Genomic DNA, 55,581 nt, shown 5'->3' with positions numbered 1-55,581 from the left:
GTGATGCGGGCGACCATGTTGTCGAGGCTTTCATAGACCCCGGCCTCGTCGCCCGAGCCGGTGAGCGCGAGGATCGAGGCGCCGACGGAGTCGGGCACCTGCGTGACGATGTCATAGATGACGCTGAAATTATCCCAACTCTGCGCGAAGATCCCCACAAGTGCGACCTTCATGCCGAAGGCAAACCCGGTGCCAAAGGGCAGGGGGCGGAGTTGCATGACCGCGTTGATCCCGAGGAGCACGACGAGGAGCGCGGCCCCGGCGGAGATCACGTCGCCGACAACGCCTGCCGAAGAGACAAAGCCGTCCTGTGCCACGGTATCCACCGCGGCGTCGACCTGGCTCAGGATGTCGCGAATAACGCCCATCTACTCTACGCAGGCCTCCACAACTTGCGCCTCGAGCGCGTCCGCCTTGGCGTAGAGCTCGAGCACCTTGAAGGGCAGACGCGGGTTGTCCGAGGTCTGGAACCGGGGCAGCGCGCCCAAGGCCTGATCCCAGGTGAACTGATCCAGCAGACAGGTGCAGGTTTCCGAGGCGAGCGCCTCTTCGGCGATCAGGATGCGCAGGATCGCGCGGTAGCCGTTGCGCAGATAGGCGGTCTCGGCCAGATCGGCGGGGGGTTTCGGAGCACGACATTCGTCGGCTTCGTCCCGCGCGATGGCCATCGAATTGAAGGGCGTGTCGCCGGAAGGGTTCGTGCTCGGGGTTTGGGCCAACGCAACACTGGGCAGGGCACTCACGACAAGTGCGGCGAGACCAAGCGTCCGAATTGGTGCCAAGCTGTGGGTCATGGTTTGCCTCATGGATCCACCGCCATCGACCGGAACTTGCGCTCATCCGCGAGGGTCGCTGCATCGACGACGCCAAGCTGGCCGGCGCTGACGCCTTGCGCCGCTTCAAGCCGCCAGATCTGGGTCAGGATGATGCCAAGTTCAGCGGTGACGCGGGTGTTGAGATCGACCGCAGCTTTCAGCCCGTCCTGATCGTCGATGAGCCCGACCATGGTCTCGAGCCGCTCGAGGCTCTGTCCAGCTTCTTCATGGCTTTCTTGCGCGGCGACCGACAACATGGCGCTGGCCCCGGCCGAGGTGGCGATGCGGTTGTCGGCGGGCTGATCCGATCCCGAAAGCGTACTGAGGCGCTCCGAGGTGAAGCCACTGTCCGAAAGAACCCGCTCGACCGAGGCGGAGAGTTCTGCGCCGGGATTGAAGCCGCTGAGAAAATCGCCGCTGGCCAGAGATTGTGCGGTATTGAGGGGCGCGATCAGCTTGCCGCGCAGCGCGCGGAATTCTTCGACCGTCGCGAAAAGTTCACCGAGCCCGCTGCCCTCAATAAGAGAAGTCAGTTGCGCCTCGAGGTTTGTGAGCTGCGACAGTTGGGTTTCCAGTTCCAGCCGCATGGTCGCGAGCTGCTGCATCTGGACATTCAGGTCCTCGGCCATGTGCTCGAGCTGGGCCACGAGTTGACCAAGCTGCGAGCCATCAAAGGTTGGTACGCCCTGGGAAGCAGCGGGCGAGGCGAGCGCAAGTGTAGTGACCGCTGCGGCGGTCAGGAGAAGGTGTCTCATTCGGGAACTCCCATCTGCATGAAGTCGCGCTCGGCCAGCCGGTCGGCCACGAGGTGCTGCGCATAGGCCGCCTCGCGCTGCTGGTTTGCCGCCATCAGCCGGACGCGAAGGTTGAGGATGCGGCCGATCTCGGCCTTGGCGTAGGTGTTGAGCTCCCAGGCCGCCTTGGCATTGGGTTGCTCATCGATCTGCAGGATGATGGCGCGCAGGCGATTGATCACCTGTTCGGTCGTCGCCGAACTATCAGCCGCGTAATAGATGCCCGCCTCGGAGATGCTGGCATATTCGGCGAGCGCAAAGTCTGAAGGTGAGAGCGTGCCAAGCGCATCGGCACCGCCCACCACGGCGAGGTATTCGTTGTAGAACTTCGAGATATTGCGCACGTAACCTTGGGTCTCGGCAAAGGGCGGCACGCCACCATATTCAATGACCCGACCGGGGCCTGCGTTATAAGCCGCAAGTGCATGGGGGATGTTGCCGAAGCGGTTGAGCTGCGTGGTGATGTAACGCGCGCCGCCGCGGAGGTTGTCTTTCACGTCATAGCGGTCGACGCCGAGATCGGAGGCGGTGCCAGGCATGAGTTGGGTCAGGCCATAGGCTCCGACCGGGCTTTCAGCGGCAACGTTGAAGCGGCTCTCCTGCTTGATCAGGGCCTGGAAGAGGCAGCGCCACTGGGTGGCCGAGAGACCGGCGCGGGCCACACCGGGGGCGCCTGCAAACTCGCCCGCGACCTCGACGATCATCATTTCGACCGTCTCTCGTCCCTCGCCGAAAAGGCGGCTCACCATCGGGCTTGGATCGGTATTGGGATAGACCGCCGCCACCCCGAAATCCGCATTGCCTTCGAGCGCGCGGATATCGAAGCCGGGACCAGTGATCGCCGCAGTCATCTCCTCGAGGACGCGCAACTGGTCGGCCTGGACATCGGCGAGCGTCGTCTCCGTGCGATCCTTGTCCTGCTGGACACCCAGATCCTCGGCCAGTGCCGTCACCCGTGCGATGGCGCGCCCGATCGCGGAATTGTCCTGCGTCGGCACGCCCTGGGCGAGCGCGGGCAGGGCACCGAGGACGAGGCAGAGTCCGGTGGATATGATCGCGGCGCGGCTCATTCCGGACGGGGCAGGGGTTCGAAGGTACAGTCGGGCTTGGCTGTCTCCTGAACCGGTGCGCCCATGGTCGAGAAGGAAAGTGCGGACCGGGTCACCTGCGGCTCGCCCTTGCGTCCGAAGCATGGCGAGGTTTTCTCAGTGTATTTTTCGCAAGCCGACAGAAGGCTTGCGGCGGCGCAAAGCGCGAGAAGGGGTTGCGAACTCATATCACATGTCTCCAGAAATCGGGATTGGCGCGCCAATCGGCAGGCACGCGGGCTTCGCCGGTGGCGCCGCCGCCAAGGATGGGCAGCAACTCTCCGAGCGCAGAGAGATCGGCATCGACGAAGACGCTGTCGCCCGCCGAGCGAACGAGCGCGATGCGCTGGCCGATGGTGGGCTGCACGAGAAGGGCCGCCTCCTTGGCGTTGACGCGGAGGAAGTCGTAGTCGGAGACAGTGGCACGATCGTTCGGGAAGAGGATCTGGGTCGGGACTGTTTCGACGATGGTCTTGCCAACGCGGCTGTCGCGCAGCTGGCTTGGATATTGCGTCATCATGATCACGACGCAGTTCATCTTCCGAAGCGTGACCAGCCAGTTTTCCAGCCGCGCCCCGAAATACGGGTCGTCCAAGAGCTTCCAGGCTTCGTCGAGCACGATGATGGTGGGACGGCGATCCTCGACCACACGTTCGATCTGGCGGAAGATGTAGGAGAGCACCGCCATTCGCTCGGTGGTCATGTCGAGGATCTCGGTCATATCAAACCCGACGATGTCGCCCGTGAGCTTGAGGCCCGCACCGCGCTCGGGTTCGTCAAACACCCAGCCATAGCGCCCACCCGGCGCCCATTCGGCGACGCGAGATTGCAGCTCGCCATCGTCATCGAGCGACTGGAACAGGGTCTCGAAACTGGCGAAGCGCTGCAGGCCTGCCCCCGCATCGGCGTTCTGGCCGACCGCGCTTTGGATGTGGCGGGATTGCTCGCCCGAGAGCGTGCCATTCCGTGTGAGCAGGGTCGCGAGCCAGTCCGAGAGCCAGGCGCGGCCGCGCTCGTCGGTCTCGGTGGCAAGCGGGTTGAGGCCCGTGGGTACGCCAGCCCGGATTTCGTTATAGCGCCCGCCAAGGGCGCGGACCGCCATTTCGAGGCCGCGGTCCTTGTCGAAGAAGAAAAGCCGCGCGCCGACCCGTTGCGCTTGGGCTGCGAGGAAAGCGGTGGTCAGTGTCTTGCCGGTGCCGGTGCGCCCCAGAACGAGCGTATGGCCGACCGTGGGTTCCTTGCTTGGGGCTCCCGCCTCGTGGAAGTTGAAGCGATAGCCAGAAGTGCCGACCGTGGGCAGGACCGTGATGGTTTGACCCCATGGCGACTGGTCCGGGCTGCGCCCCTCGACGCTGCCATGCAGGGCCGCGAAGTCAGCGAAATTAATCGAGGAGATTGGTGTCTTGCGGGCGCGGTAGCCGAAGTTGCCGGGCGACTGCGCGAAATACGTCGCCTTCAGCGCCATGTTTTCGCGGACGATCACCGACATGATTTCCTGGCCCACGCGTTTGATCTGGGCGGCGGCCCGTTCGAGCGTGTCGCGGTCGGGCGCATAGACCGCGATGGAGAGGTGGTGGTCGCCAAAGGCGATGCGTCCTGCCTCCTGATCATCGGCGGCTTGTCCCAGCTGTTCGCGCAGGGACACGGCGGCATCGTCTGAGGCGTGCATCTGACGAATGATCCGCTGGATGCGTTCGGCCATGATGTTGTTCGGGATCGGGCTGAAGGAGTTCGTGAGCACGATGTCGAGGGGCAGGTCGAGCGCGTCGAGCAGCGTGACGTCGGTCAGTGCGGGATAGGTCTTCATTGAGAAGAGCGCGCCGTATTTGACCCGCCCAGTCACTGCATCGGTCAGGGTGGCCACGTCGCCATCAAAGGTCGCGCGGCAATTGCTCAGGGTGTGCGAGAGGGGCAAGGCACTTTGCCCGAAGGCGATGGGGGAGAAGCTGCCGGCGTTCAGCGTATTGAGATAGCCCAGCCATTCGCCGCCAGCTTTCGTGAGTCTGACCGGATTGGCCGACGCAAGCGCCACCTCGAAGAAGCCCATGACCTCGTTCAACTCCTGCATCCGTGTCGCGCGGTCCTTGACCCAGGCCTTGCGGGCCAGTGCCCGAAGGAGCGGAATGCGCGCCGAGATGTCGGGCCGCCGGATGACGCTGAGATAAAGCTGGCGCTTGGCGGGGCGCAGGTTTTTCACATGGGACTGCCACCGCGCATCGATCGCGGCGGCGAAGCTGTCGCCCTCGATGGGGCGCATCCCGAGATTTTGCGGCACGGAGATCCGGTGTATGTAGAAACCGAAGGCATTGCCGGTCTGGGCGACGATGGCGGCAACCGCGCGCTTGAGCGCGTCGAGCCGGGCGTCCTCAGTGGTCATCGGATTGAGACCATCGAGGCGCATGGTTGCGAGGAGATCGCCTTCTCGCAGCACCATGACATCGTCATCCGTGAGCGCGAAATACGGCAGGTGCTCGGCCAGATAGCTCTCCCGCGCGAACTCGCCGCCGCCGGCGTGATGCAAGGCGGTCCCGAAGGAAGAAAGGGTGCCCGCATCACGCGCCAAAGCTGTCGCCTCCATGCAGGGCCCGGTTCTTCGTCGCGCGCACAGAGCCGTAGGAGACGCGCAGGACCTCGAAGAAATGCGGCTCGCGGTCGGCGACGAACCAGAGGATCGGATAGGCGACAATCCCGATCAGGAAGAACACCATCGACTTCGTCCAGATGAACGGCAGAACGACCCCGGTCGCCAGAACCACGAGGTATCCGACAGGGAGACCCAGATACTTGGGCGGACGGGCGAGGCCCAGAAAGAGGGGAGATCGTTCTGCCATTGGGTGATATTCCGGCTTAGAAGGAAATGTGTGTCCGGAGAGGGGCCCGAGGCAGCGTTTGCGTAGCACAACGCGTTCGGGTCGCTCGTAGGACGCTATTTTGCCGGAATGTCACGAGAAGCCGTCGACGATGGTGCCGGCCGAGAAGATCAGCACGATCCCGATGATGACCGAGGCGAACCAGCCCCAGTTCAGCCGTCCCATCATGCACATGAAACCGGTGCCGATGACCGCGAGCGTGGCGACCGCGATCCCGATGGGACCGGTCAGCGCGGCCTCGACGGTTTCCAGCATGGTCTGGATCGGTGACAAGTCTTGCGCGAGGACGGGCGTTGCGAAAGCCGCCAGGGTTGTGGCGGCAGGCAAGAGGCGGCTGAGGCGATGTCGAAGCATGCGAAGTTCCCTTGTTTTACTGAAGTTCGATAAGGACCGGCGCGCGGGCAGGCACGCGGGTCGCGACACGGATATCCGGCGCGGAAAAAGGCGCACCCGCCAGCCGGGACCGGATCCGATGGATGCGCGCGATGTAGTCGCGAGTCTCGGTGAAAGGCGGGGTGCCGGAATACTCGACCACGCGGTGCGGCCCGGCATTATAGGCTGCGAGCGCCAGGTTGATGTCCTTGAATGTGGCCAGCTGCGCGAGCAGATAGCGTGCGGCGCCGTCGAGGTTCTGTGAGGGATCGCGCGGATCGACGCCGAGCGCACGGGCCGTGTCCGGCATCAGCTGGCCAAGACCATAGGCACCCTTGGGGCTCACGGCAGTCGGATTGTAGCTGCTTTCGGCCTCGACCAGGGCTTGGAAAAGGACCAGCCAGTCGTCCTCATCGAGGCCGACTTGCCGCAGGGCGCGGTTCCCCTGGTACCGGTCAGCAGTCGTGCGGATCAGGGAGAGGATGTCGTCGCGTCCGGACGGCGGTGTGGCATCCAGCGAGGCAAGAACCACCCCGGCCTCAGCGCTATCACCCAGCCCCGCCCAGGCAGGTCGTTCGCCATGAAAGGTCCAGCCCGAGGTCCGGGCTGTCCCGTCGCGGCCGAAGGCGATGACGTCAGCCGCGCTCCTCGAGGGTAATGCTGTAGTCAGGACCAAAGCGCAGATCGCGCCCGTCACCGAACTCGAGATGATGTTTGAAGAGTCCCGGCCATATGTTGAAATACCGCGGCTCCGGCCCGTGTGGGGTGATCCGGGTCGAGACCAGAATGGCTTCCGGCTCGCCCTCGCGCAGGTAGATGCACTGGTAGCGCGGCTTGCCATCGTCCGTGAACCCCACGAGTTCATACCGGCAGCGGAACGCGATGCCCTTCTCGGACAGGTCTTTGACACCATCGATGGTGATCAGGATCTGGTTGCGCGCTATCGGCATGTTCGGACTCTCCCCACGAGAGCCCTTCTACTTCACGACACTAAGGCCATAAAGTCATATAGAGTCAATACGACATATTGCAGAAAAATACATATTGTACGATAGTTGCCGCAACTTTTGCGGGAGAGCGATATGAAGCGACAGGCGATGGCAGCTGCAATGGGAGTGATGGCGGTGTTTGGAGCTCCGCAGAAGGCGCAGGCCTATGACATCGATTGCGCCATCATGCTCTGCATGGCGGGCGGTTTTCCTCCCAGTGCGGTTTGCGCACGGGCCTATCGCACGATGATTCGACGGATCACACCCTGGCCGAGCCTGCCGCCCTTCGGAGTCTGCACCTTTGCCCATGTGCCGGTCGAGCTGGGCGGTCCCGGCGGGGAGGGCGAACTCGACACCAACCTGCCGGAGTATGAATGGCTGAACCGCACTCATGTGATCTGGTTCACCGGTCAAGCCTATAGAGAAAGGGGAGGTGATCGGTATTGGGACTGGTCGCTTCGTTCCTGCGACCGAGAGAACCGCACCTGCCGGTACATCCAGCGGGTCTACCGATCCCACACGCCCTGGCCCGTGACATTCATCTCGGAAAGCGGGCAGGAGATTGCCTTTCCGAGCGGCGGAAGTTCCTCGTACTTCTATTTGCGCAGCATCATGGTCGAATACGGAGACTACGAGGGCACGGTGGGTCACTCGGAGTGGTTCTCCTACTGATCCTGGCTGCTTGGCAGCTTTAGTGAAATCGGCCGTACTGTGATACGCGTGTGGTCGTAACTGTTTGGATCCACAAACTGGCGGCGGCTCACGCTTCCATCATTCCAGCGGTAGTCGGTAAACACATGGGTTTCCGCCGTTCCGTTGATGATAAACCCTTCCTGAAAGGGCCAGGCTGTCTTTTTCTTAATCAATTGAATGCCCAGAAAATAATTCAATCCAAGAGAGTATTTACGCGAATAATTAGTGATCTAAAATAGCAGATAGTGAGCGTATGGCGGTAATTTGCTTGCTAGTGGAGGGCCCAATATTTCACTTGAATTTTGGTAGCTGGGAAGGCATTAGTCACCCCAGCCGATGCGCTAGCGATCAGCGGCACCCGGTGGGGGGTGCCTGGCAGGGCAGCTAACCTGCGTGCCGCCCGGCGAAAACCTTTCATACGCCCAACGATTTCAGTTGGCAGGCGATGGGGTTCATTGGTTGACTATATTAGAAATCTAAGTAATCAAGGGCAATCGCGGGAGGAAACGTCATATGCGCATGGTGAATATGGATGCAAACCATGCTCTCTCTGGTAAGGAACAGCTGTATTGTGGGGGCGCATGGGTTTCGCCAAGCGCAGGAAATTACGAGGAGACTTTTAACCCGGGCACAGGTCAGCTGATCGGATTAGTGGCTGCGGCGACCCGGGCCGAGGTGGACGTAGCGCCTGCGTGTTTGAAGGAATGGCGTGATGTTGCTCCTCTTGAGCGTGCCAGTATTCTGCAGGAAATCGCGGCTCTCTTGCACAAGCGCGGAGATGAGCTTGCGATGATGGACGCGGCCAATTGCGGCAACCCATATACCGAGATGCGCGGCCATCGCGGCGGCCCAGATGGAGTTTTTCGCCGGTCTTGTGACTGAAATGAAGGGCGACACGATCCCTATGGGGCCGGATCGGGTGAATATGACCCTGCGCCAGCCGCTTAGTGTTGTGGCACGTATCCTGGCGTTCAATCATCCGTTCATGTTTTGTGGCGGTAAAATGGCGGCGCCTTTGGCGGCAGGGAACGCTGTCATCATCAAGCCGCAGGTACAGGCGCCTTTGTCTGCATAGCGCCTGGCAGAGATTGTTGATGGCCTGATGCCCAAAGGCACATTCAACGTGTTGCCGGGTGATCTAGAGGCAGGTGCTGGCCTGGCCGAGCACCTTGGCGCTGCAAAGGTCACGCTTATTGGCTCTGTGTCGGCTGGCCGGGCTGTGATGCGAAGCGCCAGCGTTACGGGCAAACCTGTACTGCTGGAACTGGGTGGCAAGAACGCGTTGATTGCCTATCCCGACAGTGATCCGAAAAAGATTGCGGACGCGATTGTCGCTAGAATGAACTTTGGCTGGTGCGGCCAGTCCTGTGGCTCGATAAGTCGCGCATTCCTGTACGAGGATATCCACGACGAAGTCATTTCCTATCTGGCCGAGTCTGTTGAAAGATATAAGCCGGGCGTTCCGACGGATCCTGAAACCACGATAGGCACGATTGTCAGCCGTGCGCAGTTCGACCGGGTCATGGGTTTCATTGACTCTGCCAAAAGTGAGGGTGCGCGCGCCGTTACTGGCGGTTATGCGGTCACGGATAGTCCGCTGGCGAAAGGCAGCTTTATCGCGCCGACGATTTTTGCGGATGTAACGCCGCAGATGCGTATCGCCCGTGAAGAGATTTTCGGGCCAGTTCTTGCGGTTCGCAAATGGTCGGACGAAGCATTCCATGCTGAACGAGGTCAATGCACTTGAGCTTGGGCTGCCCTGTGCAATTTGGACTCGGGATCTGGTGATGGCTCATCGTACGGCTGCACGCGTCGAGGCCGGGTTTGTTTGGGTTAACGAAGTCGGTCGGCATTTCCTTGGTGCCCCGTTCGGTGGGGTCAAGCAATTGGGTATCGGGCGCGAAGTAGGTATTGGCGAACTGATTTCCTTCACCCATGAAAAGAATGTGCATATCAATCTGTCGGGTCAGTGACCCGGTGCGTAGGTAATGTGCGAACGGGGTCTGGGATCCAAAAGCTTTTTCTGTATTGATTGCTTTGGCCGGGATGAGACCATCCCTTCCTGCCCCTTTTGCAAACCGATAAGGATCTAAAAAATAATGAGCAATGTTGCGAACGTCCCCGATATCATCCTCGAACCCATGGTTCGGAACGCTATTATGGAGGACCTGGGTGCCGCAGGCGACGTGACAACCCGTTCCGTTCTGCCTGAAGGCACGCGCTACAAGGCGCAAATGCGTGCACGGCAGGACGCGGTTGTTTCTGGGATGCAGGTGGCCTCTCTCGCGTTTCGGCTGATTGATCCCAATCTTGTGGTCGAGACTGTCGTCGCGGATGGTACGGCCTGCAAAGCGGGCGATACGTTGATGCGTATAGAGGGATCGGCGGCGTCGATCCTTGCCGCAGAGCGTGTTGCCCTGAACTTTGCCGGACGGTTGTCTGGGACGGCAACCTTGACAGCGTCCTATGTTCAGGAGCTTGCGGGTACCAAGACACGTATCACCTGTACACGCAAAACCACACCGGGGCTGAAACTTGTCGAAAAGCTCGCCATTTTGCATGGCGGCGGCCACAATCATCGGTTTTCCCTGTCCGATGCGATCCTGATCAAGGACAACCATATCGCAGCGGCTGGTGGCATCAAACAGGTGCTGGAAGCCGTTCAACGAAATGTGGGTCACATGGTCGTGGTAGAGATCGAGATCGACGGTTTGCATCAGTTGGACGAGGTGCTTCAGACCGGGGGAGCAGATGTCATCATGTTCGACAATATGTCGACCGAAGACATGGCCGAAGCTGTAAAGCGCATTGACGGGCGGGCGAAGACAGAAGCCAGCGGGAATGTGACCCTTGGCCGTTTGCGCGAAATCGCATCGGCAAATGTGGATTATATTTCCTCCGGTGCTTTGACCCATTCGGCGGGAACCGTCGATTTCGGTTTGGATTTCTGATCCTCTGAGCCGCTCCAGACCGTCTGAAATGCAAAATGCCCGCCCTTTCGGCGGGCAATGGATACCTATTGCGTACGCCTTTCAAAATGGGGCGCTGTTGCATCAACACTTCATAAGGAAAGGTCAAGACACATGACAGACCACAGGCTGTATCAGGTTGAGCGCCCAGTATCGTCGGATAGTTTGGGGGTGTGGGGTAGCGATGTATTTGCGGATATATTGCGAGGTTTGGGGGTGAGTGAAGTATGTTGCACTGAACCCGGGGTCGAGCTTTCGGGGTTTGCACGACAGCCTTGTGAACCACCTTGGCAATGAAGATCCGCAGATGCTGTTGTGTCTGCACGAAGAGCATGCGGTTGCGATTGCGCATGGCTATGCGAAGGTGGCGGGGGAGCCATTGGCGGTGATCCTGCACAGCAACGTGGGTCTGATGCATGGTACGATGGCGATCTTCAACGTGTGGTGCGACCGTGTGCCGGTTCTGATTTATGGGGCGACGGGGCCGGTTGATGCGGCGCTGGAATCGATGTTGCGTGCGGATGTAATCGCGTGGAGCGAACCGAAAGGCCCGACCTATGTGAACTTCGACGTGTCGATCCAGGAAAAGCAGCACGAGAAGGCACCGGAGTTGCCAGATTTTGCGCGTTACCAGCCGTCGCCTCCGGCGGCACCCTCGGCCGAAGGAGTGGCGCGGGCGGCAGATCTGCCGAAGAACGCCAAGGCGCTGGGGCGAAGGTTCTGACGGATATCCGGAACGGGGCGTCCTTCCCGACGGATCACCCGCAGCATCGCGGCAAACCGGCCTTCTTCATTGACGATGCGGCGGGCGCGGTGCTGCGCGAGGCGGATGTGATCCTGAGCCTGGACTGGCTGGATGTCGCGGGCACGCTGAAACTGGCGGGCGATGTGAAGGCGCAGGTGATCCAGGCGTCGCTGGATTATCAGCTGCACAATGGCTGGGGGATGGAGCATCAGGCGCTGCCTGCGCTGAATCTGCGGCTGGCCTGCGGTCCGGATGTTGCGATGCATGCGATTGCCGATGCTCTGGGTGTAGGGGCGGGCGAGATGCCCGGTGATTTACCGATCAAACCTGCGCTGAACGCCCCCGATGCAGAGGTTGAGCTTGATATCATGACGCAGGCCGGGGCGCTTGGCGAAGGTCTGGAAGGTGTCTGTGCCAGCTTTGTGTGTTTGCCGTTGGGCTGGGCGGGCGAGGCGTGGCACTTCCGTCACCCACTGGACTTCGAGGGTTCGGATCGTCTGCGGACCGAAGGCTGGGAGGTCGTTCGCGGCCCCCAGATCACCCTAGGTGTTCCGCTGCGGCTGACGGAGGAACAGCGGCAGGCGCTGCTGTCGGACGTTGCTATCATCGTGGTCAGTTCGCGGTCGGGGCTGAGCGACGCGGATCTGGACGCCTCGCCACGGCCGCGGGCGCTAGTACTTCCAACGATCGGGGTGGGTGCGGGAGATCTGGGAGGCCTGTGCCGCGCGCGGTCTGATCGTGACGAATGGTGTAACGCCCGAGAACTTTTTGGGGATGCCCGAAGCGATAGGGATGCTGATACTGGTGCTGCTGTACCGGCTGCATGAATCCGAGCGCCTGCTGCGCGAGAATGCGGGCCGACCGCAACAGATATTTGCGCGGATGGTGCGAGGCCGGGCGATCGGATTGATCGACTCGGGGCGGATAGGACCGGGTGATCGAGCGACAGTTGGCGTTCGAGCCGGCACAGATCCGGCACAGATACTGGTGCACGATCCGTTCCTGATACCGGACACCGCACCTACGGGCGTGGGGCTGGTGAAACGCGCTGAGCTTCTGGCCATGTGTGATGTTGGTGAGCCTGCATGTGCCGTTGAACGCGCAGACACGAGGAATGATCTGCGAGGCCGAACTGCGCATGATGAAGCCGGATGCGGTGTTAATCAACACCTCGCGCGGGGTTTCATTGATGAGGATGCGCTGGTGCGGGTGATGACAGCAGGACACCTAGCCGGTGCTAGGCTAGGCGTGACGGAAACCGAACCGCTGCCCGCCCGCTGCGCGGCTTCGACCGGGTGATCCTCCCCCCGCATATCCCGGGACACACCATTGAGCTCTACACCGTCTTGCCCGACATCTTCGTCGAAAACGCAACACGCATCAAGCGCGCAGAAACCCCCAAATCGAAAAATATGGAGAGAAAAAATCGAAAAGTTGTAAGCAGGGTTTGCTGCAAGATTTACGTCGGTTTGCGCGCACCGCATGTCACTAGCTGTAAAAGTAGTGACATTGTTGAGGCTTGCATCTTCGTAAGATGACAGGGATAGTCTCGGACCTGTAGAAGCCCAGAACTGATTTTGGGCAATAGATGTTTGTGGTCTGAGCATACATGAACGAAAAATCTGATTCCGCGTTGAAAGACGACGGTTTGACCCAATATAACGAGCGCATTGCTCGCTTGGTACGTCTTGCGGCAAGAGGGTTTAACCGTGCGTTGCAGCTGCGGTTACAGACGCAAAATGTGACTTTCGGGCAGTGGATATTCCTTCGAATCCTTTGGCAGGAAGATGGTTTGTCGCAACGAGAGTTAAGCGAAAGAGCACATCTGACAGAGCCTACTGCGCATACTGCACTCAGCCGAATGGAAGAGCTTGGATATATTGAACGCCGCAATGTGGCTGGGAACCGTCGTCGTCAGCATGCTTTCCTCACGGAAAAAGGTTGGGAGTTGCGGGATCTCCTGGAGCCTTTGGCACACGAAGTGAATAACGCCGCCATCAGAGGCCTGAGTGGTGCCGAAGAGAAAACATTGCGCAAGGCCCTTGCTGTAATGATTCGAAACCTCGAAGATGATGAGGAAAAAGCTGCTTTGAGCGGTGTCCGCGTCCCACCGACCAGAAGTAACCTTGGATCCTGAAGGTCTCTTTAGCTTCATCTGCGATAGCCGGGCCTTTTAGGCTCAGGTGATTCCGTTGGGCTACTTCCGCTGAGATGTATAGTTTTGGGGAAGCTCTGAGAGAGTTCGGAATAGTCTTGTGCTAGGCCTTGGGCGTGCTGCAACCTTATGTGAGTAGGGGTTTGGATGCTCTGCGAGAGCGTTCAAGCCATTCGCAGTTCTTAACCTAAATTTTTGGACGGTGTCTCGGTTTCAATCATGGTTGACGCAAAGTTCGGTTTTTAATAATGATCTACAAGATAGATATCTAAATTTAGAAATCTATGATAATATGACAGGGAGGAAACCATGAAAAAGCAAATCAAGGCTGCCGTTGCGGCGCTGAGCATCTCCGTTATCGGGACCGGCGTCATGGCGGACAGCGTCAACGTCACGTTGTCCGGGGGGAGTCCGTCAGGTCTTTGGTCGCTGCTGGGCGCAGGGATCGACCGGGCTGTGAAGGTTGACGATGCAAGCGGTGTCGTGACCTACCAGGCCACTGGTGGCGGTTTCGCAAATATCGGTCTGCTGGGTGCAAACCGGACAGATCTGGGTCTGGCCCATGATGCAGAAATCAAGCTGGCGCTAGCGGGTGATGAGCCGTTCAAGGCGCCCATCGAGAACCTTCAGGCAATCGGGTACATGTACAACTGGGCCCCGATGCATTTCTTCATCAAGAAGTCTCTTGCCGAAGAGTATAACATCGACAGCATCGACGACTTGGCGAAGTCGGGCGCTGCAATCCGTGTGGCGAACAACAACGCAGGTAACATCGTGGCCAATATTGCCACTTTCATGCTGGAAGAAGCAGGCTATGACGAAGGAACGATTGAAGCGAATGGCGGCGTTCTGGTGCGTGGCGGTTCGTCCCAGCAGGCAGACCTGATCAGCGATGGCCGTACGGATATGGTGATCAACGGTATCTTCGTTGGGCACTCGTCGTTCCGCAAGGTTGATGAAGGCAACGACGTTGTTCTGCTGAGCGTGCCTCAGGATATCATCGAAAAGACCAATGAGCGTTTTGGCACCGGGACCTACGTCATTCCCGCCGGAAACTATAAGAACCAGACTTCCGATGTTATCACGCTGGCACTTGGCGCGATGGTAATCACCTCTGATGCCTTGCCCGAAGAAACCGGTTACATGCTGGCCAAGAGCATTGCCTCGAACATTGATGAAATCCGCGGCGTTCATAACGCAATGAAACAGCTCTCAACTGAGTTGCTGGTTTCGCAGAGAACGCTGCCGTTCCACCCGGGCGCGAAGCGCGCCTACATGGAGCTGGGGCTTCTCAAGTAAGCCTTCGGAAAACAATGCCGGTGCGCTGACCAAAGCGCACCGGATTCGTTTGCAAGAGTGCCTCTGTCGTGCTCTGGCCGTGCTGATCACGGGCAGTAGGATGATTTTGCGCACTCAAAGCTGACCAAACCTCACAAACATGGAAATGGTGCCAGCATGAATTTCCCTTCTCTTACCGAAACTGGACGCCGTCGGAAGCTAGAGCCACCCATGCGGACCGTCGTCATGGTTCTGGCCGCGGCGTTCGCGGCATGGGTGATTCACTCTAATCTGTTCATTATCGCAGACCCGCTCATTCAGGGGATCCTGTTCGTATCCGGGATTTTCACGATTCTCTTCTTGGCGATTGGTGCAACCGCGAAAGCGCCAGATAGCATTCCATTTTATGACTGGATGTTGTCTGCGCTCAGCTTGGCCTGCGGGATTTACTTCTATGTAAGCTCTGGCGAGATTTCGGACCGTATCAGCCTGCTGGACCAGTTCACGACGGATCAGTTGTTCTTTGGGTCGTCACTGCTGTTCCTGACCATCGAAGCCACGCGCCGGACAACTGGCTTGGGGCTGACAGGCGTTGTGATGCTGTTCCTGATTTACAACCTTTTTGGCTATCTTCTGCCGCCGCCGTTCGGGCATCGCGTCAGCGAGTTCAGCTATCTGCTCGATATTCTGATCTTCACCACAGATGGGTTGTTCGGTGTCCCGCTTCAGGTTGTGGCAAGTTACGTCTTCCTGTTCGTGATGTTCGGGACTTTCCTTGCCAAGGCTGGGGGAGGGGACTTCTTTTTCAACCTGGCGGCTCTGGTCACCGGGGGTGCACGAGGCGGCCCTGCAAAGATCGCCATCATTTCGTCGGGTCTGTATGGAACCATGTCTGGTAGCCCAACCTCGGATGTTGTGGCCACGGGGTCCATCACGATCCCGGTGATGAAGCGCTTGGGCTATAAGGCCCGGTTTGCGGGTGCGGTTGAAGTTGCGGCGTCCACGGGGGGCAGTGCCATGCCGCCGATTATGGGCTCGGCTGCCTTCATCATGGCAGAGTATTCGGGTATCTCGTACAATGCGATCGTGCTTGCCGCGCTTATTCCTGCGTTGCTGTACTATATGGGCGTGTTTACCCAGGTGCACTTCCGCGCAGTGAAATACGATCTGCGGCCTTCTCAGGATGAAATCCCGACGACGAAGGAAACGTTCAGAACCGGCTGGGTTTTCTTGCTGCCCATTATCGGGATCATTGTGGCGCTGATACTTGGCTATTCGCCGACCTTCACCGCAGGTGTTGGTGTTCTGGTGACAATCCTTGCGTCGATGATCCTCAAGCAAACGCGGATGTCGTTGTGGGCAATGGTGGAAGGCCTTGGCACAACCACCCTGCAAATTTTGCCTGTCGCTGGGGCATGTGCTGCTGCTGGTCTGGTTATTGGCGGCCTGTCTATGACAGGATTGGGGATGAAATCGGCTAACGTGATCCTGACGGTCAGTAATGCGCAGCCGCTGTTGACGCTAGTGATTGCTGCTGTGGTGACCATTGTGCTGGGCTTGGGTATGCCGACTCCGAGTGCGTATATTCTGGCGGCTGTGCTTGTCGGCCCCGCTCTTTCCAAGCTGGGTTTCCCTCTGCTGCCGAGCCAGATGTTCCTGCTCTACTATGCAATCCTGTCTGCTTTGACGCCGCCAATCGCTGTGGCTGCAATCGCAGCGTCTGCGATTGCTGATGACGATCCATTCAAGATCGCATTTTCGGCTGTGCGGCTTGCAATTGTTGGCTTCCTTCTGCCATTCGCTTTTGTCTGGAACCCCGGCATCGTTCTTGAGCTTGGTCCGTTGGCAAATACGCTTGCTGTTATTGGTGCCGCTGCTGGTGCTCTTGCAGTCTCGGCGTCAATGGAAGGCTTTATCAAAACCCAGCTCAGCTCGTTAGAGCGAGGTCTCCTGACGATTTTTGCAATTGGCGCGGTTAGCCCGTACTTCGCGGTCTCAATTGTGTGTACCTTGCTTATCATCGCTCTGGTTGGACGACAGGCCTTGTTGAAGGAAGAAGTCCCCGCAAGCGGGTAACGTCAGCCACGTGTAATGTGCTGAATGCGAATCCAAAGTGGCCGCCAGGTTTGGCGGCTACTTGCCGTTTTGACTGAGAGACGGAAAAGTTTCAGGCCGCGTCTTTGGTTCCAATCGCGGTCTGTTCGGATGACTGTCTGCGGGCTTTTTTGCCCAAGAGGTTATTAATCAAAATACACTTCGGTGATTCTGATCGATGCAGGGAGCTGCGCAAGCGGGGTGTACGAATCCCGAGGCCATAGAACAACCAGAGAGGAACCGGCAGAGCAGATCTGTATGACACAAGGCCCGATCATGCGCGGATTAATACCAATTGCTCGCAAACCCATAAGTAGTTTTATATACGTGGTTTTTTTACTTGTGAGGTGAAGGGGAATATCACTCTGCCCATTGACAGACTAAACTTAGAGAGCTAAGAATAATGGCGTTTCCCAATAAAATTTCGCAAATTCTGATGCGGCGACCTGTGGAGGAGATTCAATGCTTACACCTGAAGAAAATGAACTGCTGACGCGCGTGACCGGTGATGCACCGATGGCACGTCTTATGCGTCAGCACTGGACCCCTGTATGCCTGATTGAAGAAGTGGAAGAGCCCGACGGCAAGCCGCTTCGTGTTGAGGTGCTCGGGGAAAGCTATGTGGCGTTCCGCGACACCAAAGGGCGTCTTGGCCTGCTTGATGAACTTTGCCCGCACCGCAAGGCATCGCTGGTCTATGGCCGGAACGAAGAATGCGGGCTGCGGTGTCTGTATCACGGGTGGAAAATGGATGTTGATGGCAATGTCGTTGCCATGTCCTCCGAACCCGAAGGTAGCCCCCTTATGGATAAGGTGAAGCATCGCTCTTATCCTGTGAAAGAATGGGGTGGTTTCGTTTGGGCCTGGCTGGGTGACAAAGAAGATATGCCTGAATTCCAGCCGCCGGCGTTTGCCCCGCGCGAGGATTCGGCGATCGCTATCCTTAAAATCCGCATTCCCGCAAACTGGGCGCAGATCCACGAAGGTCAGATCGACAGTGCCCACTCGTCCTCGCTGCACTCGTCGGACATGGTTCCGGCCCGCGTGGAAGGTGCTGCTGCCGATGAAAAATCCTGGTACCGTCCCTCGACGGACAAGTCTCCGCGTATGCAGACAGAGACAACCAGCTACGGGTTCCACTATGCTGCAATCCGTACGCCGATCAAAAACGCGGCGACCCATAACTATATCCGTGTGACCGAATTTGTTGCGCCCTACTATTCGTTGATCCCACCGAACAACAACTATCGTGTGGCGGCCGTTATCGTGCCGATCAATGATGAAGAGACCGCGTTCCACTTCATCGCTTGGGATGGCCCGAATGTGCCGTCAACCGAAGAATGGCGCAAGTTTACCCATGCTGTTCCAGGAGTGGATGTTGACGACAAGTGGCGCTGCCTGCGGACTGTCGAGAACGACTTCTTGCAAGACCGTGATGCCATGAAAGAAGGTAACTTCACTGGGATCAAAGGTATTCCGAACCAGGATATCGCCATGTGGGTGTCGATGGGCGCGCGCGTTCAGCGCCATACCGATGTGCTTGGTGCTTCGGACCTGGCTATCGTCGAGTTCCGTCGCTTGATGGCGGATGCCGCCAAGAAAGTGGCAGAGGGTGGCAAAGCAATCGGCACCGATTATGAAATCCCGCAAAGCATGATCAACTCTCATGAAGGCGTTTATCCGAAAGATGTGGATTGGCGCACCTTGCTGAATACTTCGGGCAAAACAGCCGCAGCTGAATAACCGGTCCGACGTTTGCAAACAGATCCGCCCGGGGCCGCATAGACCTTGGGCGGATTTTGATTCTGGCCCTGAGCATGGTTGGTGGCCATGTTGAAACTGGCAGGAGGCCGGATGCGGCAAGAAGTAAACATCGAAGATTTTCGCACCCGAGCCAGGCGGCGTTTGCCCCGTGTGGTATTTGATTTTCTGGATGGTGGTGCCGAGAGCGAAATCACGCTGCACAGGAACCGTAGCGCATTTGATGATATCCGACTCAAGCCACGTATTCTCAAGGGTGGGGATGTCGATCTCTCTGTCACGCTGTTCGGTCAGAAGTATGCGGCGCCTTTCCAAATCGGACCAATCGGCCTGAACGGGCTTTATTGGCCAGAAGGGGACTTGCACCTTGCAGCCGCAGCAAAGCAGGCCGGGGTCGCATTTACGGTTTCGACAGCGTCAAACACGACTATGGAAGAAATCGCGCAGAAAAATAACGGGCCACTTTGGTTTCAGCTGTACCCATGGGGCAAAGAAGCATTTTCCAATGCATTAATCGAACGGGCGTCGGCTGCGGGCTACAGTGTTCTTGTAATCACTGTCGACTCGTTGGTGGGTGGCAAAAGAGAGAGGGATTTGCGGCATGGTTTCGCGCATGAAATCCGCATGAGCCCCTCTGTCGTATTGGACGGATTGTTGCATCCGAGATGGTTCAAATCCGTGTGGCTGAGCCAACATAGGCCGCGACTGCAAAATCTGGCGGCCTTTTTGGGGGATGATGTCAGCGACAAGGCGCTTGCCGAATTTACGCGGGCGCAACGAAACCCGAATTTTTCCTGGGACGATGTAAGGCGTCTTCGGAAGCTGTGGCAGGAGCCACTTGTGATTAAGGGGATCATGTGTGCTGAGGATGCAATGGCCGCACAACGCGAAGGCGCTGATGGGGGTGGTTGTTTCCAACCACGGTGGCAGGCAGCTTGATGGAGCTCCGGCGACGATTGAAATTCTTTCAGAGATTGTGTCCGTCTTGGACCAACATATGACAGTTTTGCTTGATGGTGGTATTCGGCGCGGCAGTGATATCGTCAAGGCGCTTGGGTTGGGGGCGGACGCTGTGCTGCTGGGCAGGGCACCTCTTTACGGCCTGGCGGCGCGGGGGCGTGCGGGGGTTTCCAGCGCGCTTTCGATTCTCGAAGACGAGATGCGCAGGACCATGATTTTTTCGGGATGTCATGGCGTTTCGGACCTGTCTGAAGCAGGGGTTGTCATGTCGGCCAAGGATATTGGCGGACGAGAAGACCGTTTAGGGCCAAATATGTGATTTCTAGACACAATTAGCGCGTGGCTGGGCGGTGCGTCCAGTTGACATCTTGAACTTAGCTATCTAATTATATTTCGGAAGCGAACGGACGGGAGGACCCCATGGAGCAGATCAAAATGCGCGTCGAAAAACGGCGCGATCTGACACCTACTATTGCAGAATTCACTTTGGCTCCGGTTGGCGGCGAGTCCCTGCCAGAGTTCAACCCAGGTGCACATATCACGATCGAGACACCATCGGGTGCTATGCGCCGATACTCTCTGGTAAATGATGGGAGCGACCCAAAAGAATATGTGGTCGCCATCAAGCGAGAGCCGCAGTCGCGCGGGGGGTCTGCCTCCATGCATGAGCAAGCTGTTGTCGGGACAGAGTTGAATATCGAGCACCCGGAAAACGATTTCCCGCTGACGGATGTGCAGAAATACCTCTTGATTGCCGGTGGTATCGGTATCACGCCAATCTATTCGATGGCGCGTTATCTGGATAAGAAAGGCAAGATGCTTCGGATCATTTACGTAAGCCGGAGTGCGGAAGAATCGGCCTATCTTGATGAGCTGATGAAAGATTTCGAAGGCCGGATCATCGTGCACCACGATGACGGCGATCCGAACGCTGTCTATGATTTCTGGGACGATCTGGTGACGCCGCGCGCGACCCATGTCTTCTGCTGCGGACCCAAACCGCTGATGGAAGAAATCAAAGCTTTCTCGGGTCACTGGCCCGAAGGCCGTGTCCACTTCGAGGATTTCAAGCCTGTTGATGTGGTTCGTCAGGATGACGTTGCTTTCGAAGTCGAGCTGAAGAAAAGCGGCCAAACGGTTACTGTTCCTGAGGATCGTTCTATCCTCGAAGCACTGCGTGATGCTGGCTTCGCAACAAGCAGTTCTTGCGAAAGTGGCACGTGCGGTACTTGTAAAACCCGCCTACTGGAAGGCGAGGCAGATCATCGTGATATGGTGCTGATGGAAGAAGAAAAAGGCAGCCAGATCATGATTTGCGTTTCGCGCGCCAAATCCGGGAGGCTGGTTCTTGACCTCTGATCCCGTTCGTCTTGGCGTGGCGGGGCTTGGGCGTGCTTTCATGCTCATGGTGCCTTCGTTTGATGCCGACACCCGTGTGAAGCTGACGGCTGCCGCCGCCCCAAGGGAGGAAAGCCGCGACGCATTCGAAAAAGAGTACGGTGGCACAGGGTATGCCACCGTCGAGGAATTGTGCGCAGACCCTGACGTTGAGGCCATTTACATTGCGACGCCGCACCAGATGCATGTGGATCATGTGTTAGCTGCGGCGCGCGCGGGCAAACATATCCTTGTCGAAAAGCCGTTGGCCGTTTCGATGGAGGATGCCGAAGTAATGGTGTCCGCAGCCAAGGAGGCTGGGGTGCATTTGATAGTTGGGCCGAGTCACAGTTTCGACCCGCCGGTTGAATTGGCCACGCAACTTATTTCCAGCGGAAAGTTCGGTCAGTTGCGCATGATCCAGGCCTTTAACTATACGGACTTCCTCTATCGTCCGCGTCGCCCGGAAGAGCTGCGAACCGAAGAGGGTGGGGGCGTGCTGTTCAGTCAGGCGATCCACCAGATTGATGTGGTTCGCAGGCTTGCCGGCGGCATGGCCGAAAAAATTTATGCCATGACGGGCGCATGGGATCCCAAGCGCCCGACCGAGGGCGCATTCACTGCACTGATGAATTTTGCCGGGGGGTGTGTCGCGAACATGACGTACTCGGGCTATGCGCATTTCGACAGTGATATCTGGATGAACAATGTCGGAGAGCTTGGACAGCGTAAATCAGAAGGGGCTTACGGTGGAGCAAGGCGTGCTTTGCTGGATCTCAACCCTGATGACGAGGTCCGGCTGAAAACTACACGAACATTCGGCAGCGGCACGACGATTGAGGCTGAACATAACGAACATTTCGGTCCGGTGATCGCGCTTTGTGACCGTGCCGATCTGCGACTGACCCCGGATGGGATAGAAGTGTTCGGTGACACCGAACGCGGCTTTATCGAAGCCAAATTCGGACCGGCACCACGCAGAACCGTTCTGGATGCGCTGGTGGATGCCGTGCGTCATAACAAGGCCCCCGACCAAACAGGGGAATGGGGGCTGGCAAGCCTGGAGGTTTGCCACGCGATCTTGCAATCCGCAGAGACCGGACAAGCGGTCGATCTTCAGCGGCAATGTAAAACAAATCACTAGGAGCCGACAGGATGAGCAATCTCAAACTTTCCCTTGCAATGGGTAACTATGACCGCACACGGGCAATCGTGGATGGGCGTGTTCAGATCGACGGAGTAGACCCGGTTCCGATGCTGTTGTCGCCGGAAGAAATGTTCTTTCGCGCGTTCCGCCACGAGGCTTTCGATATCAGCGAGATCTCGCTGTCGTCCTATTCGATTTCGGTTGCCCGAGGGAATCCGCATTATGTGGCAATCCCGGTCTTCCTGAGCCGTGCGTTCCGTCACACCTCTGTCTATATCCGCACGGACAAAGGGATTAACAAACCAGAAGACCTGAAGGGCAAACGTATCGGTATCGCCGAATATCAGCTTTCAGCTAACGTTTGGGTGCGTGGTATCCTGGAAGAGGAATATGGCGTTAAGCCCTCGGATATCATCTGGGTGCGCGGCGGCATGGACACACCCGGCCGGCCTGAAAAAATCAAGGTTCAGTTGCCCGATGACATTCGTATGGAGGAAGCCCCAGAAGGTAGCACGCTGAACAGCATGCTTGAAGCGGGTGAAATTGATGGCTTTATCGGGCCGCGCTGGCCGCGTTGCTTTGCTGAACGTCATCCGCATGTTGGGCGACTGTTCGCAGACAGCATTACAGCGGCGGAATATTACTTCGAGAAAACCAAAATCTTCCCGATCATGCACGTACTGGGCGTACGCCGGAGCCTGGCAGAAGAATACCCGTTCTTGCCCGCGGCATTGCTCAAGGCATTTACGCAGTCAAAACGGTTGGCCGAAGAGGCCCTTTCGGACACATCTGCCACCAAGGTGACGATGCCCTTCGTGGAGGACAATCTCAACCGTGTCCACGCGCTGATGGGGGATGACCCTTGGAGCTATGGCGTCAGTGGAAATGCGCATGTGCTCAACAAGTTTTTGGACTACCACGTAAGCCAGGGCTTGTCGCCGCGCCGTGTGGAGATCGAAGAGCTGTTCCATCCGTCGACCCTGGAAGCCTATAGCCTGTAAGAGGAATGCCGAGAATGGAAGATTATCAACCTGGCGACATTGTTGAGATCGAAACATCTGCTGGTTTGGCTTATGTGCAGCTTACGCATACGCATCCCAGCTATCCCCCGGTCGTGAAGTTCTTGAAAGGCCCATTCCAGAAACGGCCCGAAGCTGTAACCGTTCTGGCACGCGAGGCCTCGCCCATCGCGATGGTGCCTTTGAGTGGTGTTCTGAAAAAGCTCGGGCTGAAACACGCCCGGGTGGGTACGGTTGAAATTCCCCGTGCTGAAAGGGAGTTCCCAATTTTCAGAATGCCCATTCGGGATAAGAAGGGCGAGATCATTTACTGGTGGTTCTGGGATGGCAAGGGGCTGACATACACGACAGAGCTTATGCAGCAGCAGGAAAAGCTGCCCATGCGTGAAATCATGTCGGCAGAACGCTTCCTGGATCAGCTTGTCGCGGATGAATAGCGCCGCTCTTGTTGCCCGATTAGACCAATGACTGCTGGCTTTGGTGGTCTGATGGCCGCGTTTGGTGCGTTTTGTTATGCGCTTAGCTCGGTCGCAATTGCCAAAAGCTCTCAATCCGCCCAAGGGCGCGGGAATGATGTTCTGCTGTCAGTGTTGATGACAGGTTTCGTTTCCGGTGCCCTTTGGCTGGTTTGGGGGCCAGAGCTGCCTTCTGTTAGCCAGCCCGTACTGATCGGGGTGGCCTATTTTGTGCTGGCGGGTGTTCTGGGGAATGTGGTTGGCCGCCTGACGTTGTTTCGGTCGGTGGAGCTGGCTGGCGCGATCGAGACAGGCTTCATCCGGCGTCTGATTCCTGTTTTTGCAGCGATTTTCGCATTTCTCCTGCTTGGAGAGGTGATTACGACTTCTATTGTGATTGCGTTTATTCTGGTGACAGGTGGCGTGTTGATCATGATGACTCGCAAGTCCGCCAAGGCGGTATCGACCCTGGTCTCTACGGAACCTTCGCCACAGGACAGGACCAAGGGTCGGGTTTTGGCGCTTGGCTCTGCTGCGGGTTATGGTGGCTCCTTCGTAGCGCGCAAACTCGCGATGCAGACCTTGCCTGATCCGCTGGCCGGGGTGTTCATTGGTGCGTTGACGGGATTGGTATGGTTCGTTGGGTGGGGGCTTTTTCGATTGCGTGGCCGGGTAGGGCTTTCATGGAGGTTGCATAAGCCAAGCGGGTGGCAATTGCTGGCTGGTGGTGCGATGACAATCGGACAAGTCGCACTGTTTTTCTCGTTGATGTTCACCAGTGTGACCGTCGTTGCCATCATGTCATCTATCGAGATGTTCTTTGCAGCCTGGCTTGCTGGGCATATCTTCAAAACCGAAAGACGGCCTGGCCCCAGGTTCTACATTGCGGCTGCTCTGGCTGCGACGGGGGTCATCATCCTTGCGATTGCTCCGACGCTTGAGTGAACGCCGAGGGACGGTCAGCTATGTGAAAGGTTGCTGATCAGCTTGTCCATCGCCGCAAAGAAGACGGTAAGTTCGTCTTCGTCAAATCCCTGGGATGCTTGATTTGTTGCAAGGCGGGCCGCCTGCATTGATCCTCGCACACTGAAGTGGTCCGCCGTTATGTTTAGGAAAATGGAGGATCAGAATGGCTACGAAGAGACACAAGCCGGAAGAGAATGTCACGAAGCTGCGGCAGGTTGAAGTGCTTGTCGGGCAAGGCATGTCCCGGGTGGATGCGATCCGCAAGGTTCGCATTACAGAGCAGACTTATTATCGCTGGCGCAAGCAGTACGGGGGTATGGGAACCGACCGGCTCAGGGAACTGAAGCGCCTCCAGAAAGAGAACGAACGGTTGAGAAAACCCGTCTCGGATCTGACGTTGGACAAGCTGATCCTGGCGGAGGCGCCAAAGGAAAACTTCTGAGCCCCGCTCGCTGCCGTGCCTGCATCGATCACGTCCGCACCCGGTTCCATCTGTCAGAGAGACGCGCCTGCCGTGTCCTGGGGCAGCACCGATCCACACAGAGGAAAGTGCCGCATGGCCGTGCCGATGAGGAGCGTCTGGTCGCGGACATGATCGAACTGGCGCGGCAGTATGGCCGCTACGGCTATCGTCGGATCGCCGCTTTTCTGAGACATGCGGGCTGGGAGGCGAACGACAAGCGGGTCGAGCGCGTATGGCGGCGAGAGGGGCTGTAGGTGCCAATGAAGCAACCGAAGAAGGGACGGCTCTGGCTGAATGACGGATCCCGTGTCCGGCTGCGCCCTGAGTATCGCAACCACGTCTGGAGCTATGACTTTGTCCACTGCCGGACGCTCAACATCCTGGACGAGCATAGCCGGGAATGCCTAGCGATCAAGGTGAAGCGCAAGCTGAACTCGGATGACGTGATCGATGCCTTGAGCGACCTGTTCATCATGCGGGGTGTGCCGTCTTACATCCGGTCTGACAACGGCCCGGGGTTCGTGGCTCAGGCCGTTCAGGATTGGATCAGGGCCGCCGACGCCAAGACTGCCTACATCGCGCCCGGGTCACCTTGGGAGAACGGCTACTGCGAAAGCTTCAATGCCAGGTTCCGCGATGAACTGCTCACGGGAGAAGTCTTCTACGGCTTTCGGGAAGCGGAAATCCTGATCGAGCAATGGAGGAAACACTACAATACCAAACGACCACATAGTGCCTTGATATCGCCCACCCGCCCCGGAAACCATCGCTCTGATGGACCCGAGACCGGTCATGCACTAACAATCAAACCGGACCACGCAGGTGGGGCTGATCATGAACTGATCCCATGCTCTCGGCACACAACCGCCTTCGAAATGTCGCTCTCCTGCTTCTTCAGGATCGCGATGATCTGTTCTTCGTTGAACCGTGATCGCTTCATTCTTCCGTCTCCTTCGTTGGGACGGATTCTACCTCAAAACGGAGGAGGAAACGGGTCTCAGGTCAGACATTCCGTTCCTCGACGAGATTGAAGCGAACAAGAAAGGGTGATCAAGCATCCTGCACTCCTCATGAAGCGGAATGTAGGGCTTGTATCACCAGGGGACTGGGCAGCTTGCTTGCCCAGTCTTTTCTTTGTCGGGATGCAGGGCGTGTACTGTTCCTCATAAAATCATAGACTTCTAAGATTGTGATTGCTAGTTTGCCTATGAAGTTCGAATTGTGAGGATAAAATGAGCATCAAGAACATCCTTATTGCACATTCCGGTAGCGCAGGCTTCCCAAGCAGCGTTAAGCACGCGGCAAAAATCGCCGCAAAGCACGATGCATGGCTGACTTGTGTCTATGGGAACGCATCCTCGTATTTCGAGCATGTTCTTGGTTTGACAGAAGATCTTCTCGACAAGCTTGGCAGTGCAAGAAACGAGAAAATTGCAGCAGCACGTGATCTGTTCCAACAGGCGGCTGCCGAGGCAGGCCTTGCAGAGCGGTCCCGCTTTATTATGCCGAATGAGATTGGCAAAATGAACTTGCCAGAGCTGGCGCGAAATTTCGATTTTGTCGTTACCGGCTATCATTCCAACCTACCAACAGATGAGTTTCGGGCCGTCAGCCCGGATATGATGTCATTGCAGAGCGGCCGACCCGTTCTTGTGGTTCCGAATGGATATTCTACGGATCAGCTTGCATCGCATGCACTTGTCGCATGGGACGGAAAGCGTTCTGCGGCCCGGGCGCTCAACGATGCAATGACGATCCTCGAGGAAAAGCCGCGTCGGGTGACAATACTAAGTGTTGGGTCTAGCTTTCCGAAAATGCCGGAGGGGGCGGATATCTTGACGCATCTGAAGCGTCATAATGTCGACGCAGAGCATGTTACCCGTCCAAAAAGCAAGGGCGGTATCGCCGAGGTTATTCAAGAGACGGCCAGAGAACTGGACGCAAAGTTAATCGTGATGGGGGCGTACGAACATAGCAAGTTCTCTCAAGACCTTTTTGGTGGTGTCACGCATGAGGTAACGAGGACCAGTAAAGTTCCGGTTTTTATGTCTCACTAGTACCCTGGCGAGGTATGTTGAGGATTGGTGTCGCTTCCTGCCGGGAATAGTTGTCAAAACTTTGTGGCGGGGCATGGCAATATCAATCACCGCCAAAACGGGCTCGGCCTGTGCAATACTGTTACCGGCCATGGTCGGTCTGCCTTGCGGTGTAGTTTGTGCAAAACCACTGTAGGGACCTGAAACCCGGCTATGATCGCCTACTGCGCAATCTGTGGGCTCCGCAGGCAATCATAGCCTTCAATCAGCGCTATTCCGAAGGTGTAACGGAACGGAGTTCACCAGCCGGGCCATCCTGAGATGGGCCGACCACAATGCCATTCCCTGCACTACATTGACCCCGGCAAGCCACGACAGAATGCGTTCATCAAGTCATTCAACGGCAGCCTGCGTGACGAACTTCTGAATGAGGAGATATTCGACATGACCTGCCCCCCGCGAAATCCCTCACCGTGATGTAGAGTCTGCGCCACTCTGCTCTGCGACCCAACCTTGGACCGCCGAAAGCTGGAGTTTACCGGTTGTCTCACGATGACGGGCTGGTGACGCCATCGGGATAGTGCATGGCGATCGGGACGTTGTATCCGATCGCGCTGTGAGGTCTGTCCTCGTTGTAGTGTCTACGCCAATCCTCCAACTTTTCTTGGGCATCTGCAAGACTCATGAACCAGTGTGCGTTCAGACACTCTGCCCTCAGCTTGCTGTTGAATGCCTCGATAAAGCCGTTGTCCGTAGGTTTGCCGGGCCGTGAGAAGTCCAGTGTGACATCGTTGGCATAGGCCCAGAGGTCGAGATCGCGGGAGATAAATTCGCTCCCATTATCAACCCGTATCGTCTTTGGATAGCCAATCCGCCCACAGACCCGTTCGAGCGTTTGCACGACATCTTCGCCCCGGTAACTAAACCGCGGATCTGCCGCTGGACAAAGGCGCGAGTGCGTGCCGACGATGGTCAGGATACGTAGCTTCTTGCCTAGGGCGAGCTGGTCGTGGACAAAATCCATAGCCCAGACATCGTTCGGCCCAACGGCGTCCTGGCGGTCTTCTCGCAGCTTGGCCTTTACCCGACGTTTCGGGTGCTTGTTCCTCAACTGTAAACCCAACTCATTGTAAATCCTGCGGGTCTTCTTCATGTTGATCACCCAGCCCTCTCGTCTCAGCAGCACGTGAACACGCCTGTAACCATAGCGCACACGCGTCTCTGCGATCTCTTTGATCCGCCTTTCAATAGCAGCCTGGTCCGTTCTCCGGGATTTGTAGTGGTACGTGGATGTGTCGAGGCAGATGGCCCCACAAGCCCTCCGAATCGACACACCCCAATCAACGCACATCCCGGCAACAATCTCGCGCAAACGACCAGGCTTCAAAGCTTTCGCCGAATGACATCCTGCAACATCTCGCGGTCAAGGGTGAGGTCAGCCACGATCTTCTTCAACCGCGTGTTCTCATCTTCCAGCGCCTTCAGACGGCGCATCTCGTCCGGCAGTAACCCGCCGTACTTCTTCTTCCAATTGAAGTAGGTCGCCTGGCTGATCCCAGCCTTGCGACAGATCTCAGCAACCGGCGTGCCTTGCTCGCCCTGCTTCAGGATGAACGCCTTCTGCGCTTCTGTGAACTTCGATGCCTTCATGCGTTTCCGCTCCTCTTCCAGCCAGTGAAATCTAGCGGAAAACTACAGCTTCAAGCGATCCAGTTTTCAGGGGGCAGAGCACGAGGCTGCAAGGCTGAAAGCGCTTGAGGATGAGAACGCCAAGCTCAAACGCCTGCTGGCGGACACCATGCTGGATAATGTCGTGTTGAAAGATCTTTTGGGAAAGAACTGACGACATTGATCAAGCGGCGAGAGGCAGCGCTCCGGGTGATGCGGGATCATGAGATCTCGCAGCGCCGGGCGTGTCGGCTGGTCGGTGTCGATCCCAAAACAGTTCGGCGTGAACGCCCGCCGGACTATGCCGAGATACGCAAGGAGATGCAGGAGATCGCCGGTAAGCGGCGCAGGTTCGGTTACCGCCGGATCGGCTTGCTGCTGGAGCGCAAGGGCATGACCATGAACCACAAGAGCTGTATCGCATCTACCGCGAGGAAGGGCTGTCCGTGAAAAGGCGGCGTGGTCGCAAGCGCGCACGTGGGACGAGGACGCCGATGCCGATCGCGGGACAACCCAATTCGCGGTGGTCCCTGGACTTCGTGTCCGACAGCTTCGGCACCTCGCGGAAGTTCCGGATTTTGGCGGTGATCGACGACTGCACGCGCGAGTGTTTGTGCCTTGTAGCAGACACGAGCCTGTCCGGCGCACGGGGCGCCCGGGAGCTCAGCGCTCTGATCCGGATCTACGGTAAGCCCGGCTGCATTGTCAGTGACAACGTCCTATGCGCGGAATATTTGGTTGATTTGGCATCAGGTCATTGTCATATCGAGTTGCCTCGATACGTTTAAAGCATGGCTCAGTTCGGCATTTTGGTCAACGACAGTCTCTCCCATAACAAACACAGAGTACGCTTTTGCGGCTCTCACCGTCCTTAAGACGAGATCATCGGGTCGCTAACACAGAAGGCCTGAACATTATCTACGAGGTCAGTTACCTGCCTCCACGGCACCTACAGAGAAAGGTCCTTCTGCGATCGATCACCCCTCAAAGAAGGGGCGATAAGGTTCTGAGCAGCCTCACCTGACTGGTCCAAGTTGATTGTTAGTGCATCATCGGCCTGTGATCCATCGGGATGATGGTTTCGGGCGCTGGCGGGCGATAGCCCAATGCACTGTGGGGGCGTTTTGTGTTGTAGTGTCTCCTCCATTGTTCGATCAGAATTTGAGCTTCGCGCAGGCTGTAGAAGATCTCGCCGTTGAGTAGCTCATCCCTGAACCTGCCATTGAAACTTTCACAGTATGCGTTCTCCCACGGGCTCCCAGGTTCAATGTAAGCTGTCTTGGCGCCAACGGCAGCGATCCAGTCTCGGACAGCCTGAGCGACAAATTCCGGCCCATTGTCAGAACGTACAAAACTCGGCGCGCCGCGAAGTATGAACAGGTCTGTCAGGACGTCGATTACATCGGTCGAGTTCAGTTTCCGCTCGACCCTGATTGCCAAACATTCCCGACTGTACTCATCAAGGATGTTCAGCGTCCGGAAGGCTTTGCCGTCGTCGGTTCGACAATGAACGAAGTCATACGACCAAACATGGTTGCGATATTCTGGCCGTAACCGAACGCATGAGCCGTCATTTAGCCATAACCTCCCTTTCTTTGGTTGTTTCATTGGCACTTTCAGCCCCTCTCGCCGCCAGAGCCGTTCAACCCGGCCATCACTGACGGACCATCCAGCCTCTCTCAGCAGCGCAGCGATCCTGCGATACCCATATCGGCCATATTGACGGGTCAGCTCGATCATGTCGGCCACCAGCCTGTCCTCGTCCGCGCGGCCTCTTGGGATGCGTCGTTGCGTGGACCGGTGTTGTCCAAGCACGCGACAGGCGCGTCTCTCGGAAACGTTCAGCTGGTTGCGTACATGGTTAATACAAGCACGACGACGAGCGGGGCTCAGTAGTTTCCCTTTGTGGCTTCCGTCAAGATCAGTTTGTCCAGCGTCAGATCTGAAACTGCGCGTCGCAATCGTTCGTTCTCTTTCTGAAGCCGTTTCAGTTCCTTCAATTGATCAACACCCATTCCACCGTACTTCTTCCGCCAGCGGTAATAGGTTTGTTCAACAACGCCGATCTGCCTGATCGCATCAAGACGGGACATGCCTTGCCCCATCAAAACTTCAACCTGCCGTAACTTCGAGACAATCTCTTCGGGCTTCGGTCTCTTGTTTGCCATTCGTGATCCTCCGTTTCCTAAGCATAACGGTGGACCAGTTCAGGTGGGGAGGCTCAACGGTTGAAGCGGGACAAACCAGAGCCGTTGGCGGTGCCTGAAAGACCGAATGAGACGTGGTCGATGGACTTCATGGCAGATCAGCTCGCGGATGGTCGACCGATTAGGACACTGAATGTTCTGGACGACTTCAACCGCGAAGGTTTGTGTATCGAAGTGGACTTCTCGCTGCCTGCTGAACGGGTCGTGCGCAGTCTGAACCAGATCATTGAATGGCGTGGTCAGCCGCAAGCAATTCGTGTCGATAACGGCCCCGAATATGTCAGTGGCAAGCTGATGGAATGGGCCGAGAAACGCAATGTTCGGCTGGAATACATCCAACCCGGAAAGCCGCAGCAGAACGCCTATATCGAGCGCTACAATCGCACAGTTCGCGGTGAATGGTTGGGCCAATATATCTTTGAAACCATCGAGGAGGCGCAGAACCAAGCAACTGAATGGCTCTGGACTTACAACAACGAGAGGCCCAACATGGGCATCGGCGGCATCACACCTGCCATGAAACTGAAAATAGCCGCATGAATTCTATGGCTGAGCCCCACTAAAAATGGGGGGATTACCATGATGCCTCGGATCCAGACAGGTGCTGTCATTTGGTATTCAGGGCAACCAACTCGTTTGCCTGCGAGATCTTCAGGTTTTTCAATCCCACTTTCCGAGTTCACGTAGATTGAGCTATGACGGAAAAACCTGGAGGGAAACACGGGAATTGCTACGAAGGGGCGTTCCGGCTTGTGCATCGAAACGACGTAAGACGACAATGAAAGTTCCGATGCTTCGAACTCTTGATGCCGCAACATTCTAAAGAACGTTTCTTCGACCGGCATGTTTATGAAGTTAAGGTCCAAACCCTGTGGTTGTACGCGCCCATCGATGATCGGTACCATCCGGTCGTAATCCCAGCAACCAAAGTTGATTTTCTTGCGCATGAAATCCTCCAGGATTTTTTGTGGTTCACCGCTTTACGCGCCCATTGCCTAAGGGAGATGAAGGCGGGCGGAGGCCCTGTCCAACATAAAAGATAGAGCGTAGATCAACAAAGAATGTTATACAGATTTGGCAGCACTCCATTCAAGAGACGAAAGATGAATCTTAAGCAGTTGAAATATTTTGTAAAAACGGCTGAAACTGGCAACCTCAGCCGAGCCGCGGAATCAATGAATGTCGCTCAAACTGCGCTTGGACTGCAAATCAAGAACCTTGAGGAAGAACTAGGAACTCAACTTCTGTTACGACATTCACGAGGCGTCGAGTTGACGGATGCGGGGCGATTGTTGTCAGAGCGCAGTCGGCAAATCTTACACTTGCTTGATGATACTGTTCGAGACATTCGAGGATTGGTAACATCTAACCGGAAGTCCATACGTATGGGGCTCACACCGAGTGTGATGGATCTTTTTGGGCCACGCATCTTTGAGCTAGCAATGTCTATAGAAGACATTGTTGACGTCCAATTTGATGAAGGATTATCGTTCAGGCTAGTCTCTGCTCTGGAGAGTCACGAGATTGATTGTGCTCTCGCCTTCAATGTCTCCGAAGGGGACTATATTTCACGAATTGCTTTGCTGGAAGAACGCCTGTTCTTCGTGAGCGCGGCGGATCCGGATAACAGTTGGAAACCTATTTTGTTGGCCGATGTACTAAGGACTAACCTCGCTCTATTGAGCCAACGAGATATGATTTGGCAATTAGTTCATGATGCCGCTGAATTCTATTCTCTAGACATTTCTGTCGCGTACGAAGTGCAGTCTCAATCTGCAATCAAAAAACTGGTGCAACACGGCGCTGCTTCGAGCATAATGCCTTTCGGTGCAATAGCTGTTGAAGCGAAAAATGGCTTGGTCTGCGCGCGACCAATCAATAACTACCGTCTATCACGCACGCTCTATCTTATTTTATCAAAGGGCATTGACGACGACATTGTTTATGCGCTTCGAGAAATATTGGTCCCAGCTATTTCTGACGAGTATTTAGCGATGCTCGGGCAGTACGCAGTTAAGTTAGAAGAGGTCTCGACGTCTGGCCAGCTCTAGATGCGGATTTGATAGGGAGCTGTTCAGACAAGCGTCGCCTAATCGAATGCAGCGGTAGGAGAGAAGGGTTCCGCATCGTTAACCTTTTTCGGTGGCCTTAGCGAGGCTAAAATAATGAAATCTAGTTCAATTTCAAGGAGGAGCTGGCCCTTTGGTTGTTTTGGATTGGTGTTTGCCAAGGTAACCTAGACGGCCGAACTGAGGCACTTTGAAAAGATTCCGCGTTCGACACTTAGTGGAGCTGAACGAGAAATACTAATCCCAACTGGTCCGGAAAGTAGTGGCGAACTCAGTTTGATGGGCAAGAGGCTTCCGTTGGCTATTTCGTCGCCGACGACCCCGCGAGAGATGAACCAGATTGAATCCGAATAACTTACGATCTTACGGCCAACAGTGAGCGATACAGTTTCATATGAACCGCGCATCTCAGGAAGCCCTATACTGACCAAATAGCGTTCCACGGTTTGCGAAATAACTGCGCCTTTGGGTGGTAGAATTAAGGTGTAATTTGGAATATTTTCTTCCGGTCTGGGCATTTTCAGAATTGGGTGCCCCGGCCGACATACCAACACAACATCTTCTATATATAGCTGTTGAAAAGTGACGCCTGTGCCCGCAGCTTTTTCTGGCATCCGGCCCACCACCAAATCAAGTGTTCCATCTCGGAGTTGATTAAACAGAAGCCAGTTTGGTCCGGTCATGATATGGAGGCGGACATGCGGCATCTCCTCGCGAAACGAAAGCGCCGCCCTGGGCAGAAGATCCGTTGCTGCCGTGGGAAGAACGCCAACGGAAAGTCGCGATGTCAGATCACCGTCTTTGGCCAACCGGTCGCGACCTCGCATCAATTCCACCATGGAGGCGCTTGCGTGGGACTGGAAAACCCGACCCGCTTCATTGAGACGGAGCCCGCGCCCCACCCTGTCAAAGAGCGGCGCACCGAGCATTTCTTCAAGCTCTTTCAGGCTTCGAGATACGGCTGGTTGAGTGATGTTGAGGCGGTCCGCTGCGATCGACACGCTCTCTGCCCGCGCGATCTCCAAAAAAGTACGGACGTGTCTGAGCCGAAGATGCGCATCCCAATTCATACCAAATAGATTATGTATTTTGCGTCAATTATCAATATTCAAAATCCATGAGGCAATATATCTCCGCTCTCAACGGAAAGTGCCAGAGGGAATGTCATGTTGGATCAACGGATTCAAAGAGGGATGAAAACGCGGCGTGCGGTACTTGGCGACGCGCATGTCGATCGCGCCGAAGCAGCAAAGACCGACTTCGACGAACCCTTCCAGTCACTCATCACGGAAGGAGCTTGGGGCACGGTCTGGTCCGACGACAGCATCTCGCGACGCGAGCGTTCGATGCTGACACTCGCCCTTCTGGCGGCGACCGGGAATTTCGAAGAAATCCCGATGCATATCCGGGCCACGGCCAATACCGGCGCGACCAAGACCGACGTGATCCAGGCCTTTCAGCACGTGGCCGTCTATGCCGGCGTGCCGAAGGCCAATCACGCAATCAAGCTTGCGAAAGCGACCTATGCCGAGATGGAGGAGGACCAATGACCCAGCCCGGAGAATTCTATCAGAGGAACCGAGGTGTCCATCCCCCGGCCTTCACACCGGACTACAAGACATCCGTGGCGCGCAGCCCGCGCTATTCGCTCATTTCGCTGCAAAACTCCGTCAGTGAGATCACAGGACCGCGCTTCGGTCACAACGATATCGATGAAAGCGACAACGACCTGCTGACAAACTACGCCAAGGCAGGTGAAAGCCCGATCGGTGAGCGGATCATCCTGCACGGACGGGTTCTGGACGAGAACGCGAAACCGGTCCCGAACACGCTTGTCGAGATCTGGCAGGCCAACGCAGGCGGACGGTATCGGCACAAAAAGGACACCTATCTTGCTCCGATCGATCCGAACTTCGGCGGCTGCGGACGGACACTGACGGATGAGAACGGTTACTTCTTCTTCCGGACTGTAAAGCCTGGCGCCTATCCGTGGCGCAACATGGTCAACAACTGGCGCCCTGCCCATATCCACGTGTCCGTGTTCGGGTCGGGTTTCGTGCAGCGGCTCATCACCCAATGCTATTTCGAAGGCGATCCGCTGATCCCCATCTGCCCGATCGTCCGGACAATCCCGGACGCGGCCGCAATCGAGCAGCTGACCGCGAAACTCGACCTGAACGCGACTATCCCGCTCGACAGCATTGCCTACAATTTTGACATCGTGTTGCGCGGCCGCCGCTCAACTCTGTTTGAAAACCGTCTGGAGGGGAACTGATGGCTCAGGAACTAGCATATCTCAAAGAGTCGGCCTCGCAGACTGCCGGACCTTACGTTCACATCGGCCTTGCGCCAGGTGCTGCGGGCTTCGACATCTACCAGCAGGAATTCGGTCACGACATCACCGGGCCAAACGCCAAGGGTGAACGGATCCGGGTTGAAGGCCGTGTAATTGATGGTATGGGCGCACCGATCAAGGACGTCTTGATCGAGCTCTGGCAGGCCAACGCCGACGGCCACTATGCACATCCGGAAGGTGGCGGTCCCGTCGAGGATGGCTTTCGCGGTTGGGGGCGCGTGATCTCCGATTTTAAGACCGGGGAATGGGGCTTCGAGACCGTCAAGCCCGGCAAGACTCGGGGTCGGAACGTCGGTACCCAGGCCCCCCACCTGAACCTCTGGATCGTCGCACGCGGGATCAACATCGGGCTCAACACGAGGATGTATTTCGGCGACGAGACCGCGGCCAATGCCGCGGACCCTGTGCTCAACCTGATCGAATGGGAACACCGCCACGCAACGCTGATCGCCGAGCGGAGCGAAGAGGACGGCATGCCCATCTACCACTTCGACATCCGCCTTCAAGGCGACAACGAGACGGTATTCTTCGATGTCTGATCCTTGCATCATCTGCGTGGCGATAACCGGATCGCTGCCGACCAAGGCCAACAATCCGGCCGTGCCGATCACCGTGTCCGAACAAGTCGAAAGCACGCAGGAAGCCTTCGAGGCCGGTGCCTCCATCGTGCACGCCCACGTGCGCAATGACGACGAGACGCCCTCCTCCGATCCGGAGAAATTCGCTCGGCTGAAGGAAGGGCTGGAAAAGCACTGCCCCGGCATGATCATCCAGTTCTCCACCGGCGGGCGCTCCGGCGCCGGACAGACGCGCGGCGGGATGCTGCCGTTGCAACCGGATATGGCTTCGCTGTCGGTCGGTTCGAACAACTTCCCGACCCGTGTCTACGAGAACCCACCCGATCTGGTGGACTGGCTCGCCGCCGAGATGAAGGCACAAAACGTGAAGCCGGAAATCGAAGCCTTCGATCTGAGCCACATCCTGCAAGCGGCACAGATGCACGCTGACGGGCGGATCAAGGACACGCCCTACGTGCAATTCGTCATGGGCGTGAAAAACGCCATGCCGGTCGACCGTGAGGTGTTCGATTTCTACATCCAAACCGTGAAGCGCTTGTTCGGCGATGATGCGCCATGGTGCGCGGCGGGCATTGGGGCGCAGCAACTGGCCCTGAATGAATGGGCCGTCTCGTCCGGCGGACACGCGCGCACTGGTCTGGAGGACAACGTGCGACTCGACCGCGATACGCTTGCGCCTTCGAACGCCGCTCTGGTGCGGCGGGTAGCGGATATTTGCGCCCAACATGAGCGCCCGGTCGCCACCTGGGCCGAAGCCCGGCGCATTCTTGGACTGAAGGAGATTGCAGCATGAAGAAGTTCTATGGGTCTGCATCAGAGGCACTCGATGGCCTCTTGCATGACGGCATGTTCATTGCCGCAGGGGGCTTTGGTCTTTGCGGCATTCCCGAGCTTCTCCTGCAGGCTATCAAGGAGGCCGGGAACAAGGACCTGACCTTTGCCTCCAACAACGCGGGCGTCGATGATTTCGGGATCGGGATCCTGCTTCAGACTCGGCAGGTGAAGAAGATGATATCGTCCTACGTCGGCGAGAACGCGGAGTTTATGCGCCAGTATCTCTCCGGTGAACTCGAACTGGAATTCAACCCGCAGGGTACATTGGCTGAGCGGATGCGCGCAGGCGGCTGCGGTATCCCCGGCTTCTACACCAAAACCGGTGTCGGGACCGTCATTGCCGAGGGCAAAGAGCACAAGGAGTTCGACGGCGAAACCTACATTTTGGAGAAAGGCATCTTTGCCGATCTCTCAATCGTCAAGGCCTGGAAAGCCGATGACACTGGCAACCTCGTCTTTCGCAAGACCGCGCGCAACTTCAACCCTCCGGCGGCGATGTGCGGCAAGGTCTGCGTCGCCGAGGTCGAGGAGATTGTCCCGCGTGGCTCGCTTGACCCCGACCACATCCACCTGCCCGGCATCTATGTGCACCGCATCATTCAGGGTCAGCACGAGAAACGGATCGAACAGCGCACTACCCGCACCAAGGAGGACGCATAATGCCCTGGGACCGCAACCAGATGGCCGAACGTGCCGCGAAAGAACTTGAAGACGGCATGTATGTGAACCTTGGGATCGGGATTCCGACGCTGGTGGCGAACTATGTCGGCGACAAGGACATCACCCTGCAATCCGAGAACGGGATGCTTGGCATGGGTCCCTTCCCTTTCGAAGGCGAAGAAGACCCTGATCTGATCAACGCGGGAAAGCAGACCATCACCGAACTTGCCCGCACGTCCTATTTCGACAGCGCCACATCCTTCGGCATGATCCGGGGCGGCAAGATCGCAGCGGCCGTTCTCGGTGCAATGGAAGTCTCCGAGAAAGGCGATCTCGCGAACTGGATGATCCCCGGCAAGCTGGTCAAGGGCATGGGCGGCGCAATGGACCTCGTTGCGGGCGTGGGCCGCGTCATCGTCGTCATGGATCACACCAACAAGCACGGCGAGAGCAAGCTTTTGAAGGAATGCACCCTTCCCCTGACCGGCAAGGGTGTTGTCGATCTCATCATCACCAACCTCGGTGTGCTCGAGGTCGATCACAAGGGGCTCCACATCGTCGAGACGGCCTCTGGTGTCAGTCACGATGACATCCGCGCGGCGACCGAGGCGGCGATCGTCTGATGCCCGAGTTCCTGCGCGTCAACGGACGCTTGCACCATTACCGGTATCGACCTGGCAAAGACGGGCGGGCAGTCGTCTTTGCCAATTCCCTTGGGACCGATTTGCGTATTTGGGACCAAGTGATCGAGGGCCTGCCTCTTGACGTTCCGGTGCTGACCTACGACAAGTCCGGGCACGGTTTATCGGAAACAGGTGCCCTCACAATCCAAGACTTCGCGTCCGATCTGGCAGAGCTTATGGATGCGTTGGGCCTCCGCGATGCCATGATCTGCGGTGTCTCAGTCGGCGGTATGATCGCGCAGGCCCTCGCGGCTGCGCGCCCCAATCTTGTTGCCGGCCTTGTGCTTTGCAACACGAGCCACCGAATTGGAACCACAGACAGCTGGGCCGAGCGTATCACAGCGTTAGAGGAAATCGGCCTGGAGGCGATGGCGGACGGTATCCTCGAACGCTGGTTCGCCAAGGCTTTCCGCGCCGAGCAACCTGATCTCGTCTCAGGGTATGGCATGATGCTGACCAGAACCCCCAAGGATGGATACCGCGCGACCTGCGCCGCAATCCGGGATGCCGACTTGACCCAATCCACAAGCCGCCTCACCTGCCCCACTCTCTGCGTCGCGGGTTCCGATGACCAGGCGACATCTCCGGAAATCGTGCAAGCTATGTCTGACCTTATCCAAGGCGCCGAGTATGCCTGCCTTGAAGACGTCGGGCACCTGCCTTGCATCGAAGTCCCGGATTTGTTGGCCGATATCCTTTGCGACCGGCTGGAGACTTTGGCGTGATTTTTGATCATCCCTGGCTTGGAACGCTCTTCGGCGATACGGAGATCGCAGTCCTTTTTTCCGCAGACGCGCAGCTTGCGCATTTTCGCGCTTTCGAGGTGGCGCTTGCGCGTGCACTCGGAGCCTGCGGTCGCGTTTCTATGGAAAAAGGGCGGGACGCCGCCGAAGCGATCATAGAAGCTAGGATTGACATTACATCCCTCGCAAATGCCACCCTCCGCGACGGGCTGCCAATCCCGGATTTCGTGCGCCAACTTCGTGCGCAAGCTGGTGGGAACGAGGCCGCCATCCATACTGGGGCCACATCGCAAGATGTACTCGATACGGCCCTGTCGCTCACCCTGAAAAACGTCTCGGGCGTGCTGATCGACAGACTGCAAACGCTGGACTGCAGCCTTGCCACACTGGCCAACGAGAAAGGTGATGCCCCGTTGATGGGTCGGACCCGCATGCAGGCGGCCTTGCCGATCACTGTTGCCGACCGGATCGAAAGCTGGCGGCGACCTTTCAAGGATCACATTACAAATCTGGAAGCTCTGAAGCCTCGCGTCGAGCGACTGCAGCTTGGCGGCGCGGTCGGAACACGAAACGGCTTCGGCGATGATGGAGATCGCATTGCCAGCTACATGGCGGATGCGCTTGGTCTTGTGCAAGGACCCGTCTGGCATACCGACCGATCAGGTATTGCAGACTATGCTGGACGTTTATCCCTCGTGACCGGGTCCCTCGGAAAATTCGGGCAGGATGTAGCGTTGATGGCGCAACAGGGGATTGACGAAATCTCGCTCAAAGGTGGCGGCGGGTCCTCGGCAATGCCCCACAAGTCAAACCCTGTCTTGGCCGAGCTACTCGTGACGCTGGCCCGCTTTAATGCCACACAGATCGCGGGCCTCCACCAGGCGTTGATTCACGAGCAGGAAAGGTCCGGATCGGCTTGGATGCTAGAGTGGGTGATCTTGCCTCAGATGGCTGTTACCACGACACGGGCGGTGCACACCGCACAAGAGCTTTGTTCTTCGGTTGAGAGTATTGGCAATTAATAGATATGTCTTCCCGGTGTTCGATCCCATAGTTTTCTGGTGCCATTCATTCGTTGGAATGTAAGAAAACCTTGTGAGGCAAGCTCGTCCGGGCAGCGCCACGACCATGCCCGTCATCCTAGCAGCAAAAAAGTGATCGAAAGCTTCGACTGCGGCGCTTATCCGGGAACTCTAGGCCAAAGGGAAAACGGTCACGAAGTGGCGCAAGCGTGAGACGGTTGAGCACCGGAAGTCAGGTCTGTGGTAACCGCACCCGACCGATCTCAGCGAGGCCGAGGAGGCGACGATAGTAGGCTTTCGAAGGTGCACGCTGCTGCTTGATGATCTTCTTTATGCCCTTCAGCCATCGATCACGCATCTGACTCGCTCCGCGCTACGTCGTTGTGATCGACTGGACCAGAAAATTCGCAGTTGCCCAGTTGGTTGATTGGGCCGACACTAGGACAGCATGGGAGTTCCCAGATTGCCTCCTGAGGCCGTTCCTTACTGCATCCACACGATTCCGACCGACAACGGCATCCAGTTGGCCAAACAGCCACGCAATCAGAACACCGACTATTCTCCGCAAATGCGATTCGACATGAATTGCGAAGCCCATGGGATTGGACACCGGCTGACAAAACCCGACCATCCATGGATCAGCGGCCAGATCGATCGAATGAAGCGGACAATCAAAGACGTACCGTTAAACGCTTTCACTACGAATGTCACGATCAGCTTCGCCGCCACCTTGCCGACTTCTTGAAGCCTAAAAACCTCGCTCGTCGGCTCAGAACAAGCAGCGGGCTCACGCCCTACGAATACATCTGCAAAATCCGGATTTAAGATCCGTATAGTTTCATCGTCGATCCGATCCACCAGAAGCCGGGACTGAACGCCTAGTCCAAGGTCTATACTTCCTTGAGAGAGCCCAAGAAAGGGAAGCCCGGGTGCCGGGCTTGAAAGGATAGAGAGAGTCTCTTCCGGGTCCGGCGTGACAAGGATCCTGACTATGGCCAAGACCACGACCCGACCCAAACCCTCCTCCGCGAAAAAGACCTCCGCGACCGGAACAGCCGCGCCCGGAGGCGCTGCCGACATCCGGATGATCCCGCTCAACCAGTTGGAGCCGAGCCCGCACAACGTCCGCAAGGTAGCCGCGAGCGCCAGCGATGATGCAGAGCTCCTCGCCAGCATCCGCCAGACCGGCATCAAGCAGAACCTTGTGGTTCATGCGCTGTCTGAGACGCGTTTTGCGGTCGATGCAGGGGGGCGTCGCCTCAAGGCGTTGAAGCAGCTCGCCGAAGACGGCATTATCCCGGCAGATCATCCTGTGCCCTGCCTTGTTGAAGATGAGCGCGAAGCTATCCTCGCTTCCGCCACGGAAAACCTCCAGCGCGCGGCGATGCATCCCGCCGACCAGTTCGAGGCGTTCGACAACATGATCGGCGAGGGCCGCAGCGAAGAAGAGATCGCGCTGAAGTTCGGCGTTTCCGTCGACCTGGTGCGCCGTCGCCTCAAACTCGCCCGTGTCGCGCCCGAGATCATCGAGCAGTTCCGCGCGGGCGACCTGACTCTCGAATGCGTGATGGCCTTCACGCTGACCGACGATCATGATCGCCAACTGGCTGTCTGGAACGCGGTGAAGGGCAGCTATCACATCCATCCGCAAAGCATCAAACGCCATCTGACCGAGACCGCGCACTCGGCGCACTCGGCTTTGGGGCGCTTTGTCGGCATCGAAGCCTATGAGGCGGCGGGCGGTGTTCTGCTGCGTGATCTCTTCGACGACCGGGCCAGCGCCCATATGGAAAACCCCGAGCTCCTGGAGCGCCTTGCCATCGAGAAGCTGCAAACCGCCGCCAAACCCTTCGAGGCGGCGTGGAAATGGGTCGAGGTGCATCTCTCGGTGGATTACGGCGCGTTTCGCAGTTTCGGGCGGGTCTATCCGCCGGACATCGAGCCTGATCCGGACCTGCTCGCCCAGGAGGAACGTCTGATCGCGCGTGAGGAAGAATTGGCGGCGCAGAATGACGGGGAGGACTGGACGGAAGCCGAGACTAAAGAATACCACGCCATCGAGCCGCGCCTCCGCGAGATCGAGGCCTTGCAGCGCGAGCGACAGCCTTTTGCCGACGAGGACCGCGCCATCGCCGGTGTCGTTCTGACCATCGGTCACGACGGGGCGTTGCGCGTCGAGAAAGGCTTGGTGCGGCCCAAGGATATCCCTGCCGCGCCGGAACCTGATGAGGTCACCGTAGTTGCGGATGGCGCCCCCTCCCCTGCCCGTCCGCAGGTGACGCCGCCGACCTCCTCCACACCGGTGCCGACCTCCGACCCGGCTGCGACATTGCGCAAGGCGGACGGGATTTCGGCGAACCTCGCCGACGATCTGCGCGCCACGCGCCAGCACATCCTGCGGTCACACCTGGCGGCGGATTTCGAAGTGGCGTTTGACGCGATGCTCTACGCGCTCTGCGAGCAGGCTTTGGGGCGGTCCTACAACAACGAGGCACTCGACATCTCGATCCCGCCCTTCCAGGCGCAAAACCGTGAGGTGCTGCACGCGGACACTGTCGCCCAGAAGATGCTCGAGGCGCTGGAACAGGACCTCGCCACCGACTGGATGACGCTGGAGAAGCCCGAAGACTTCCGGGCGATGTCGGCTCTGCCCATTTTGGACAAGCAGGCGCTGTTCGCCTGGGCAACGGGTCTGGCGGTCAAACCGCAGCTCTCCTCTGACAATCGCCCCTCTCCGATCATCGAGGAGATCGGCGCGCGGCTTGACGTCGATGTGGCGGCCTGCTGGCGCCCTACCGCACAAAACTACTGGGGTCGGGTCAACAAGGGGCATGCTGTGGCCACAGCGCGCAAGCTGATCGGCGACGACTACGCCGAAGATCGTAATCGCGAGCGCAAGGGCGATCTCGCCGCTGCCATGGAGCGGGCCTTTGCGGAAACGGCCGGCGAAACGGAAGGTTTCGACGCTGCGACGGCAGCAAAGACGACGCGCTGGCTGCCCGACGGGATGGTGTTTGTCTATGCGACGGAGGCTGCCGCCAAAATGATTGGCGATGCGCCCGAGGCCGAGGAAGGCGCCGTGCCCGCCGCAGACGCTCTGGCCGAGGCAGAGAGCGATGAACCATCGTCCTTGCCCGCCTTCCTCAGTGAGGATGCCGCCTGACGATTAGACTTCCAACTGAACACGACATGAGCCTAGGGCCGTCCTCACATCGAGGGCGGCCCTTTCCGGCTGGCGGGTTGCCTGCAGCCGATATCGGATCGGCTGGCCCGTCCCGGAGACATCCCATGACCACGACCCTCGACCTCGATCCCGTTCAGGAAGCCGCGCGGATCGCTGCGCAGAATGACGCGTTTCGCCGCTCCATCCTCGGCACAACCCCGGCCGCCGATGCCCCAAAGGGCCAGTTCGTTATGACACGCGGCGTCGCGGCACTTGGGATCGATGCGCAACTGGAACTGACCCGCCGTGTTGCCGCGTTCAACGGGTTCAATGCCGACAGCGACCCCCAAGGCTGGCACGAAATGGGGGTCATCGAATTCGATGGCACGACGGTCTGGTTCAAGGTCGATCTGTATGACGTCGACTACCAATATGGCTCGCCTGAACCTTCCGACCCCGAACAGACGCGCCGGGTCCTCACCCTGCTTCTCCCGTCAGAATACTGACGACCCCGTTCCCACCAAGAAAACACCCCGGACCGCCCTTGCACAAAGGGCGGTCCTTTCGCGCTGGCGGGTTCCAAGGGGTGCGATTGTCGCGTTCCGCTCGCTGCAGGAGACCAGAGATGGCCAAGACACTCGACTACCAGATCACCCTCTATCCCGCGCATCGCGATGGCGCATTTGTCGTCACCCAGTTCCAGATGCTGGGGAGCTACCCCGAAAAGCGCATCCAGGCCGCGGGTATGGATGACCTCATCGACAAGGTGACGCAGTTCGCGTTGGAGCATGGCGAGAGTTGCAGCGCTTCTGTGCGTTGCCTCGCCCCGCGCAAACCGCCGGGGTTCAAGCGCGCGACCGAGAACCTCTATTTCAACCTGGTTGACCGCACGGCCGCGAAACGCGGCGTCGCGGCGGCCTGAAGCCCGCCAAAGAAAGCCTCCGGGGCGGCCTCGCGTAGCGGTCGCCCTCCCCTTCCCTCAATTCCAAAGGACTGAAGACATGACACAAGTAAACGATTTCTACGCGCAGATGCTCGAATCCCAGAGACGCGCTGCCGAACAGCGGGTCGAGACCCGCGCGACCCTTCTCTCCGAACTGCGCGCCCTCGGTGTGATCTGCATCGAGGTGCAATACGAAGGCTACGGCGATTCCGGCAATGTCGAGGATGTCGTTGTGACCCCTGGCACAATCACCCTGACGGAAGTAATGCGCCGCCGGGTCGAAGATTTCGGCTGGGACTTTGCCTATGCGCTGAGCCCCGGTTTCGAGAACAATGAAGGTGGCTATGGCGAACTCACCTGGGCGCTCGAGACCGACAAGATCGATGTCAGCCACTCGAACCGCTATGTCGAAACCAATATCACCGAACATGAGGGGCTCTGACATGGCACATCCCCTCCACCACGCCGAAAGCTCCGCCCGAAAATTCGGTGGTGTTCCAGAGGATTACCAACATGTGCATGATTGGTTCGACTCATCCAAAGAGCACCTGGCCCTCTTCGTTCACAGAGCCTATCGTCATCATACGGCGGGGGTCTATGATGCTCAACGAATTTTCGGCCACAGCCTGACTAACAGCGCCGGCCGGGTCGTCCCGATCCGCTGGATTGGTGAGCAGCATGTGCGCGAAGACTGCCAGGGGCGCATCCCGTCGCTGGCGGACTGGCTCGGACGCATCCAACCGGAGCCGTGGATGGCCAATGGCCGGATCGACAACGACCCGACGCAAATCGGCCGCGATCCGCGTGCGGCCTGGGTCGAGGCGGTTGCGGGTCACCAGACCATTCTCGGTTTCGAGGATTGGCTCCTGAAAGTCTCCGTCGAGCACGTCCAGCATCGCCAGAACCGCGCTGCCGCCTGATCCGCCGGACGGTAAACTTACCAACCACCTGACCACGTCCAGATCGACCCGCATACGCCTTAGCCGGCCTGGCGGGTCGATTGCGTTTCAAGAAAGGAAATCGACATGCATGACCCCGTTTACAAGGAGGCCTACCAGGGCCACACCATCAAAATCTACCACGACCCGGATGCTGAGAGCCCACGGGAGTGGTCCAACCTCGGAACGCTGATCTGTTGGCATCGGAGATACCGGCTGGGCGACAGCCACCAGTTCGACAGCCCTAAGGCATTCTTGCGTGACCTCGCGAGTGTCTCGGGCCAGAGCGACCTCTCGATGGACCAGCTACGCGGGCGCGCAGAGCGCAAGGCGATCATCCTGCCCGTGTTTCTCTATGACCATTCCGGCCTCGCGATGAACACCATCGGGTTTCACTTCCCATGGGATTCCGGTCAGGTCGGTTATGTCTATGTGACGCTCGAGGCGGTTCGGAAGGAGTTCGGTGCAAAACGCGTCACCAAGGCTCTGCGCGAAAGGGCCGAAGACATCCTGCGCGGCGAAATCGTCACCTACGATGCTTATCTTGGCGGTCGGGTCTATGGCTATGTCATTGAGCAGGATGGCGAGGAGATCGACGCCTGCTGGGGATTCGTTGGCGACTATGAGACGGGCTGTTTGCCCGAGGCGCGACAGGCTGTGCCAGTACGGTCGCTTGGTCAAATACCCCAGTCCGCTGCCGCTCAAGCGCAGGCTCACCCTTAGGAACCGGCACAGGTGGCATACGCTCCCTTTCTTGCGGCAATCCCAATCGGTCTCGCATCGCTGCAATGCAGAAATATCATGGCCTGCCTATTGTGCGATTGCAGCATAGCCACTATCTTACAAACAAGATCGGTTCTCTCCTCCTCCCTGAGCCGATCCGGAATAATCGGCGGCATCCACCTCCTCCCGGATGCCGCCCTTTTCTTTTTCAGAGCTCTTCCTGAGGGTTGTACGGCCGCCGTTCGGTCGACGACATGCCCGTTTCGGATGCGCAGGCCGCAAACCGCCCAAGACTTAGGCGAGCTGGCAATGCGTCAAGCTGACAAGGGCTTCCGCGACAGCGCCCACAGCCCAATCCCCAGATTTTGGGGATAACTTTCCCCTGCCGGGACGGAGTTCAGCACTGCCATGAAAGAGCGAAAGGCAGGGCGGGAGGGGTGACCCCTCCCGGGTGAAAGAGTGCGCGCGGGGCTTGGGGCCAACCCTCAACCCCGGAGATTGCCAATGAACGCTCACCCCCATTCCGTCCCCCTTGCAAGCGAGGCCGAGGCCCCTGCCTTGCCGGATGCCGCGCGCTTCGCCCACAACCTGGTCCAGGCCGCGAGAACCCTCGCCTCTTTGTTCGAGGCTGGCCGACCCATCGACGCTGCCGCCCTCCGCGCCGCGATGGAAAATGCTTTCGGCGCCAACGACACCAGCGGCGCTTGGGTCTGGAAGGACGCCTATGAGGCCGCCGAGATCGCCCAAATCCAGATGCTCTCACGCTATGGCGTGCTGATGCAACGTCAGGCCGCCTCGCCACAAGCCTTCCTCACCATGATCGAACGTCTCGCCGGTCTGGCCCCCTCCCACACGCGGCGCTCGGAAGACAGTGTCCGCCTGCAACAATTCTCAACCCCTCTGCCGCTAGCCGCCATTGTCGCGCAGGCTGCGGGGTTTCGGACCGACGATCTCGTGCTCGAGCCATCCGCTGGCACCGGCATGCTGGCGATCTTCGCCCGGATTGCAGACGCTCGTATGGCACTGAATGAACTCGCCGAAACGCGACGCGCCTTACTTGGGCACTTGTTCCCCGATGCGGTTATCTCAGACCACGATGCCGCGTCGATCGACGACCGGCTGGATAGGTCGATCACGCCCTCTGTCATCGTGATGAACCCGCCGTTTTCCGCGGCGAACCATGTCGAAGGCCGGTTCCGTCAGGCAACCAGCCAGCATGTGCTTTCCGCCTTGGCACGCCTCGCGCGGGGTGGGCGCCTTGCCGTCATTACCGGCGAGAGTTTCCGACCCTCGACGAAATCTTTCCAATCGACGTTTCAGCGGATCGCGCAAAGCGCTGACGTGGTGTTTTCCGCCGCGATCGACGGCAAGGTCTTCGCGCGGCATGGCACCACGATCGACACGCGGCTCACGGTGATCGACAAGCGTGTGGCCGACGAAGGCGACACCGCACCTGTCGAAAACGCGACCACCTACCATCCGATCTGTGCGACAACGGGTGATCTTCTCTCCGCAGTGCTCGCCCATTGCCCGGCGCGGCGCAGCGCTCCGCCCTGCCCCTCCAGTACGGCCCTGTCGGTGCCGACCCGCCCAGGTCGCACGAACCTGCACTCCCTGCGCAACGCCGCTCGCCAGGAAACCCGTGCGCTCGCCAAGGAACGTGCGAAGCACCCGTTCGACGACATCGAAACGGCACCACTCGACTACCTGCCGAAAGCCTGGAGCGAACCCGACGGCACGCTGCAGGACACGGTCTACGAGGCCTATGACCTTCAGGCGATCCTGATAGACGGCGCGGCGGTGCATCCGACCGCACTTGTCCAATCCGCCGCCATGGCCTCGGTGCCGCCACCTGTCCCGACCTACCGCCCGCTCCTGCCGAAGAGCCTCGTCGCGGATGGCCTCCTCTCCGCGCCGCAGCTGGAAAGTGTAATCTACGCGGGCAATGCCCACGAGACGCACCTGAAGGGCTGGTTCAAGCGCGGCGACATCGAAGGTCAGCTGATGGCGGCGGCCGAGGGCGACGAGGGTGCCTTCCGCCTCCGCAAGGGCTGGTTCCTGGGTGATGGCACGGGCTGCGGCAAGGGGCGGCAGGTCGCGGGCATCATCCTCGACAACTGGTTGCAAGGACGCCGCCGTGCGGTCTGGGTGTCAAAAAGCGACAAGCTTATCGAGGATGCGCGACGTGACTGGATGGCGCTCGGGGGGCGCGAAAGCGATATCGTGCCGCTGTCGAAATTCCGCCAGGGGAGCGACATCCGTCTGCCCGAAGGCATCCTTTTTATCACCTATGCCACGCTGCGCTCTGCCGAGCGGGACGGCAAAGCCTCACGCCTTGATCAGGTTGTTGCATGGCTTGGTACCGATTTTGACGGCGTGATCGCCTTTGATGAAAGCCATGCGATGGCCAATGCGGCTGGCGAAAAGGCCGCGCGCGGCGACAAGAAGGCGTCCCAACAGGGCCTTGCGGGTCTCGCACTGCAGAACGCCGTGCCCGATGCGCGTGTGCTCTATGTCTCGGCCACCGGCGCTACGGTCGTCGGCAATCTCGCCTATGCTTCGCGACTTGGCCTTTGGGGCACTGGGGATTTCCCCTTCGTGACGCGGGCGGAATTCGTCGCCGCGATGGAGGCTGGGGGCATTGCGGCCATGGAGATGATCTCGCGCGACCTGAAGGCGCTCGGGCTCTATCTCGCGCGGTCCCTCTCCTATGCCGGGGTCGAATACGAGATGCTGGTCCATGAGCTGACGCCTGCCCAGGTCGCGATCTACGACAGCTACGCCGATGCCTATCAGATCATCCACACCCATCTCGAGGCCGCGCTGCAGGCCTCGGGTATTTCCTCCGAGACCGGCACGCTGAACCCCCAGGCGAGATCCGCCGCGCGTTCGGCGTTTGAGAGCAACAAGCAGCGCTTTTTCAACCATCTGATCACGGCGATGAAATGCCCCACACTCATCAAAGCCATCGATGCTGACCTTGAGGCAGGCCATTCCGTCGTTGTGCAAGTCGTCTCGACCAGTGAGGCGCTGATGGAACGTCGCCTTGCCGATATCCCACCGTCAGAGTGGCATGATCTGCAGGTCGACATCACGCCGAGGGAATATGTGATGGATTATTTGGCACATTCCTTCCCCACACAGCTGTTTGAACCCTACACCGACGAGAACGGTGATCTGCGCTCCCGCCCAGCCCTTGATGCCACTGGCAATCCGGTGATTTGCCGCGAGGCGGAGCGCAGGAAGGATGATCTCATCGAGCATCTTGGCGCACTTGCACCCGTGCAAGGTGCATTGGATCAGATCCTCTGGCACTTTGGCGGCGGTGTCGTGGCTGAAGTCACGGGGCGTAAACGCCGGATCGTGCGCACGCCTGACGGGCGTCTCAAAGTCGAGAACAGACCTGCTTCTTCAAACCTCGGCGAAACCCAGGCCTTTATGGACGACACCAAGCGCATTCTGGTGTTCTCAGACGCCGGTGGCACGGGACGGAGCTACCATGCTGATCTTGGGGCCAAGAACCAGCGCCTGCGTGTGCATTACCTGTTGGAGCCAGGCTGGAAGGCTGACAATGCCATCCAAGGCCTTGGCCGTACCAACCGCACCAATCAGGCACAACCGCCGCTGTTTCGACCCGTCGCCACGAACGTCAAAGGCGAGAAGCGGTTTCTCTCCACCATCGCGCGGCGTCTCGACACGCTTGGGGCGATCACCAAAGGCCAACGTGAGACCGGTGGCCAGAACATGTTCCGCGCGGAAGACAATCTGGAAAGCCCCTATGCGCGCGCAGCCCTGCGTCTGTTCTTCTACAAACTGCGCGCTGGCAAGATCGATGCCTGCTCATATTCGCGGTTCCAAGAGATGACCGGTCTGACGCTCGATGACGCGGACGGCTCGATGAAAGAGGCCCTGCCGCCAATCCAGCAGTTCCTCAATCGCTGTCTGGCGCTCACCATTGAGATGCAGGACGCCATCTTTGATGCGTTTGGCACCTTCCTCTCCGCGATCATCGAGGATGCGCGCCAGGCCGGCACGCTTGACGTTGGCCTGGAAACCCTGCGGGCCGAGAAGTTCGAGGTTGTTGAGCGTAAGGTCATCTTTGAGCATGAGGCAACGGGTGCGACCGCGACGGCGCTGACAGTTGAACGCACGGATCGCAACGACCCGCTCACCCTGCCCCGCGTCAAAGCCATCTGGGCCGATACGAAGGGTGCGACGCTCTGTTGGAACAAGACCTCCAAGCGTGCGGCGCTGATGGTGAAGGCGCCGGCCTTCATGGATGAGGACGGCGTGCCGATCCTGCGGGTGAAACTGCTACGACCTATGGCGACCGAAATCCTCGCACTGACCGAGTTCTCGAAGTCGCACTGGGAAGAGATCGATGATGCGATGTTCGAACAGCTCTGGCAGGCCGAGGTTGAGACGGTGCCGGAGTTCACGACGTCGAAAATCACGCTGATCTGCGGGTTGCTCCTGCCGATCTGGGACCGGCTGCCCGCCGACAATATGCGCATCTACCGCCTGCAGACTGAGGACGGGGAACGCGCCATCGGGCGTCTGGTCAGCCAGGAGCAGCTCTTGAACGTCTATGCGCGGCTCGGGCTCGATTGTCAGATCGAGATGTCGCCTCAAGAGGTCCTCGCCGCGGTGATGCAGGCTAGAACGACTCTGAACCTTCTTAGCGGCTACCAACTGCGCCGCTCGCTGGTCATGGGACAACCGAGGCTTGAACTCATTGGCGCGTCTGGCGCGGCCCTGCCCAGGCTGAAGGCCCTGGGCTGTTTCACCGAAGTGATCCAATGGAAGACGCGAGTGTTCATCCCGGTAGATGGCATCGACGTGCTGGCGCGTGTACTCGTAGATCATCCGGTTGGTGCAAGTGCTGCGGATGCCGCCGCATGAGCGCGCGGCGCAGCATCGCAGATCTCTCGGCCGATCTCGCTGATCGCGCCGAGAGTTTCTGCCGCCAGTACTTCCCCGAGGGGCGCAAGCAGGGCAATTATTGGCAGATTGGCGATACTTCGGGCGCCAAAGGGCAGAGTCTCGCGATCCGGCTCCAGGCGCAAGGTGGGCGCAAGGCTGGGTCCTGGAACGACTATGCGACGGGTGAATATGGCGATCTGATCGACCTGCTGCATGAGCGACTTGCGTCGGTCACGCTGAAGGAAACGCTGAGGGAGGCTCGGTCCTTTCTCGGCGAGGCCCCCTGCCCTGCCGCACCTCGTGAGACCCAATGGGCTGAGCGCCCGGATGCAGCCTCCAGCAGACGCATCGCGCGGGCGCGGAAACTTTTCGCCGCTGGCAAGCCGGTGCTTGGCACCCTGGCCGCCACCTATCTGCAGGGGCGCGGCATCACACGGCTGGGTCCGGCACTCCGCTATCACCCGAGGGTCTTCCTGCGGCAGGGCGAGGACGATCCCGATCCGCCGCAAAGGGCCCCTGCCCTGCTCGCGAAGATCACCGACAATCGGGGCCAGATCACCGGATGCGCAAGGGTCTATCTCGACCCGTCCACCGGCGGTTTGGCCGCGATCGAGAGCCCGAAACGGATCCTGGGGCAGCTGCACGGCCATGCCATCCGCTTCTGGTCCGGCACCGCTCGCTCTGATCTCATCGTCGGCGAAGGTCTCGAGAACACCCTCTCGGTCGGCACGGCGCTCCCTGAGTTCGACCTCGCCTCCTGTCTCACCACCACCCATCTCGGCCTCTTCATTCCGCCGCCGGGGATCAAGCGCATCTGGATCGCGCGGGACAATGACGAAGCTGGACGCAATGCATCAACAAGATTGCGTAACCAACTGGAATCGCTTATAATTACCTGTGGAGAACTCGTGCCAAGCATGGGCGATTTCAACGACGATCTGCGGGCATTTGGCAGAGATGCGCTGCGCCGTTCCCTGTTAGGGGCCATGAAAGCACAAGGTCTGGAGATCGAGGACGGCTGACCGCCAACCTCCCCGGGGATGTCCGACAGGGCAAAGGTTCCGCAGGTTCGATCTGATCCCGTTTGGAAAAGGGGAGCGATGGACCAGCGGGTCGGGGCTGAGTGCCCCTCGCCCGGGCAGCAATGCGCCCCGAACCAAAAAATTCCCCTGCCCCACCACATGACCGTGGCGGGCCATTCCTCGCGGGAACAATTTTCCGGCCCGCGGCGCATTCTCCGCTGCGCTTCGATCCGGACGGATGCGGCCCGGTCGCCGCCGGTCCTGGTATCGCCCCATCCAAATCGGGTCAGATCAAACAGAGGAACCAGACAATGCCCCATCAAACAGACACTCAAGAGGAGACCGGTGCAACCTCCGCCATCCTCGACCACCTTGCACTTCATGGCGCAACACCGGGTCCCGGCGAGACCGATCATCGCCCCCTGCCCCAGCCCGACGAGGTCGAGCTCGCCATGGCGACGCTTTTCGACACCACCACCGGCCTCCTCACCGGCAGCCAGTTGGAAGACAATCTCGAAGAGATGCTCTGGTCCCTCACCTCGATCTTCCATCGCCGGCTCATCCATATCCAGAAGCTTCTCGACGACAATGAATTCGAGGTCCGGGAAAGTCTGGGCGTACAGGACGGCTCCGAGGTCGCCTCGGTCGAGCTCGAGCGCCTCCTGATGATCGGGCTCAAGCTCTGGGACCATCGCGACGCTTTTGAGCAGATGCGGGATCTGGCGGTAGACCACTTCTCGGCCGCCACAGGTTCACCCTGGCTGCCGCGCACTGGTTCCAAGGTCTCGCATCGCGGGCTCACCTCCGCCGTGGTGGACAGCCGGGCCTATCTCTCAGCCAAGCGGCGCAAGGAGACCGAGGTGCACTGCCCCGAAGGCACGCGGATTGCTTTCTCGGGCGGGGACTATCAGGCCTATGATCTGATCTGGTCCGTCCTCGACGCCACGCACACCAAGTATCCCGATATGGTGCTGCTGCATGGCGGCACGCCCAAAGGCGCTGAGATGATCGCGGCCCGCTGGGCAGATACCCGTGGCGTCACCCAAGTGGTCTTTAAACCCGACTGGAAGAGCCACGGCAAGGCCGCCCCCTTCAAGCGCAACGACAAGATGCTCGAAACTATGCCGCAGGGTCTGATCGCGACACCTGGTTCAGGGATCACCGAGAACATCGTCGACAAGGCCCGCAAGCTAGGCATCCGCATCAAGAGGATCGGGGCTTAGGCCCCGGTTCACGCGCCGCGCAAAAGGTCCTGCACGACAGAAGGCTTCTTTGCAAACGCTGCTTGGGACTGGCCGCTTTGTTGATGGACTTCGGCGACGGGAACCTCATGCACCTTCGAACCGACGAGGTCGGCATTCGCGAAACCCAGAGCCTCTCTTAGTCCCTTGGATATGGATTCGAATGCAGTCATATTGCGCCGCTGCTCCTGAGCCACTGCTATTGTGCTGCGGTAATATGATACTCCGAATAGAGCAACCGTATGTGGCTGCTGCAAAGATTAACCTTGCAAATCTTCCGCGATATGGAGTATTTGCAAGGTATGTACCAACGTAAGACCCATCAACTCGTGCAATCTGCCTTAGAGAGCCAAGCCGCCGTGGTCCTTCTCGGCCCCCGCCAGGTTGGGAAAACGACACTTGCACTCGACATCGCTTCTGAGCAGCCGTCAGTCTATCTCGATCTTGAGCGAGGGGCGGACAGGCAAATCCTGGTCGAGCCAGATCTCTATCTCGACGAGCAAGCGGGCAAGCTTGTTATCCTGGACGAGGTTCAGCAGATGCCTGGTCTATTCAAAACCCTTCGAGGCCAGATCGATCACCGCCGTCGGGCTGGGTTCCGGACGGGCCAGTTCCTCTTGCTTGGGTCTGCCTCAAATGTCCTTTTACAGCAGTCGGCCGAGTCCCTCGCGGGCCGTGTCAGGTATATCGAGATGCCCCCCCTGCAGCTCGCGGAGGTGGGTGCGGATCAACTGAACACGCTGTGGCTGCGCGGCGGCTTTCCCGACAGTTTCTCGGCTGGGAGCGATCAGGACAGCATGGACTGGCGCCTGGATTTCCTGCGCACCTACCTCGAACGGGACATCCCTGCCCTCGGGCCGCGGATTCCGGCCGCGACTTTGCGGCGCTTCTGGACCATGCTGGCGCATGTTCAGGGCGGTCTTTTGAACGCCGCCGCACTCGCCGAAGGCTTGGGTGTTTCAGGGCAGACGGTCGGTCGGTATCTCGATTTGCTTGTCGACCTCATGCTCGTGCGGCGGCTGCAGCCCTGGCATGACAATGTCGGCAAGCGTCTAGTCAAATCGCCCAAGGTCTATGTCAGGGACAGCGGCATCGTTCATGCCCTTCTCGGTATCGGCACGATCGAAGGGCTCCTCGGTCATCCTGTGGTGGGAGGAAGCTGGGAAGGGTTTTGCATAGAGACCCTTCTTGCCGCGGCACCTACCGGCACAGAGCCCTACTTCTACAGAACCTCCGCAGGTGCGGAGCTCGATCTGGTCCTCCGCCTGCCCGGCGGCGAGACCTGGGCGATCGAGATAAAGCGCACAACCACGCCAAAGGTCTCAAGAGGGTTTCACACGGGCGCGGAGGATACACGGGCCAATCGAAGCTTCCTTGTCTATGCGGGAGAGCGTGAAGTTCCGATGTCGAATGACATTCGCGCTTTGCCGCTTGCACGTGCGATCGAGCTGCTGAGCGATCTCTAACCCAGATCCGAACTTCAGTTAGGCGTCTTTGCGGAAGCAGCTTTGCCATTAGGTAACGAAAGCGCTTCGGGTGCCTGTTCTGACCGGTTGTCGTGCACTGCGCAGATGAGTGCGTCTCTCCGCGATCGTACCCGGAGCCCAGGATCGCCGAATGCTGACGCAAACGATCCTGCCCTGCCAGAGGATTTGGGTAAATGCCCGCTGCTGCCATCGCATTGTGATCTGGCGACTTTGGGCTTACTGAATCTCAATTGTCAGTACAGTTGCGAAGACGTCACTTGTGCCCGGCAGCATCTCCCTCGGCTTGTTCGCCCCCCCTTTCCTTCGCGGCCACCGCACTTCTCCCTTTGTCTGAGTTGCATGACATGCTGGTCGCAGCTGTCGTCCCATCCACAAAGGTTGTCGCCGATCTTTTTCCCCTGCCCCTGCGGGTCATTCCGCGCGAGGCAAAAAGACCGGCGCCTGCCCCTCTCCGCTGCGCTCCGCCTTCGGTGTGGCCGTGCCTTGGCCAGCTGCAAGGTGACCATCATTGCAACGCAAACAAGGAGAAGAGCAATGACCACGAACTGCATCAAATTCACCAGCGCCGACATCGAAACCGCCAAGGGCGTCGGCTCCATCTCGACCCTGACCTTCGACCTCGACATTACGGTCGAACCCGTCGCGAGCACGAACCCGATGGCCCCCACGCACCGCGTCCTCGGCCGCTCTCCGCGCGGCAAGCTGGTCGAGTGCGGCGGTATCTGGAAGAAGCAGAACAAGGAGACCGGCGCCGACTACTACACGCTGACCATCCGCGACCACGGCTTCAACGCCAACCTCGGCAAGGCCGCCAACCAGGATGATCTGTCTCTGCAGGCCGTCATCCCCTGGGGGCCCAAAGACTCCGTGTGACGCAAAGAATCGGCTGGGGCAACCCAGCCGACTTCTGCTGCCTTCCAGGCCCCTGAAGCGACTTGGTTATTTGTTGGTCTGCCGTGATTGAAGAGCGGACGGGCGTCAAGTGATCACAGCCCGTTTGTAAGGCCTAGCCGATACTGTTCGTTTTGGCACCCTAGGTTTCGCGGTTCTGTCGGGCGTTTCGAGTCCTAGACCCGCATGTGTTTTGACAGCCGTGCAGTCGCATAAAGTCAATATAAAACAGATTGTTACATAGGTATCGCCGCGAGACATGACCAAATAACTGTGTCGAAGATGTCGCTATTATCCCTATATATTGAGTTACGGTGTTCTGTGATCGCTACAGCTTGTCGCCGCATCTAAACCGCCTGGTGATCGAGTGGGTTCGAGCCTCTG

56 protein-coding genes and 6 pseudogenes (1 of these 62 only partly in view) are annotated in these 55,581 nt (G+C 58.4%); 45 read left to right on the top strand and 17 right to left on the bottom strand.

The window, feature by feature from the left end; translation table 11 throughout:
- The 10 genes from DAEP_RS0121680 to DAEP_RS0121640 form a co-directional block, all read right to left on the bottom strand.
- Positions 1-368, bottom strand: partial view of a TrbL/VirB6 family protein gene (locus DAEP_RS0121680; RefSeq protein WP_027246180.1) — the beginning only. 646 nt of this gene lie to the left of the window's left edge; only the first 368 of its 1,014 coding nucleotides appear in the window; it begins with the start codon at positions 366-368; the stop codon falls past the left edge of the window.
- Positions 369-719 carry a hypothetical protein gene (locus DAEP_RS0121675; RefSeq protein WP_245595146.1) on the bottom strand — a complete coding sequence of 117 codons (351 nt, stop codon included), beginning with the start codon at positions 717-719 and terminating at the stop codon, positions 369-371.
- An 83-nt stretch (positions 720-802) separates the two neighbouring features.
- Positions 803-1,570 (bottom strand): type IV secretion system protein, encoded by a 768-nt coding sequence (locus DAEP_RS0121670; RefSeq protein WP_027246178.1) that lies wholly within the window; start codon positions 1,568-1,570, stop codon positions 803-805.
- Positions 1,567-2,679, bottom strand: a complete 1,113-nt coding sequence (locus tag DAEP_RS0121665) for a lytic transglycosylase domain-containing protein (protein ID WP_027246177.1) — start codon at positions 2,677-2,679, stop codon at positions 1,567-1,569. Before DAEP_RS0121665 ends, DAEP_RS0121670 begins: the two co-directional genes overlap by 4 nt.
- Positions 2,676-2,885, bottom strand: coding sequence for a hypothetical protein (locus DAEP_RS23815; RefSeq protein ID WP_008335582.1), 210 nt, complete (start codon positions 2,883-2,885; stop codon positions 2,676-2,678). The genes DAEP_RS0121665 and DAEP_RS23815 overlap by 4 nt, the downstream gene beginning before the upstream one ends.
- Positions 2,882-5,275 (bottom strand): VirB4 family type IV secretion/conjugal transfer ATPase, encoded by a 2,394-nt coding sequence (locus tag DAEP_RS0121660; RefSeq protein ID WP_027246176.1) that lies wholly within the window; start codon positions 5,273-5,275, stop codon positions 2,882-2,884. The genes DAEP_RS23815 and DAEP_RS0121660 overlap by 4 nt, the downstream gene beginning before the upstream one ends.
- Positions 5,250-5,528, bottom strand: coding sequence for a VirB3 family type IV secretion system protein (locus DAEP_RS0121655; protein ID WP_008335580.1), 279 nt, complete (start codon positions 5,526-5,528; stop codon positions 5,250-5,252). Before DAEP_RS0121655 ends, DAEP_RS0121660 begins: the two co-directional genes overlap by 26 nt.
- 111 nt (positions 5,529-5,639) lie before the next feature.
- Entirely contained in the window at positions 5,640-5,921 is a 282-nt protein-coding gene (locus DAEP_RS0121650; RefSeq protein WP_036761582.1) for a TrbC/VirB2 family protein, read from the bottom strand.
- 16 nt (positions 5,922-5,937) lie between these two features.
- Entirely contained in the window at positions 5,938-6,636 is a 699-nt protein-coding gene (locus DAEP_RS0121645; protein WP_342665834.1) for a lytic transglycosylase domain-containing protein, read from the bottom strand.
- Complete coding sequence (locus DAEP_RS0121640; protein WP_008335576.1) at positions 6,575-6,889, bottom strand: hypothetical protein; 315 nt, start codon at positions 6,887-6,889, stop codon at positions 6,575-6,577. Before DAEP_RS0121640 ends, DAEP_RS0121645 begins: the two co-directional genes overlap by 62 nt.
- Positions 6,890-7,021: 132 nt before the next feature.
- Between DAEP_RS0121640 and DAEP_RS0121635 the strand changes: the two genes are divergently transcribed.
- Positions 7,022-7,600, top strand: a complete 579-nt coding sequence (locus tag DAEP_RS0121635) for a hypothetical protein (protein WP_027246174.1) — start codon at positions 7,022-7,024, stop codon at positions 7,598-7,600.
- On the opposite strand, the gene DAEP_RS23810 is transcribed toward DAEP_RS0121635, so the two are convergent.
- Positions 7,594-7,818, bottom strand: a complete 225-nt coding sequence (locus DAEP_RS23810) for a hypothetical protein (RefSeq protein WP_239368556.1) — start codon at positions 7,816-7,818, stop codon at positions 7,594-7,596. The genes DAEP_RS0121635 and DAEP_RS23810 overlap by 7 nt on opposite strands.
- A gap of 316 nt (positions 7,819-8,134) precedes the next feature.
- Between DAEP_RS23810 and DAEP_RS24515 the strand changes: the two genes are divergently transcribed.
- The 19 genes and pseudogenes from DAEP_RS24515 (at position 8,135) to DAEP_RS23795 (ending at position 25,811) form a co-directional block, all read left to right on the top strand.
- Positions 8,135-8,503 (top strand): aldehyde dehydrogenase family protein, encoded by a 369-nt coding sequence (locus DAEP_RS24515; protein WP_268873720.1) that lies wholly within the window; start codon positions 8,135-8,137, stop codon positions 8,501-8,503.
- Positions 8,475-9,368 (top strand): annotated as a pseudogene (locus DAEP_RS23180) (aldehyde dehydrogenase family protein). Before DAEP_RS24515 ends, DAEP_RS23180 begins: the two are co-directional and overlap by 29 nt.
- Complete coding sequence (locus DAEP_RS24465; protein WP_235859499.1) at positions 9,343-9,594, top strand: aldehyde dehydrogenase family protein; 252 nt, start codon at positions 9,343-9,345, stop codon at positions 9,592-9,594. Before DAEP_RS23180 ends, DAEP_RS24465 begins: the two are co-directional and overlap by 26 nt.
- Positions 9,595-9,720: 126 nt before the next feature.
- Entirely contained in the window at positions 9,721-10,572 is an 852-nt protein-coding gene (gene nadC, locus DAEP_RS0121625) for a carboxylating nicotinate-nucleotide diphosphorylase (protein WP_008335572.1), read from the top strand.
- Positions 10,573-10,810: 238 nt separating this feature from the next.
- Complete coding sequence (locus DAEP_RS24285) at positions 10,811-11,314, top strand: thiamine pyrophosphate-binding protein (protein WP_167630838.1); 504 nt, start codon at positions 10,811-10,813, stop codon at positions 11,312-11,314.
- An 89-nt stretch (positions 11,315-11,403) separates the two neighbouring features.
- The gene (locus tag DAEP_RS24460) at positions 11,404-12,162 is read left to right on the top strand and encodes a hypothetical protein (RefSeq protein WP_027246172.1); all 759 of its coding nucleotides are present in this window, start codon (positions 11,404-11,406) and stop codon (positions 12,160-12,162) included.
- Positions 12,128-12,634, top strand: coding sequence for an NAD(P)-dependent oxidoreductase (locus DAEP_RS24455; RefSeq protein ID WP_065331479.1), 507 nt, complete (start codon positions 12,128-12,130; stop codon positions 12,632-12,634). The genes DAEP_RS24460 and DAEP_RS24455 overlap by 35 nt, the downstream gene beginning before the upstream one ends.
- Before the next feature lie 310 nt (positions 12,635-12,944).
- Entirely contained in the window at positions 12,945-13,472 is a 528-nt protein-coding gene (locus tag DAEP_RS23800; protein WP_235859498.1) for a MarR family winged helix-turn-helix transcriptional regulator, read from the top strand.
- A 327-nt stretch (positions 13,473-13,799) separates the two neighbouring features.
- A complete protein-coding gene (locus DAEP_RS0121600; protein WP_008335546.1) occupies positions 13,800-14,789 on the top strand; it encodes a TAXI family TRAP transporter solute-binding subunit in 990 nt (329 codons plus the stop codon).
- A gap of 210 nt (positions 14,790-14,999) precedes the next feature.
- Positions 15,000-16,844, top strand: coding sequence for a TRAP transporter permease (locus DAEP_RS0121595; protein ID WP_027246170.1), 1,845 nt, complete (start codon positions 15,000-15,002; stop codon positions 16,842-16,844).
- Positions 16,845-17,324: 480 nt separating this feature from the next.
- Complete coding sequence (locus tag DAEP_RS0121590) at positions 17,325-18,605, top strand: Rieske 2Fe-2S domain-containing protein (protein ID WP_008335543.1); 1,281 nt, start codon at positions 17,325-17,327, stop codon at positions 18,603-18,605.
- An 87-nt stretch (positions 18,606-18,692) separates the two neighbouring features.
- Positions 18,693-19,562 (top strand): alpha-hydroxy acid oxidase, encoded by an 870-nt coding sequence (locus tag DAEP_RS23165; RefSeq protein WP_235859538.1) that lies wholly within the window; start codon positions 18,693-18,695, stop codon positions 19,560-19,562.
- Positions 19,492-19,902, top strand: coding sequence for an alpha-hydroxy-acid oxidizing protein (locus DAEP_RS24450; protein WP_342665833.1), 411 nt, complete (start codon positions 19,492-19,494; stop codon positions 19,900-19,902). Before DAEP_RS23165 ends, DAEP_RS24450 begins: the two co-directional genes overlap by 71 nt.
- Positions 19,903-20,003: 101 nt before the next feature.
- A complete protein-coding gene (locus tag DAEP_RS0121580) occupies positions 20,004-20,942 on the top strand; it encodes a PDR/VanB family oxidoreductase (RefSeq protein ID WP_027246169.1) in 939 nt (312 codons plus the stop codon).
- Positions 20,932-22,104, top strand: a complete 1,173-nt coding sequence (locus DAEP_RS0121575) for a Gfo/Idh/MocA family protein (RefSeq protein ID WP_027246168.1) — start codon at positions 20,932-20,934, stop codon at positions 22,102-22,104. Before DAEP_RS0121580 ends, DAEP_RS0121575 begins: the two co-directional genes overlap by 11 nt.
- A gap of 11 nt (positions 22,105-22,115) precedes the next feature.
- Positions 22,116-23,108, top strand: a complete 993-nt coding sequence (locus tag DAEP_RS0121570; RefSeq protein WP_027246167.1) for an ABC transporter substrate-binding protein — start codon at positions 22,116-22,118, stop codon at positions 23,106-23,108.
- 14 nt (positions 23,109-23,122) lie between these two features.
- Positions 23,123-23,563: a hypothetical protein gene (locus tag DAEP_RS0121565; protein ID WP_008335528.1), complete on the top strand. Its 441-nt coding sequence runs from the start codon at positions 23,123-23,125 to the stop codon at positions 23,561-23,563.
- A 27-nt stretch (positions 23,564-23,590) separates the two neighbouring features.
- Positions 23,591-24,526, top strand: coding sequence for a DMT family transporter (locus tag DAEP_RS0121560; RefSeq protein WP_027246166.1), 936 nt, complete (start codon positions 23,591-23,593; stop codon positions 24,524-24,526).
- Positions 24,527-24,710: 184 nt separating this feature from the next.
- A pseudogene (locus DAEP_RS23795) lies at positions 24,711-25,811 on the top strand (IS3 family transposase).
- A 34-nt stretch (positions 25,812-25,845) separates the two neighbouring features.
- Here DAEP_RS23795 and DAEP_RS23160 read toward each other — a convergent pair.
- Positions 25,846-25,950: pseudogene (locus DAEP_RS23160) on the bottom strand (transposase); the annotation flags it as partial.
- Between the two features lie 292 nt (positions 25,951-26,242).
- Here DAEP_RS23160 and DAEP_RS24445 point away from each other — a divergent pair.
- Together DAEP_RS24445 and DAEP_RS23790 are read left to right on the top strand one after the other, a co-directional pair.
- On the top strand, positions 26,243-27,067 hold the full coding sequence (locus DAEP_RS24445) for a universal stress protein (protein WP_235859536.1): 825 nt from the start codon (positions 26,243-26,245) through the stop codon (positions 27,065-27,067).
- Between the two features lie 265 nt (positions 27,068-27,332).
- Positions 27,333-27,490: pseudogene (locus DAEP_RS23790) on the top strand (integrase core domain-containing protein); the annotation flags it as partial.
- Between the two features lie 103 nt (positions 27,491-27,593).
- Here DAEP_RS23790 and DAEP_RS0121530 read toward each other — a convergent pair.
- A protein-coding gene (locus DAEP_RS0121530) for an IS3 family transposase (protein ID WP_102884706.1) occupies positions 27,594-28,696 on the bottom strand; the annotation gives its coding sequence in 2 pieces (ribosomal slippage) (positions 27,594-28,435 and positions 28,435-28,696; 1,104 coding nt in all).
- A gap of 76 nt (positions 28,697-28,772) precedes the next feature.
- Here DAEP_RS0121530 and DAEP_RS24110 point away from each other — a divergent pair.
- Positions 28,773-29,430: pseudogene (locus DAEP_RS24110) on the top strand (IS3 family transposase); the annotation flags it as partial.
- Positions 29,431-29,755: 325 nt separating this feature from the next.
- On the opposite strand, the gene DAEP_RS0121505 reads toward DAEP_RS24110, so the two are convergent.
- Positions 29,756-30,882, bottom strand: a protein-coding gene (locus DAEP_RS0121505; RefSeq protein WP_102882892.1) for an IS3 family transposase whose coding sequence is annotated in 2 segments (ribosomal slippage) — positions 29,756-30,621 and positions 30,621-30,882 — 1,128 coding nt in all. Because the reading frame shifts where the segments join, the coding sequence is not laid out codon by codon here.
- A gap of 54 nt (positions 30,883-30,936) precedes the next feature.
- Here DAEP_RS0121505 and DAEP_RS23150 point away from each other — a divergent pair.
- Positions 30,937-31,461 (top strand): annotated as a pseudogene (locus DAEP_RS23150) (integrase core domain-containing protein); the annotation flags it as partial.
- Here DAEP_RS23150 and DAEP_RS23780 read toward each other — a convergent pair.
- On the bottom strand, positions 31,389-31,868 hold the full coding sequence (locus DAEP_RS23780) for a substrate-binding domain-containing protein (protein ID WP_208855471.1): 480 nt from the start codon (positions 31,866-31,868) through the stop codon (positions 31,389-31,391). The pseudogene DAEP_RS23150 and the gene DAEP_RS23780 overlap by 73 nt on opposite strands.
- Positions 31,869-32,024: 156 nt before the next feature.
- Here DAEP_RS23780 and DAEP_RS23145 point away from each other — a divergent pair, with 156 nt between their 5' ends.
- Positions 32,025-32,972: a LysR family transcriptional regulator gene (locus DAEP_RS23145; RefSeq protein WP_065331548.1), complete on the top strand. Its 948-nt coding sequence runs from the start codon at positions 32,025-32,027 to the stop codon at positions 32,970-32,972.
- 185 nt (positions 32,973-33,157) lie between these two features.
- On the opposite strand, the gene DAEP_RS23775 is transcribed toward DAEP_RS23145, so the two are convergent.
- Positions 33,158-34,060 (bottom strand): LysR substrate-binding domain-containing protein, encoded by a 903-nt coding sequence (locus DAEP_RS23775; RefSeq protein WP_065331547.1) that lies wholly within the window; start codon positions 34,058-34,060, stop codon positions 33,158-33,160.
- A gap of 96 nt (positions 34,061-34,156) precedes the next feature.
- Here DAEP_RS23775 and pcaC point away from each other — a divergent pair, with 96 nt between their 5' ends.
- From pcaC to DAEP_RS0121400, 18 genes are all read left to right on the top strand, one after another.
- Complete coding sequence (gene pcaC, locus DAEP_RS0121485; protein ID WP_027246157.1) at positions 34,157-34,540, top strand: 4-carboxymuconolactone decarboxylase; 384 nt, start codon at positions 34,157-34,159, stop codon at positions 34,538-34,540.
- The gene (gene pcaH / locus DAEP_RS0121480; RefSeq protein WP_027246156.1) at positions 34,537-35,265 is read left to right on the top strand and encodes a protocatechuate 3,4-dioxygenase subunit beta; all 729 of its coding nucleotides are present in this window, start codon (positions 34,537-34,539) and stop codon (positions 35,263-35,265) included. The genes pcaC and pcaH overlap by 4 nt, the downstream gene beginning before the upstream one ends.
- Complete coding sequence (pcaG, locus tag DAEP_RS0121475) at positions 35,265-35,885, top strand: protocatechuate 3,4-dioxygenase subunit alpha (RefSeq protein ID WP_027246155.1); 621 nt, start codon at positions 35,265-35,267, stop codon at positions 35,883-35,885. Before pcaH ends, pcaG begins: the two co-directional genes overlap by 1 nt.
- Positions 35,878-36,717, top strand: a complete 840-nt coding sequence (locus tag DAEP_RS0121470) for a 3-oxoadipate:acetyl-CoA acetyltransferase (RefSeq protein ID WP_027246154.1) — start codon at positions 35,878-35,880, stop codon at positions 36,715-36,717. The genes pcaG and DAEP_RS0121470 overlap by 8 nt, the downstream gene beginning before the upstream one ends.
- Positions 36,714-37,418 carry a CoA transferase subunit A gene (locus tag DAEP_RS0121465; RefSeq protein ID WP_027246153.1) on the top strand — a complete coding sequence of 235 codons (705 nt, stop codon included), beginning with the start codon at positions 36,714-36,716 and terminating at the stop codon, positions 37,416-37,418. The genes DAEP_RS0121470 and DAEP_RS0121465 overlap by 4 nt, the downstream gene beginning before the upstream one ends.
- Entirely contained in the window at positions 37,418-38,041 is a 624-nt protein-coding gene (locus DAEP_RS0121460) for a 3-oxoacid CoA-transferase subunit B (protein ID WP_027246152.1), read from the top strand. Before DAEP_RS0121465 ends, DAEP_RS0121460 begins: the two co-directional genes overlap by 1 nt.
- Positions 38,041-38,826: a 3-oxoadipate enol-lactonase gene (pcaD, locus tag DAEP_RS0121455; RefSeq protein WP_027246151.1), complete on the top strand. Its 786-nt coding sequence runs from the start codon at positions 38,041-38,043 to the stop codon at positions 38,824-38,826. Before DAEP_RS0121460 ends, pcaD begins: the two co-directional genes overlap by 1 nt.
- On the top strand, positions 38,823-39,866 hold the full coding sequence (locus DAEP_RS0121450) for a 3-carboxy-cis,cis-muconate cycloisomerase (protein ID WP_036761579.1): 1,044 nt from the start codon (positions 38,823-38,825) through the stop codon (positions 39,864-39,866). The genes pcaD and DAEP_RS0121450 overlap by 4 nt, the downstream gene beginning before the upstream one ends.
- A gap of 448 nt (positions 39,867-40,314) precedes the next feature.
- Entirely contained in the window at positions 40,315-40,611 is a 297-nt protein-coding gene (locus DAEP_RS24560; protein WP_407071223.1) for a hypothetical protein, read from the top strand.
- Positions 40,612-40,857: 246 nt separating this feature from the next.
- Positions 40,858-43,029 carry a ParB/RepB/Spo0J family partition protein gene (locus tag DAEP_RS0121445; RefSeq protein WP_027246149.1) on the top strand — a complete coding sequence of 724 codons (2,172 nt, stop codon included), beginning with the start codon at positions 40,858-40,860 and terminating at the stop codon, positions 43,027-43,029.
- A gap of 125 nt (positions 43,030-43,154) precedes the next feature.
- The gene (locus DAEP_RS0121440; RefSeq protein WP_027246148.1) at positions 43,155-43,535 is read left to right on the top strand and encodes a DUF3768 domain-containing protein; all 381 of its coding nucleotides are present in this window, start codon (positions 43,155-43,157) and stop codon (positions 43,533-43,535) included.
- Positions 43,536-43,654: 119 nt separating this feature from the next.
- Positions 43,655-43,951 carry a hypothetical protein gene (locus tag DAEP_RS0121435; RefSeq protein WP_027246147.1) on the top strand — a complete coding sequence of 99 codons (297 nt, stop codon included), beginning with the start codon at positions 43,655-43,657 and terminating at the stop codon, positions 43,949-43,951.
- Positions 43,952-44,030: 79 nt separating this feature from the next.
- Complete coding sequence (locus DAEP_RS0121430) at positions 44,031-44,414, top strand: DUF6878 family protein (RefSeq protein ID WP_027246146.1); 384 nt, start codon at positions 44,031-44,033, stop codon at positions 44,412-44,414.
- A 1-nt stretch (position 44,415) separates the two neighbouring features.
- A complete protein-coding gene (locus DAEP_RS23765; protein ID WP_065331544.1) occupies positions 44,416-44,892 on the top strand; it encodes a DUF6915 family protein in 477 nt (158 codons plus the stop codon).
- Positions 44,893-44,997: 105 nt separating this feature from the next.
- Positions 44,998-45,633 carry a hypothetical protein gene (locus DAEP_RS0121420; RefSeq protein WP_027246144.1) on the top strand — a complete coding sequence of 212 codons (636 nt, stop codon included), beginning with the start codon at positions 44,998-45,000 and terminating at the stop codon, positions 45,631-45,633.
- A 504-nt stretch (positions 45,634-46,137) separates the two neighbouring features.
- On the top strand, positions 46,138-50,535 hold the full coding sequence (locus DAEP_RS0121410) for a strawberry notch-like NTP hydrolase domain-containing protein (RefSeq protein ID WP_027246142.1): 4,398 nt from the start codon (positions 46,138-46,140) through the stop codon (positions 50,533-50,535).
- Complete coding sequence (locus DAEP_RS0121405; protein ID WP_027246141.1) at positions 50,532-51,578, top strand: DUF7146 domain-containing protein; 1,047 nt, start codon at positions 50,532-50,534, stop codon at positions 51,576-51,578. The genes DAEP_RS0121410 and DAEP_RS0121405 overlap by 4 nt, the downstream gene beginning before the upstream one ends.
- A gap of 311 nt (positions 51,579-51,889) precedes the next feature.
- Entirely contained in the window at positions 51,890-52,801 is a 912-nt protein-coding gene (locus tag DAEP_RS0121400) for a DUF2493 domain-containing protein (protein ID WP_027246140.1), read from the top strand.
- Positions 52,802-52,809: 8 nt separating this feature from the next.
- Here DAEP_RS0121400 and DAEP_RS23760 read toward each other — a convergent pair whose 3' ends face one another.
- On the bottom strand, positions 52,810-52,992 hold the full coding sequence (locus tag DAEP_RS23760) for a hypothetical protein (RefSeq protein ID WP_065331542.1): 183 nt from the start codon (positions 52,990-52,992) through the stop codon (positions 52,810-52,812).
- Positions 52,993-53,121: 129 nt separating this feature from the next.
- Between DAEP_RS23760 and DAEP_RS0121390 the strand changes: the two genes are divergently transcribed.
- Together DAEP_RS0121390 and DAEP_RS0121385 are read left to right on the top strand one after the other, a co-directional pair.
- Positions 53,122-54,285 (top strand): ATP-binding protein, encoded by a 1,164-nt coding sequence (locus DAEP_RS0121390; protein ID WP_027246139.1) that lies wholly within the window; start codon positions 53,122-53,124, stop codon positions 54,283-54,285.
- 555 nt (positions 54,286-54,840) lie between these two features.
- Positions 54,841-55,179 carry a DUF736 domain-containing protein gene (locus DAEP_RS0121385; RefSeq protein WP_027246138.1) on the top strand — a complete coding sequence of 113 codons (339 nt, stop codon included), beginning with the start codon at positions 54,841-54,843 and terminating at the stop codon, positions 55,177-55,179.
- Positions 55,180-55,581: the final 402 nt, after the last annotated feature.

The organism is Leisingera daeponensis DSM 23529, assembly GCF_000473145.1.
Classification (GTDB): domain Bacteria; phylum Pseudomonadota; class Alphaproteobacteria; order Rhodobacterales; family Rhodobacteraceae; genus Leisingera; species Leisingera daeponensis.
Note: the sequence above shows the minus strand (reverse complement) of the source record. Positions and strands in the feature narration are given on the sequence as shown.

Excerpts from the sequence above, each read along its gene's own strand:
- pcaC (WP_027246157.1), top strand. The coding sequence starts at position 34,157 with ATGTTGGATCAACGGATTCAAAGAGGGATGAAAACGCGGCGTGCGGTA.
- pcaH (WP_027246156.1), top strand. The coding sequence starts at position 34,537 with ATGACCCAGCCCGGAGAATTCTATCAGAGGAACCGAGGTGTCCATCCC.
- DAEP_RS23815 (WP_008335582.1), bottom strand. The coding sequence starts at position 2,885 with ATGAGTTCGCAACCCCTTCTCGCGCTTTGCGCCGCCGCAAGCCTTCTG.
- DAEP_RS0121385 (WP_027246138.1), top strand. The coding sequence starts at position 54,841 with ATGACCACGAACTGCATCAAATTCACCAGCGCCGACATCGAAACCGCC.
- DAEP_RS24455 (WP_065331479.1), top strand. The coding sequence starts at position 12,128 with ATGCTGATACTGGTGCTGCTGTACCGGCTGCATGAATCCGAGCGCCTG.
- DAEP_RS0121470 (WP_027246154.1), top strand. The coding sequence starts at position 35,878 with ATGTCTGATCCTTGCATCATCTGCGTGGCGATAACCGGATCGCTGCCG.
- DAEP_RS24515 (WP_268873720.1), top strand. The coding sequence starts at position 8,135 with ATGCGCATGGTGAATATGGATGCAAACCATGCTCTCTCTGGTAAGGAA.
- DAEP_RS24465 (WP_235859499.1), top strand. The coding sequence starts at position 9,343 with ATGCTGAACGAGGTCAATGCACTTGAGCTTGGGCTGCCCTGTGCAATT.
- DAEP_RS0121465 (WP_027246153.1), top strand. The coding sequence starts at position 36,714 with ATGAAGAAGTTCTATGGGTCTGCATCAGAGGCACTCGATGGCCTCTTG.
- DAEP_RS0121635 (WP_027246174.1), top strand. The coding sequence starts at position 7,022 with ATGAAGCGACAGGCGATGGCAGCTGCAATGGGAGTGATGGCGGTGTTT.
- DAEP_RS0121410 (WP_027246142.1), top strand. The coding sequence starts at position 46,138 with ATGAACGCTCACCCCCATTCCGTCCCCCTTGCAAGCGAGGCCGAGGCC.
- DAEP_RS24560 (WP_407071223.1), top strand. The coding sequence starts at position 40,315 with ATGGGAGTTCCCAGATTGCCTCCTGAGGCCGTTCCTTACTGCATCCAC.
- DAEP_RS23775 (WP_065331547.1), bottom strand. The coding sequence starts at position 34,060 with ATGAATTGGGATGCGCATCTTCGGCTCAGACACGTCCGTACTTTTTTG.
- DAEP_RS0121400 (WP_027246140.1), top strand. The coding sequence starts at position 51,890 with ATGCCCCATCAAACAGACACTCAAGAGGAGACCGGTGCAACCTCCGCC.
- DAEP_RS23780 (WP_208855471.1), bottom strand. The coding sequence starts at position 31,868 with ATGCGCAAGAAAATCAACTTTGGTTGCTGGGATTACGACCGGATGGTA.
- DAEP_RS0121560 (WP_027246166.1), top strand. The coding sequence starts at position 23,591 with ATGACTGCTGGCTTTGGTGGTCTGATGGCCGCGTTTGGTGCGTTTTGT.
- DAEP_RS0121655 (WP_008335580.1), bottom strand. The coding sequence starts at position 5,528 with ATGGCAGAACGATCTCCCCTCTTTCTGGGCCTCGCCCGTCCGCCCAAG.
- DAEP_RS23765 (WP_065331544.1), top strand. The coding sequence starts at position 44,416 with ATGGCACATCCCCTCCACCACGCCGAAAGCTCCGCCCGAAAATTCGGT.
- DAEP_RS0121595 (WP_027246170.1), top strand. The coding sequence starts at position 15,000 with ATGCGGACCGTCGTCATGGTTCTGGCCGCGGCGTTCGCGGCATGGGTG.
- DAEP_RS0121670 (WP_027246178.1), bottom strand. The coding sequence starts at position 1,570 with ATGAGACACCTTCTCCTGACCGCCGCAGCGGTCACTACACTTGCGCTC.
- nadC (WP_008335572.1), top strand. The coding sequence starts at position 9,721 with ATGAGCAATGTTGCGAACGTCCCCGATATCATCCTCGAACCCATGGTT.
- DAEP_RS0121390 (WP_027246139.1), top strand. The coding sequence starts at position 53,122 with ATGTACCAACGTAAGACCCATCAACTCGTGCAATCTGCCTTAGAGAGC.
- DAEP_RS0121420 (WP_027246144.1), top strand. The coding sequence starts at position 44,998 with ATGCATGACCCCGTTTACAAGGAGGCCTACCAGGGCCACACCATCAAA.
- DAEP_RS23145 (WP_065331548.1), top strand. The coding sequence starts at position 32,025 with ATGAATCTTAAGCAGTTGAAATATTTTGTAAAAACGGCTGAAACTGGC.
- DAEP_RS0121600 (WP_008335546.1), top strand. The coding sequence starts at position 13,800 with ATGAAAAAGCAAATCAAGGCTGCCGTTGCGGCGCTGAGCATCTCCGTT.
- DAEP_RS0121590 (WP_008335543.1), top strand. The coding sequence starts at position 17,325 with ATGCTTACACCTGAAGAAAATGAACTGCTGACGCGCGTGACCGGTGAT.
- DAEP_RS0121570 (WP_027246167.1), top strand. The coding sequence starts at position 22,116 with ATGAGCAATCTCAAACTTTCCCTTGCAATGGGTAACTATGACCGCACA.
- DAEP_RS0121405 (WP_027246141.1), top strand. The coding sequence starts at position 50,532 with ATGAGCGCGCGGCGCAGCATCGCAGATCTCTCGGCCGATCTCGCTGAT.
- DAEP_RS0121660 (WP_027246176.1), bottom strand. The coding sequence starts at position 5,275 with ATGGAGGCGACAGCTTTGGCGCGTGATGCGGGCACCCTTTCTTCCTTC.
- DAEP_RS0121435 (WP_027246147.1), top strand. The coding sequence starts at position 43,655 with ATGGCCAAGACACTCGACTACCAGATCACCCTCTATCCCGCGCATCGC.
- DAEP_RS0121580 (WP_027246169.1), top strand. The coding sequence starts at position 20,004 with ATGGAGCAGATCAAAATGCGCGTCGAAAAACGGCGCGATCTGACACCT.
- pcaG (WP_027246155.1), top strand. The coding sequence starts at position 35,265 with ATGGCTCAGGAACTAGCATATCTCAAAGAGTCGGCCTCGCAGACTGCC.
- pcaD (WP_027246151.1), top strand. The coding sequence starts at position 38,041 with ATGCCCGAGTTCCTGCGCGTCAACGGACGCTTGCACCATTACCGGTAT.
- DAEP_RS0121460 (WP_027246152.1), top strand. The coding sequence starts at position 37,418 with ATGCCCTGGGACCGCAACCAGATGGCCGAACGTGCCGCGAAAGAACTT.
- DAEP_RS23165 (WP_235859538.1), top strand. The coding sequence starts at position 18,693 with ATGTTGAAACTGGCAGGAGGCCGGATGCGGCAAGAAGTAAACATCGAA.
- DAEP_RS0121445 (WP_027246149.1), top strand. The coding sequence starts at position 40,858 with ATGGCCAAGACCACGACCCGACCCAAACCCTCCTCCGCGAAAAAGACC.
- DAEP_RS0121565 (WP_008335528.1), top strand. The coding sequence starts at position 23,123 with ATGGAAGATTATCAACCTGGCGACATTGTTGAGATCGAAACATCTGCT.
- DAEP_RS24445 (WP_235859536.1), top strand. The coding sequence starts at position 26,243 with ATGAGCATCAAGAACATCCTTATTGCACATTCCGGTAGCGCAGGCTTC.
- DAEP_RS23760 (WP_065331542.1), bottom strand. The coding sequence starts at position 52,992 with ATGACTGCATTCGAATCCATATCCAAGGGACTAAGAGAGGCTCTGGGT.
- DAEP_RS0121665 (WP_027246177.1), bottom strand. The coding sequence starts at position 2,679 with ATGAGCCGCGCCGCGATCATATCCACCGGACTCTGCCTCGTCCTCGGT.
- DAEP_RS0121640 (WP_008335576.1), bottom strand. The coding sequence starts at position 6,889 with ATGCCGATAGCGCGCAACCAGATCCTGATCACCATCGATGGTGTCAAA.
- DAEP_RS23800 (WP_235859498.1), top strand. The coding sequence starts at position 12,945 with ATGAACGAAAAATCTGATTCCGCGTTGAAAGACGACGGTTTGACCCAA.
- DAEP_RS0121440 (WP_027246148.1), top strand. The coding sequence starts at position 43,155 with ATGACCACGACCCTCGACCTCGATCCCGTTCAGGAAGCCGCGCGGATC.
- DAEP_RS24450 (WP_342665833.1), top strand. The coding sequence starts at position 19,492 with ATGCAATGGCCGCACAACGCGAAGGCGCTGATGGGGGTGGTTGTTTCC.
- DAEP_RS0121430 (WP_027246146.1), top strand. The coding sequence starts at position 44,031 with ATGACACAAGTAAACGATTTCTACGCGCAGATGCTCGAATCCCAGAGA.
- DAEP_RS0121650 (WP_036761582.1), bottom strand. The coding sequence starts at position 5,921 with ATGCTTCGACATCGCCTCAGCCGCCTCTTGCCTGCCGCCACAACCCTG.